Annotated in this window: 43 protein-coding genes and 4 pseudogenes; 16 read left to right on the forward strand and 31 right to left on the reverse strand. The window is 72.3% G+C overall.

Annotated elements, in window-relative coordinates; translation table 11 throughout:
* Positions 1-166: 166 nt before the first annotated feature.
* Positions 167-2,929 (reverse strand): helix-turn-helix transcriptional regulator, encoded by a 2,763-nt coding sequence (locus ACWC9T_RS24820; protein WP_449823238.1) that lies wholly within the window; start codon positions 2,927-2,929, stop codon positions 167-169.
* A 125-nt stretch (positions 2,930-3,054) separates the two neighbouring features.
* Positions 3,055-3,513, reverse strand: a complete 459-nt coding sequence (locus ACWC9T_RS24825; RefSeq protein WP_449823239.1) for an SsgA family sporulation/cell division regulator — start codon at positions 3,511-3,513, stop codon at positions 3,055-3,057.
* A gap of 629 nt (positions 3,514-4,142) precedes the next feature.
* Here ACWC9T_RS24825 and ACWC9T_RS24830 point away from each other — a divergent pair.
* On the forward strand, positions 4,143-5,006 hold the full coding sequence (locus ACWC9T_RS24830; protein ID WP_449823240.1) for a helix-turn-helix domain-containing protein: 864 nt from the start codon (positions 4,143-4,145) through the stop codon (positions 5,004-5,006).
* A 201-nt stretch (positions 5,007-5,207) separates the two neighbouring features.
* Here ACWC9T_RS24830 and ACWC9T_RS24835 read toward each other — a convergent pair whose 3' ends face one another.
* Positions 5,208-6,131, reverse strand: coding sequence for a VOC family protein (locus ACWC9T_RS24835; RefSeq protein ID WP_449823241.1), 924 nt, complete (start codon positions 6,129-6,131; stop codon positions 5,208-5,210).
* A 144-nt stretch (positions 6,132-6,275) separates the two neighbouring features.
* Positions 6,276-7,112: an alpha/beta fold hydrolase gene (locus tag ACWC9T_RS24840; RefSeq protein WP_449823243.1), complete on the reverse strand. Its 837-nt coding sequence runs from the start codon at positions 7,110-7,112 to the stop codon at positions 6,276-6,278.
* A 250-nt stretch (positions 7,113-7,362) separates the two neighbouring features.
* On the opposite strand from ACWC9T_RS24840, the gene ACWC9T_RS24845 reads away from it, so the two are divergent.
* Positions 7,363-7,917, forward strand: coding sequence for a Dps family protein (locus ACWC9T_RS24845; RefSeq protein WP_449823244.1), 555 nt, complete (start codon positions 7,363-7,365; stop codon positions 7,915-7,917).
* Positions 7,918-8,101: 184 nt separating this feature from the next.
* Here the strand turns inward: ACWC9T_RS24845 and ACWC9T_RS24850 are convergent, their stop codons facing one another.
* From ACWC9T_RS24850 to ACWC9T_RS24865, 4 genes are all read right to left on the reverse strand, one after another.
* Positions 8,102-8,866: a GPR1/FUN34/YaaH family transporter gene (locus tag ACWC9T_RS24850; RefSeq protein WP_449823245.1), complete on the reverse strand. Its 765-nt coding sequence runs from the start codon at positions 8,864-8,866 to the stop codon at positions 8,102-8,104.
* A gap of 95 nt (positions 8,867-8,961) precedes the next feature.
* Positions 8,962-10,386 (reverse strand): dihydrolipoyl dehydrogenase family protein, encoded by a 1,425-nt coding sequence (locus ACWC9T_RS24855; RefSeq protein WP_449823246.1) that lies wholly within the window; start codon positions 10,384-10,386, stop codon positions 8,962-8,964.
* Between the two features lie 146 nt (positions 10,387-10,532).
* Positions 10,533-11,015, reverse strand: a complete 483-nt coding sequence (locus tag ACWC9T_RS24860) for a DoxX family protein (protein WP_449823247.1) — start codon at positions 11,013-11,015, stop codon at positions 10,533-10,535.
* 29 nt (positions 11,016-11,044) lie between these two features.
* Positions 11,045-11,707: a hydrolase gene (locus ACWC9T_RS24865; RefSeq protein ID WP_380416956.1), complete on the reverse strand. Its 663-nt coding sequence runs from the start codon at positions 11,705-11,707 to the stop codon at positions 11,045-11,047.
* 296 nt (positions 11,708-12,003) lie between these two features.
* Between ACWC9T_RS24865 and ACWC9T_RS24870 the strand changes: the two genes are divergently transcribed.
* From ACWC9T_RS24870 to ACWC9T_RS24895, 6 genes and pseudogenes are all read left to right on the forward strand, one after another.
* Entirely contained in the window at positions 12,004-13,086 is a 1,083-nt protein-coding gene (locus ACWC9T_RS24870) for an LLM class flavin-dependent oxidoreductase (RefSeq protein ID WP_449823248.1), read from the forward strand.
* Between the two features lie 17 nt (positions 13,087-13,103).
* Positions 13,104-13,727, forward strand: a complete 624-nt coding sequence (locus ACWC9T_RS24875; RefSeq protein WP_449823249.1) for a CE1759 family FMN reductase — start codon at positions 13,104-13,106, stop codon at positions 13,725-13,727.
* A gap of 65 nt (positions 13,728-13,792) precedes the next feature.
* Positions 13,793-15,673: an amidohydrolase gene (locus ACWC9T_RS24880; RefSeq protein ID WP_449823276.1), complete on the forward strand. Its 1,881-nt coding sequence runs from the start codon at positions 13,793-13,795 to the stop codon at positions 15,671-15,673.
* A gap of 130 nt (positions 15,674-15,803) precedes the next feature.
* A complete protein-coding gene (locus ACWC9T_RS24885; RefSeq protein WP_449823250.1) occupies positions 15,804-16,505 on the forward strand; it encodes a YoaK family protein in 702 nt (233 codons plus the stop codon).
* Between the two features lie 213 nt (positions 16,506-16,718).
* Positions 16,719-16,862 (forward strand): annotated as a pseudogene (locus tag ACWC9T_RS24890) (IS110 family transposase); the annotation flags it as partial.
* A gap of 87 nt (positions 16,863-16,949) precedes the next feature.
* Positions 16,950-17,264, forward strand: coding sequence for a DUF6223 family protein (locus ACWC9T_RS24895; RefSeq protein WP_449823277.1), 315 nt, complete (start codon positions 16,950-16,952; stop codon positions 17,262-17,264).
* Positions 17,265-17,456: 192 nt separating this feature from the next.
* On the opposite strand, the gene ACWC9T_RS24900 is transcribed toward ACWC9T_RS24895, so the two are convergent.
* The 6 genes and pseudogenes from ACWC9T_RS24900 to ACWC9T_RS24925 all read right to left on the reverse strand — a co-directional run bounded on the left by ACWC9T_RS24900 (position 17,457) and on the right by ACWC9T_RS24925 (position 22,933).
* Complete coding sequence (locus ACWC9T_RS24900; protein ID WP_449823251.1) at positions 17,457-17,954, reverse strand: DinB family protein; 498 nt, start codon at positions 17,952-17,954, stop codon at positions 17,457-17,459.
* 90 nt (positions 17,955-18,044) lie between these two features.
* A complete protein-coding gene (locus ACWC9T_RS24905; protein ID WP_449823252.1) occupies positions 18,045-20,495 on the reverse strand; it encodes an FtsX-like permease family protein in 2,451 nt (816 codons plus the stop codon).
* A complete protein-coding gene (locus ACWC9T_RS24910; RefSeq protein ID WP_449823253.1) occupies positions 20,489-21,349 on the reverse strand; it encodes an ABC transporter ATP-binding protein in 861 nt (286 codons plus the stop codon). The genes ACWC9T_RS24905 and ACWC9T_RS24910 overlap by 7 nt, the downstream gene beginning before the upstream one ends.
* Before the next feature lie 80 nt (positions 21,350-21,429).
* Positions 21,430-21,924 carry a GNAT family N-acetyltransferase gene (locus ACWC9T_RS24915; RefSeq protein WP_449823254.1) on the reverse strand — a complete coding sequence of 165 codons (495 nt, stop codon included), beginning with the start codon at positions 21,922-21,924 and terminating at the stop codon, positions 21,430-21,432.
* 167 nt (positions 21,925-22,091) lie between these two features.
* Positions 22,092-22,244: pseudogene (locus ACWC9T_RS24920) on the reverse strand (IS982 family transposase); the annotation flags it as partial.
* A gap of 152 nt (positions 22,245-22,396) precedes the next feature.
* The gene (locus ACWC9T_RS24925) at positions 22,397-22,933 is read right to left on the reverse strand and encodes a ferritin-like domain-containing protein (protein ID WP_449823255.1); all 537 of its coding nucleotides are present in this window, start codon (positions 22,931-22,933) and stop codon (positions 22,397-22,399) included.
* Between the two features lie 186 nt (positions 22,934-23,119).
* Between ACWC9T_RS24925 and ACWC9T_RS24930 the strand changes: the two genes are divergently transcribed.
* Positions 23,120-23,380, forward strand: a complete 261-nt coding sequence (locus ACWC9T_RS24930) for a hypothetical protein (protein WP_449823256.1) — start codon at positions 23,120-23,122, stop codon at positions 23,378-23,380.
* Positions 23,381-23,585: 205 nt separating this feature from the next.
* Here ACWC9T_RS24930 and ACWC9T_RS24935 read toward each other — a convergent pair whose 3' ends face one another.
* Both ACWC9T_RS24935 and ACWC9T_RS24940 read right to left on the reverse strand, forming a co-directional pair.
* Positions 23,586-23,993, reverse strand: a complete 408-nt coding sequence (locus ACWC9T_RS24935; protein ID WP_449823257.1) for a hypothetical protein — start codon at positions 23,991-23,993, stop codon at positions 23,586-23,588.
* A 128-nt stretch (positions 23,994-24,121) separates the two neighbouring features.
* Complete coding sequence (locus ACWC9T_RS24940; RefSeq protein ID WP_449823258.1) at positions 24,122-24,970, reverse strand: hypothetical protein; 849 nt, start codon at positions 24,968-24,970, stop codon at positions 24,122-24,124.
* Between the two features lie 282 nt (positions 24,971-25,252).
* On the opposite strand from ACWC9T_RS24940, the gene ACWC9T_RS24945 reads away from it, so the two are divergent.
* Positions 25,253-27,931 carry a glycosyl hydrolase gene (locus ACWC9T_RS24945; RefSeq protein WP_449823278.1) on the forward strand — a complete coding sequence of 893 codons (2,679 nt, stop codon included), beginning with the start codon at positions 25,253-25,255 and terminating at the stop codon, positions 27,929-27,931.
* Positions 27,932-28,109: 178 nt separating this feature from the next.
* Here the strand turns inward: ACWC9T_RS24945 and ACWC9T_RS24950 are convergent, their stop codons facing one another.
* From ACWC9T_RS24950 to ACWC9T_RS24960, 3 genes are all read right to left on the reverse strand, one after another.
* Entirely contained in the window at positions 28,110-29,162 is a 1,053-nt protein-coding gene (locus tag ACWC9T_RS24950; protein WP_449823259.1) for an ArsO family NAD(P)H-dependent flavin-containing monooxygenase, read from the reverse strand.
* A complete protein-coding gene (locus ACWC9T_RS24955) occupies positions 29,159-29,908 on the reverse strand; it encodes an aquaporin (protein WP_449823279.1) in 750 nt (249 codons plus the stop codon). Before ACWC9T_RS24955 ends, ACWC9T_RS24950 begins: the two co-directional genes overlap by 4 nt.
* A 63-nt stretch (positions 29,909-29,971) precedes the next feature.
* Positions 29,972-30,283, reverse strand: coding sequence for an ArsR/SmtB family transcription factor (locus ACWC9T_RS24960; protein ID WP_449823260.1), 312 nt, complete (start codon positions 30,281-30,283; stop codon positions 29,972-29,974).
* Between the two features lie 214 nt (positions 30,284-30,497).
* Here ACWC9T_RS24960 and ACWC9T_RS24965 point away from each other — a divergent pair.
* The 3 genes and pseudogenes from ACWC9T_RS24965 to ACWC9T_RS24975 form a co-directional block, all read left to right on the forward strand.
* Positions 30,498-30,704: pseudogene (locus tag ACWC9T_RS24965) on the forward strand (arsenate reductase/protein-tyrosine-phosphatase family protein); the annotation flags it as partial.
* 213 nt (positions 30,705-30,917) lie between these two features.
* Positions 30,918-31,349, forward strand: a complete 432-nt coding sequence (locus tag ACWC9T_RS24970; RefSeq protein WP_449823280.1) for an arsenate reductase ArsC — start codon at positions 30,918-30,920, stop codon at positions 31,347-31,349.
* Positions 31,350-31,404: 55 nt separating this feature from the next.
* Positions 31,405-31,476 (forward strand): annotated as a pseudogene (locus tag ACWC9T_RS24975) (thioredoxin reductase); the annotation flags it as partial.
* A 223-nt stretch (positions 31,477-31,699) separates the two neighbouring features.
* Here ACWC9T_RS24975 and ACWC9T_RS24980 read toward each other — a convergent pair.
* The 5 genes from ACWC9T_RS24980 to ACWC9T_RS25000 all read right to left on the reverse strand — a co-directional run bounded on the left by ACWC9T_RS24980 (position 31,700) and on the right by ACWC9T_RS25000 (position 38,895).
* On the reverse strand, positions 31,700-32,533 hold the full coding sequence (locus ACWC9T_RS24980; protein ID WP_449823261.1) for an endonuclease domain-containing protein: 834 nt from the start codon (positions 32,531-32,533) through the stop codon (positions 31,700-31,702).
* Between the two features lie 905 nt (positions 32,534-33,438).
* Entirely contained in the window at positions 33,439-34,620 is a 1,182-nt protein-coding gene (gene tuf / locus ACWC9T_RS24985; protein ID WP_449823262.1) for an elongation factor Tu, read from the reverse strand.
* A gap of 858 nt (positions 34,621-35,478) precedes the next feature.
* On the reverse strand, positions 35,479-36,894 hold the full coding sequence (locus ACWC9T_RS24990) for a ferredoxin reductase family protein (protein ID WP_449823263.1): 1,416 nt from the start codon (positions 36,892-36,894) through the stop codon (positions 35,479-35,481).
* Between the two features lie 243 nt (positions 36,895-37,137).
* Complete coding sequence (locus ACWC9T_RS24995) at positions 37,138-38,043, reverse strand: hypothetical protein (protein ID WP_449823264.1); 906 nt, start codon at positions 38,041-38,043, stop codon at positions 37,138-37,140.
* A 291-nt stretch (positions 38,044-38,334) separates the two neighbouring features.
* The gene (locus ACWC9T_RS25000) at positions 38,335-38,895 is read right to left on the reverse strand and encodes a hypothetical protein (RefSeq protein ID WP_449823265.1); all 561 of its coding nucleotides are present in this window, start codon (positions 38,893-38,895) and stop codon (positions 38,335-38,337) included.
* 79 nt (positions 38,896-38,974) lie between these two features.
* Between ACWC9T_RS25000 and ACWC9T_RS25005 the strand changes: the two genes are divergently transcribed.
* Both ACWC9T_RS25005 and ACWC9T_RS25010 read left to right on the forward strand, forming a co-directional pair.
* Positions 38,975-39,676 carry a response regulator transcription factor gene (locus tag ACWC9T_RS25005; RefSeq protein ID WP_449823266.1) on the forward strand — a complete coding sequence of 234 codons (702 nt, stop codon included), beginning with the start codon at positions 38,975-38,977 and terminating at the stop codon, positions 39,674-39,676.
* Positions 39,673-41,076, forward strand: a complete 1,404-nt coding sequence (locus ACWC9T_RS25010) for a sensor histidine kinase (RefSeq protein ID WP_449823267.1) — start codon at positions 39,673-39,675, stop codon at positions 41,074-41,076. Before ACWC9T_RS25005 ends, ACWC9T_RS25010 begins: the two co-directional genes overlap by 4 nt.
* A 114-nt stretch (positions 41,077-41,190) precedes the next feature.
* Here the strand turns inward: ACWC9T_RS25010 and ACWC9T_RS25015 are convergent, their stop codons facing one another.
* From ACWC9T_RS25015 to ACWC9T_RS25035, 5 genes are all read right to left on the reverse strand, one after another.
* Positions 41,191-42,174, reverse strand: coding sequence for a lytic polysaccharide monooxygenase (locus ACWC9T_RS25015; protein ID WP_449823268.1), 984 nt, complete (start codon positions 42,172-42,174; stop codon positions 41,191-41,193).
* Positions 42,175-42,851: 677 nt separating this feature from the next.
* Complete coding sequence (locus ACWC9T_RS25020; protein ID WP_449823269.1) at positions 42,852-44,114, reverse strand: TIGR02679 family protein; 1,263 nt, start codon at positions 44,112-44,114, stop codon at positions 42,852-42,854.
* Positions 44,111-48,226: a TIGR02680 family protein gene (locus ACWC9T_RS25025; RefSeq protein ID WP_449823270.1), complete on the reverse strand. Its 4,116-nt coding sequence runs from the start codon at positions 48,224-48,226 to the stop codon at positions 44,111-44,113. The genes ACWC9T_RS25020 and ACWC9T_RS25025 overlap by 4 nt, the downstream gene beginning before the upstream one ends.
* On the reverse strand, positions 48,223-49,398 hold the full coding sequence (locus ACWC9T_RS25030) for a TIGR02678 family protein (RefSeq protein ID WP_449823271.1): 1,176 nt from the start codon (positions 49,396-49,398) through the stop codon (positions 48,223-48,225). The genes ACWC9T_RS25025 and ACWC9T_RS25030 overlap by 4 nt, the downstream gene beginning before the upstream one ends.
* A complete protein-coding gene (locus tag ACWC9T_RS25035) occupies positions 49,395-50,993 on the reverse strand; it encodes a TIGR02677 family protein (RefSeq protein WP_449823272.1) in 1,599 nt (532 codons plus the stop codon). The genes ACWC9T_RS25030 and ACWC9T_RS25035 overlap by 4 nt, the downstream gene beginning before the upstream one ends.
* A gap of 288 nt (positions 50,994-51,281) precedes the next feature.
* Here ACWC9T_RS25035 and ACWC9T_RS25040 point away from each other — a divergent pair, with 288 nt between their 5' ends.
* Entirely contained in the window at positions 51,282-53,453 is a 2,172-nt protein-coding gene (locus ACWC9T_RS25040; protein ID WP_449823273.1) for a tetratricopeptide repeat protein, read from the forward strand.
* On the opposite strand, the gene ACWC9T_RS25045 is transcribed toward ACWC9T_RS25040, so the two are convergent.
* Positions 53,437-54,714 (reverse strand): hypothetical protein, encoded by a 1,278-nt coding sequence (locus ACWC9T_RS25045; protein ID WP_449823274.1) that lies wholly within the window; start codon positions 54,712-54,714, stop codon positions 53,437-53,439. The genes ACWC9T_RS25040 and ACWC9T_RS25045 overlap by 17 nt on opposite strands.
* A gap of 1,276 nt (positions 54,715-55,990) precedes the next feature.
* Positions 55,991-56,218, reverse strand: a complete 228-nt coding sequence (locus ACWC9T_RS25050) for a hypothetical protein (protein ID WP_449823275.1) — start codon at positions 56,216-56,218, stop codon at positions 55,991-55,993.
* Positions 56,219-56,658: the final 440 nt, after the last annotated feature.

Here is a 56,658-nt window from a genome sequence, read left to right on the forward strand (position 1 = left end):
TGGACCTCCTTGATCTTCTCGGTCAGGACCGCGTCCTCCCTCTCGTGACGGGTGGCTTGCTGTCCGCAGCTCCAGCTTGCGTGAACAGGCACACGCGGCGGTGGTCTTCGCGGACGTCCCGACCGTGAAGACCATCACCCCGGACTCATGCTCCGGAGTCAATCGATCACCCAACGCCTTCTCGGGCGTCGGGGAGGGATGCGACCAGGTTGGCGAGCTGGACCCTGGAGCCTATCGACAGCTTGCGGAACACGGACGTCAGATGGGTGTTGACGGTGTGCGGGGACACCACCAGCACGTCGGCGGCCGACCGGTTGGTGTGGCCCTGGGCGATGAGGCGCGCGACCTTCTCCTCCGAGGCCGTGAGGGCACCCCAGCCCTGGACGGGGCGCTGCACGGTCGCTGTCCGGCGGGTGTCGGCCCCGGCGCCCTCCAGGACGCGTCGGACCTGTGCCGCCGCGGCGTGGGCGCCCGACTCGGCGAACGTGTCCCGCGCGTGCGCCAGCGCGGCCACCGCCTGGCTTCGCCGCCCCGCGGCCAGGAGGGCTCGGCCGAGATCAGCGTGGGCGGCGGCCCGGGTCAGCGGGCGGGGGCTCGCCCCGAGCATTTCCACGGCGTGTTCGAGCACGGCGGGGTCGTTCCGTACGAGCCCGCGGGCCTGCGCCGCGACGCCGGTGGCGGTCGGCACGGACGGGTTGCGTTCGGCGTGGGCCTCGGCCTGCGCGGCCAGGTCCTCCGCGAGCTGCTGCTCCCCGCCGCGCAGGGACATCCGGACCCCGGCGTCGACCCAGTCGCGTAGCAGCCGCCATCGCATGAAGGGTCCTTGCTGCTGAACTCGGCGGATCCGGTCGACAGCGAGTGCGACGTTCCCGTCGGCCTCGGCGTGGACGGCCTCCAGGAAGCGCACCGCGGCCGTGTTGCCCGGGTTCGGTTTCACGGCCAGTCCCTCCCGGGCAGCGAGCAGGTGCTCCCGGGCCGCCTCGCGGTCGCCGCGCAGCAGGGCGATCCGGGAGCGGATCACCCGCCCGTTCACCTGCTGGACGGGCACCCGCACCTCGTCCTCCAGGCTTTCCATGGTCACGAAGTCGGCCTCGGCGTCGTCGAGTCGGCCGAGCCCCAGGTCGTGCTGGCCCTGGGCCCACAGCAGCATGGCCTGACGCACCGCACCGCCCCGGTCCGCCGCCCGGAGGAGCAGGCGCTCACCGGAGGCGAAGTCGTCCACGTGCACGTGCGCGACGACCTCCTCGGGGAGAAAGGCGGAGTCGATGGCGCTCAGCGCGGCGAAGCGCTCCAGCGCGACCGCGTTCTCCCCCGCGTTCAGCGCGGTCTCGCCCAGCCCGGACAGGGCCAGCACGTGGGCCTCCCGGTCGCCGATCGCGGTGGCGGTCCGCAGCGCGGTCTCGCCGGCCTCCCGCGCCGCGGCCAGGTCACGGCTCCGGGACAGGGCCAGGGCGCGCAGGGCGGCCAGCCGGGCGCAGATCTCCGGGGCGGAGCCGCCGGCGGCGAGCGCGGCCTCGGCCCGGCGGCGCAGTTCGTCGGCGAGGTCCATGGTCCACAGCGCCCCGCCCAGAGCGGACTGCAGCCGGCCGAAGGTCTCCAGCGGCGGCCGGGCGGCCAACAGCCGGTCGCCGGTCTCCAGCGCCTCGCGGTTGCGGCCAGCCCGGGTCAGGCAGAGGATCGTCTGCTCGCCCACATCGAACTTCAACTGTCCCGCCGACGGAGCCAGTTCGAGGGCTCGTAGCATCAGGTCGGCCGCCGGGCCCGGGGTGACCGCCAGCACGTCGTCGGCCGCTCGCCGCAGCAGCGCCACGGCCTCCTCGTCCCCGGGCACGGCGCCCCGGAGGATGTGCGGCACCGCGTCGGTCGGCTGCCGGCCCGCGGCGACCAGGCGGCGGGCGGCCTCGCGGTGCAGGGCCTTCCGGGCCGACGGCGGGATGTCGGCGTAGACCGCTTGGCGCAGCAGATCGTGCCGGAAGACCAGGTGGTCGCCGTCATCGTCCAGGAGCCCGGCGCACACCGCTTCCTCAAGCGCCGGGAGCAGCGCGGCGGCCGGGCGGTCGCAGAGCGCGGCTGCGTCCTCGAAGCCGAACCGGCGGCCCAGCACCGCGCCCATCTGGAGGAAGCGCAGCGTGCCGGGCCGCAGGGACCGGAGCCTGCCGCGCACGCCGACCACGAGCCGGGAGGGCACGACGTCCTGCGAGGCGTCGGCAGTCCGCAGTCCGGCCAGCATCTCGACCGCCAGGAACGGGTTCCCGCCGGCGCCGTCGAGCAGCTCCCGCACCCACGTGTCGACCGCCGGTCCGAGCGTGTCGTCGGCCAGTTGACCGATGGCCGCGTCGGAAAGGGGGCCCAGGGACACCGCGACCGTCGGAAGGTTGCCGGCGGCGGCCGCCACGATCTCCTCGGCCGGGCCGGCGGGCTCCCGGCGCCCGGTCAGCACCCACAGGACGGGCGAGGTCCGCAGGCGGGTCGGCAGCTGCTGCAGGGCGAACCGGCTCAGCGCGTCGGCCCACTGCACGTCGTCCAGGCCGATCAGCACCGGCGCGTCGGTGGCTCGGGACTCGATCGCCTCCGCCAGGCGTTCCACCAGCCAGATCCGCTGGTCGTGGTTGCGGGCGAGATCGGCGAGGTCGTCGCCGGACAGCAGCGGCCGGTCGCCCTGCAGGATGCTGGCCGCCAACGACGAGAGCGGCACGATGTGGTGGAGCTCATCGGCCTTGCCGAGGCCCACGGAAAACCCCGCCGCGGCGGCCCGGGCGGCGGCCTCGGCGAGCAGGGTGGTCTTGCCGATGCCCGGTTCCCCCTGGATCAGGGCCAGTCCGCCACTCCCGGTGCCGGCCACCGAGGTGATCAGCGCCTGGAGCTGTGCGAGTTCGGCCTCCCGGCCGCGCAGACCGCGATGGGACAGCGGACCGCCTGACCCTGCCATTCGAGCTTCTTCCCGTCCGCCCACGCCGACCGGAGCCGGGTTCCGGCCGTGCCACTGTTCCCGGCTTCCAGAGGGTACGCGGTGGGTGGTCGGCCGCTGCACCGCAGGTGGCGGCAGCGGGACCCTCAGCCGGTGCGGCCGGGCAGTTCGGCGTCCCAGTCGATCGAGTCGGCTTCGGTGCCCGGAGAGACGAGGGTGAAGGTCTCCCGGCGGAGCCAGCGGCGCACCTGACGGGACGGGAGGTCGATCAGGACGACCTCGTCGCGGTTGCGGAGCATGACGCGCAGGGCCGCCCGGCCGTGGCAGGTGCAGGGGGGCCAGATCCGGACGTCGCCATGGCCGGCCGGCCGCTGCAGTCCCTCCCAGAGGAGGTCGCGGGAGAAGTGCCAGACGCCTGCCGCGGCGGCCGGCCCGAGGAACTCGAGCGCGACGGCGAGCGGGTCGTCGCTGCGGTAGCCCAGACGCACGGGGACGTCGAGGGACTCGTGCTCGCCCAGGACGAGTCGGGCGTCGAGGAGGATCTCGGTGCTGGCGGCCTCCGGGCGGCGCTGGGAGGGGCTGGGCAGCGGCTGGTGGGCGGGCATGGGTACTCCTGGGTCGGTATCGGTGTCGGGGTGGGTGCCGGTGCCGGTGCGCGCGGGGTGGGGTGGGGCCGTGCGGGGCGGCGCGGTGGTCCCGCCCTCGGGCCCCGGTAGCTGCCGTGGACCGGGGGCGGCGGATCCGCCGCCCAGGCTGGGGAGGGGGTCGGCGGGGATGTTCCGGTGGTGCACGGCGACGTGACGGTCCGTGCACCTTCCCGGCCGCCGGGCTGGCCGGGAAGCGCGCTCGCCCCGGCCGTGCCCGTTGTCGGGGAGCGGTGCGGTCAGGCGGCTTCCGATCGCCGTTGCTCCGGTGTCGGTGGACCGAACTTCATTGCCCTGCAAGCTCTTTGGTCTTCCGGAAAGGTGTCAATGGGGCCTTCTCCGAGGAGTGGATTCCACCCGGGGTGAGCGCCGTCCGGGTCGGGCGGAGCCGTCGGAACCTCGGTTTGTTGAATGTTTGTCCAGCGGTTCCACTCCTTGTATGAATGGCGCCGGAAGGACTTCCCCTCCTGAACGCCCCGTTGCCGGTGGCGCCGCCGCCCAGCCGTGCGGCGAGCCACCCTCGCCAGCATCCGCACAGCACCACTTCCAACCGGTCGGAGTCTCCCGTGAACCAGTCGGGTCCCTCGCCCATGCCCGAAACCCCCGCGCCCGAAGCCGAAGTCCACCTGCTCGACCAGGCCGCCCGCGTCGGCGGCAACGGCTGCATCGACATCCTCTCCCCGCCGCCCGGAACCGATCCCGAGGACTGCCTCTACGTCGCCCTGCACATCCACGGTGCGGCCTCCGTCCGTCGCGGCGGTGCCACCACCGTGCTGGCCCCGGGGGACCTGCTGATCAGCACCACCCCGCACCCGGCGGCCCTGTTGCAGGACTCCGAGTGCCGGATGGTCCGCTTCCGCGTCCCCTGCTTCTACCTGGGCGTCCGGCAGAGCGATGTCCGGCGCGCGGGCGGGCTGATGGCGCGGGGGAACGAGGGGATCGGCTCGCTCGCCTCCCAGTTCCTCCGTACTCTGGCCACCCAGGCGCGGGCCCACCGGGCCCGGCCGGGCCATCACCTCGCGCGCACTGCCTCCGACATCGTCGCCATCCTGGTGACCGAGCTGCTCGACCGGGAGGACCCGGAACACCCCACCGGCGCGGCCGAGTTGCTGTCTCGGATCCGCGCCCACATCGAGCAGAACCTCGCTGACCCGGACCTCTCGCCCAGATCGATCGCCCGCTCGCAGCACATCTCGGTGCGCTACCTTCACAAGCTCTTCCAGCAGGACGGGATGACCGTGGGCCAGTGGGTGCGGCGGCGTCGGCTGGACGCCTGCCGTCGGGAGCTGGGGCGCCCGTCCCGTCGGCAGGCCAGTGTGTCCGCAGTCGCGCACCGCTGGGGCTTCGTCAGCCACTCCCATTTCAGCCGGGCGTTCCGCGACGCCTTCGGCGTCTCGCCCCGCGAGTGGCAGGCCTACGCCACCCGGACCGAGGGCCGCAATCCTGCTTCCTGATCCCTCCACCCGGTGTCATCCGAAGAAGCCGCCATAGCCCCCACCAGGCCCACCGTCCGGCTCGTCCACGACGGCTCCGCAGCCTGACCCGTCCTGGCCGCGCTGTTGCAGGCCGTCGACACCGTGCCGGCGGCGCTGCACCGCCGGTCCTGGTGAGGACGGGCGGTGCAGCGCCGGGGGTACGGGGGGCCTGCGGGCCGGTCATCGGCCGGCGTGGATCTCCGCGACGTAGCCGCCCGGGAACCGGACCATCGCGCTCTCCCGTCCGCCCGCGCGGACCGGCCCCGACAGCACGGTGGCGCCGGCCGCCCTGGCCCGGTCCAGGGTTGCGCCGAGGTCCGGCACGCCGTAGCCGGTGGTCTCCAGGCCGAACGGGTGCGGCAGGTGGCCGTCCGTCACCGCGACGGTGGTGGTGCCGAAGCCGGAGGTGAGCCGGACCAGCCGGTACGTCGTCCCGGGCAGGCCGATGGCGGCGCCGTCGGCCCGCTGGTCGTCGGAGACGACGCGGCCCTGGGTGAAGGCGAGGTAGCTGTCCAGGAAGGCGCCGACGGAGTCCGGCGACAGGTAGAGCCGGTTCTCCTGCACGCTGACCGGGGCGGGGTAGGACGGCGCGGTGGTGTGGACGTACAGCTGGGCGTTGACCCCGCCGGGGAACTGGACGACGGCGTCCCGGCCGATCGGGTCGGCGAACGGCGCCACGGTCACGGCCGTCCCGTCGGCGCGGGCAGCCCGGACCGCCTGGTCGAGGTCGGTCACCAGCCAGCCGGTGCGCTCGGTGCCGAACGGGTACGGCACGGGCGTGGTGTAGTCGAACACCGACAGCGTGCCGACCGGCGACACGATCAGTTCGGACAGCGTCCGGCTGGGTGTCGGGGTCACCTGGGTGGAGACCGGGCCGAGCGTGGTGCCGCCGAAGGTGGCCGTCCAACTGGTCACGAAGGCCTGCTCGGTGCCAGGCGACACGTACACGTGGGTTGTGTCGTACTGCGGGCCGACGGCGAAGTGCCGGTGCGCGCCCGGCGGCTTCGCCGGGCTGCTCTGGGTGGCCGAGGCAGTGGGGACCGCCGCCAGTGCGGCGACCGCCGCCACCAACGGGACCACGCGTCGGGCGAATCGAGGTTTCACGGGGACCTCCTGGTCGTGGTGCGCGCCCGGCACCCGCGGGGGACGGCGCCGGGCGCGGGTCAGTGGTCGGTACCGCGGTCGCCGGCGACGGCGGTACCGACGACGGGGCGGACGGCCGCGGTCGGGGGAGGGCGGCCGCCCGGGTCACTTCGCGAGGAAGGCGAGCAGCGCGGTGTTGACCTCCTCGGCGTGGGTCCAGAGCAGGCCGTGCGGCGCGCCCTCGATCTCCACGTACTCGGCGGAGGGCAGCGCCCGGTGGAACGGCCGGGCGGTGTTCTCCACCGGCAGGATGCGGTCGCCGGTGCCGTGCAGGATCAGGGCGGGGACGTCGATGCGCGGGATGTCGGCGCGGAAGTCCGTGTACCAGGTGGTCGGGGCGGCCGAGGCGGCGAAGGAGCCGCCGCTCGCCGCGACGTCCCAGCTGTTGCGGACGGCCTCCTCGCTGATCCGGCTGCCGAGGTTCTCGTCCAGGTTGTAGAAGTCCTGGTAGAAGGCGGTGTAGTAGGCGTACCGGTCGGCCTTCACGGCGGCGACGATGCCGTCGAAGAAGTCCTTCGGGGCGACGCCGTCCGGGTTGTCGTCGGTCTTGAGCAGGAACGGCTCCAGGGAGGCCAGGAAGGCGACCTTGGCGACGCGGGCCGAACCGTAGGTGGACACGTACCGGGCGACCTCGCCGGTGCCCATCGAGAAGCCGACCAGCACGGCGTCCCGCAGGTCGAGGGTCTCCAGCACGGTGTTGAGGTCAGCGGCGAAGGTGTCGTAGTCGTAGCCGGTGGTCGGCTGCGAGGACTGACCGAAGCCGCGCCGGTCGTACGTGATGACCCGGTAGCCGGCGTCCAGCAGCTCGGCGCTCTGCCGCTCCCAGGAGTGTCCACTCAGCGGGAATCCGTGGATCAGGACGACCGGCTGCCCGGTGCCGTGGTCCTCGTAGTAGAGGTCGATGGAGGTGGAGTTCTCCTGGCCAACGGTGATGAACGGCATGGTTTTTCCTATCTCTCGGACAGCGAGTGGCTGCGATGCGGCTCACGCTAGGGGCGACCCTCGCCGGCTTGTTGCCTCGGAGAGCACCCGGTGTCGCCCGAGAGTGCTCCAGGTGCGCCCGACGATTCACACGGGCTGACTCCCGTGCTGGTGCGCGGAAGGACCGCAGGCGGTGCGCCGTCGGAACAGGCCGTGGGCTCGCGCGTTCCTAGCCTGATTCCCGAACAGCCCAGCTATTCCCAGGAGCACCATGACCAGCCAGCCGCACCTCCACCAACACACCTCGGAAATCCAGGAGTTCGGCACCGTCACCCAGTTGCCGATCGCGCTCTCCCACGACGTCCGGCAGTACTCGTGCCAGCGGCTCAACCGCGTCCTCGCGGACACCCAGTTCCTGTACTCGCTGTACAAGAAGTGCCACTGGGGCATGCGCGGGCCGACCGCCTACCAGCTGCACCTGCTCTTCGACAAGCACGCCCAGGAGCAGTTGGAGTTGGTCGACGCGCTTGCCGAGCGGGTGCAGACGCTCGGTGGCGTCGCCGTGGGCGACCCCCGGCACGCCGCGCTGATCACCGGGGTGCCGCGCCCGCCGGACGGCGTGGAGGACGTGCACTCGATGCTCTCGCGCCTGCTCGACGCCCACGAGACCATCCTCGCCGACGTCCGCGACGCCGCCACCCGCACGGCGGGGCTCGGCGACGACGGTACCCAGGACCTCCTGGTGTCCCAGATCATCCGCACCGGCGAGACCCAGGTCTGGTTCCTCGCCGAGCACCTGGTCGTCACCCCCGAGACCGGGGCGTGACCGCGGGCCGGGTCCGTTCGTCGGCGGGCCCGGCACTTTCTCGCGCAGTCCACCGGTTCCGGGGCGCAGACCCCGCAGGCCGTGGACGAAACGCGATTCGGCTGTGTTCGTACCCGGTCCTCGGGTACGAACACAGCCGAATCGCGTCCCGCCGTCGGATCCGAGTGGTCGGACGGGCCACCGACTACAGGGTCCGGCGCACACCCGCCTGCTGTTCCAGCCGGTTCAGCTGGTCGGCCAGTCCCGCGTGCATGGCCTCCCGCACGGGACCGCTGCGTCCGATCCACAGGGCCTCCCTGCCTCGGAGCTCCTCCAGCATCAGGGCGTAGGCGGCGTACATCGCGACCGCCGCGAGGAGCATGCCGAGTGCCCCGGCGGCGTGGCCCAGCCAGGCCGCGCCCGAGAGGCCGTAGACGCCGGCGACGAAGTAGCGCGGCACGGCGATCAGCAGGAGCAGCCACAGCACCTTCTTCGGCTTGGCCACCGATGCCATCAGCGCGGCGAAGACCGTGAACACCAGGTTCATCACGCCGAGCACCTGCGCCCCGCCGTGGGCGTCCGCCGCCGTGACCAGGCCGTTGGCCAGCCAGGCGCCGGCGAATCCGCCCATCAGCGTCGCCGCGATGACGTCACGGGCGCCGAACGCGAGGACGCTGACCAGTAGTTGGAGCACGAAAGCGGAGAAGACCGTGAGCGCCACGGCCTGCCGGTTCGCACTGTCGATCAGGCCGAGCTGCAGGCTGCTGGTCACGACGGAGGAGATGGCCACCGTGAAGAAGCCCAGGGGCATCGGCGAGGCGATGGGCCGCAGGGTGATCCGTGTCATCGCGTGCAGGTCCGGCTCGGCTCCGCTACCGGCCACCGGATCCGTGCCCGTGGGCGTCTCGATCCCGGTCACCGTCGGGTCCGGCTCGCGCACCCGCTCGTCTTCTCTCGTTGCCGCCACCATCATTTCGCTCCTTGCTCCCGGTGCTTCGTGTCCTCGGGCGACCACCGACAGGGCGGCTGCCCGCTTGCTCTGCGACTTCAGCTGCGACTTCTTCCTCAGCCGCGCCAGGCCTCCAGCAGGCGCAGCCAGACCTCGCTGATGGTCGGGTAGACGGGTACCGCGTGCCAGAGCCGGCTGAGCGGCACCTCGGCGGTGACGGCGACGGTCGCCGAGTGCAGCAGCTCCGTGACCCCGGAACCGACGAAGGTGGCCCCCACCACGGTTTCCCGGTCCAGATCGATGACGGCTCGTGCCCGGCCGCGGTATCCGTCGGTGTGCAGCGAGGCACCTGCCACGTCGGCCATGTCGTAGTCGACGGCCCGCACCCGCAGCCCCCGTGCGGACGCGTCGGCGAGGGTGAGGCCGACCGAGGCCGCCTCCGGGTCGGTGAAGACCACCTGGGGCGCGCCGGCCCGGTCGGCGGTCGCGACGCTGCGCCCCCAAGGGACGACGTCCAGTTCCCGGCCGGCCGCCCGGTCGGCGATCGCCGTGCCGAACACCCGTGCCTGGTACTTGCCCTGGTGGGTCAGCAGCGCGCGGCCGGTCACGTCGCCGGCGGCGTAGAGCCAGCCGCCGTCCACGTCGACGGCCAGCCCGGTGTCGTCCACCGCGATCCACCCGCCGGGCTCCAGACCGACCGTCTCCAGCCCCAGGTCTTCCGTGGCGGCCCTTCGCCCGGTGGCGAACAGCACTTCGTCGGTACGCAGTTCACCGTTTTCCCCGAGGTCCAGGACCACCTCGCGGTCGCGGGTCAGGCCGCTCACCGACACCCCGGTCCGTACGTCGACACCGGACTCCCGAAGGGCGGCGGTGACGAGGTCGCCCGCGAAGGGTTCCATCCGTGGCAGCAGCCCGGACCCGCGGACGAGAAGGGTCACCCGGCTGCCCAGTGCGCTCCAGGCCGTGGCCATCTCCGCGGCGACGGCGCCGCCGCCGACGACGGCCAGTCGGGCGGGAACTTCGGCGGAACTGGTCGCCTCCCGGCTCGTCCAGGCACCCCTGCGCTCGATGCCCGGAAGGTCGGGCAGGGCGGCGCGGGTGCCGGTGCAGACCGCCACGGCTTGGCGCGCGGTCAGGACGCGGCGGGCTCCGTCGGCGCCGTCCACCAGCACGCGCCGCGGGCCGTCCAGTCGGCCGTTCCCGCGGACCAGCGTGATCCCGGCGGAGTCCAGCCAGGTCACCTGGCCGTGGTCCTGCCAGTGCGAGGCGAAGCCGTCGCGCCGACGCAGCACCGCGGTGGCGTCCGGAGCGCCCGCGACCGCCTCCCGGGCGCCGCGCAGCCGCCGGGCGTCCCGCAGGGCGGCCGACGGGCGGAGCATCGCCTTGCTCGGCATGCAGGCCCAGTACGAGCACTCGCCTCCGACGAGCTCCCCTTCCACGATCGCCACACTCAGCCCGCCCGCTCGCGCGCGATCGGCGAGGTTCTCCCCGGTCGGACCGGCGCCGAGCACCACGACGTCGAACTCTTCGGATCCACTCATCTGTCAGCCGTCTCCTCGTCACCCCTGCGGATGACGATCGTTCACAAATCGAATGAGTTGGCCGTCGGCGTTCCCGCGTTCCGGCGGTCTCGGGCCCCTGGGCAGTTCTGCTGCCAGGGGCCCGAGACCGTTCGGTCGCAGCCGCCTCAGGCGCGGTGCAGTGCGACCCGGGTGGCCAGGCCGCCGCCCACCCCGGCGACCACGGCCGCGGGCAGCCACCACAGCGGCCAGTGCGCCAGGCCGAGGGCGCCGTCGACCGACCACTGGCCGGGGCCGGTGGCGGTCAGCGCCGCGCCGATGACGATCAGGACGAACGGGAACTCGTACCCGTCGTGCTGCACCCACAGCCCGTGGGGCCACTTGACCGTCAGGGCGACCGTCATCACGCCCATGAGGCCCGCGCCGGCCAGCGGGGTGAGCAGGCCGGCGGCCAGCATCAGTCCGGCGCCGATCTGGGTGCCGCCAGCGGCCAGCGCGGTGAGCTTGCCGCCACGGAAGCCGTCGCCCCGGAACTCGGCGCTGCCGCCCTCCAGGCCACTGCCACCGAGGTGGAAGCTGATCTTCTGGACGCCGTGGCCCGCGATCAGCAGACCGGCGACCAGGCGCAGCAGGAGAAGGCCGGTGTTCATGTCGGACTCCGTTGGTTCGGTGCGGTCCGTCAGCCGGCGGCGTGCGGGTCGATCATGGAGTGGGCGTAGACCAGGCCCAGGCCGTAGGCGCCGCCGTGCTCCTTGACCAGCTCGGTCACCGGGACGTAGGTCTCGGCGCGGGCCCAGTCCCGCTGGAGCTCCAGCAGGACCTGGATCCAGGTGACGGGCACGGCGCCGGCGGCGGTCATCCGCTGCAGGGCGTGCTCGTGGGCCAGCGGGCTGACGCCGCCGGAGGCATCGGCGACGACGTAGACCTCGTAGCCCTGGTCCAGCGCGGAGAGGGCCGGCAGGACGAGGCAGACCTCGGTCCACAGACCGGAGAGGATGATCTTCTTGCGGCCGGTCGCCTTGACCGCCTCGACCAGGGCCTCGTCCTCCCAGGCGTTCATGCTGGTGCGGTCGATGACCTCCTGACCGGGGAAGACGGCCTTCAGCTGCGGGAGGAGCGGGCCGGAGAAGGACTCGGCGGCGACGGTGGACAGTACCGTCGGCACGCCGAAGATCTTCGCGGCCTTCGCCAGGCCGACGGTGGCGTTGATGATCGCGGTGCGGTCGCCGCTGCCGGTGCCGAAGAACATCTGCGGCTGGTGGTCGACGAACAGCATCATCGCGTTGTCGGGGGTGAGCAGGTCGGGACTCGGGGCGGCGTGGACGTTGGCGAAGTCGACCATGGGTCTCCTCTTTCCTTGTGAACGAAGGGAATTGATTTCACATCAGACATTTCCCCGGGCTGCCGGGGTGCCTCGTTCGACGACGCTAGTGCGGGCCGGCCCGGGTGTTCTGCTCGCTGTGCGCCCGGGATTGTCCTGACAACGCACGACAGGCCGGGGCGAGCCGGTCGAGCGTTTCAGTGCGCTGCGGGGCAATCCGTCATGCGCTGCGGAAGTCCTTCGCGCGTGTCGGCTGTCTAGGTTTCGCCGGGTGGCCCCGTCGGGCCGCGATCAGCCAGCGGAAGGGCGGCAACCCAATGCAGTTCGGGATATTCAGCGTCGGCGACGTGACGGTCGATCCGACCACGGGGCGGGCGCCGAGCGAGCGCGAGCGCATCAAGGCGATGCTGGCCATCGCGCTCAAGGCGGAAGAAGTCGGCTTGGACGTCTTCGCCATGGGCGAGCACCACAACCCGCCGTTCGTCCCGTCCTCGCCGACGACCATGCTCGGCTGGATCGCCGCGAAGACCGAGCGGATCACCCTCTCCACCGCGACCACGCTGATCACCACCAACGACCCGGTGAAGATCGCCGAGGACTACGCGATGCTGCAACACGTCGCCGACGGCCGCGTCGACCTGATGCTCGGGCGCGGGAACACCGGCCCGGTCTACCCGTGGTTCGGGCAGGACATCCGCCAGGGCATCCCGCTCGCGGTGGAGAACTACGCGCTGCTGCACCGGCTCTGGCGCGAGGACGTGGTCGACTGGGAAGGCCGCTTCCGCACCCCGCTGCAGTCCTTCACCGCCACGCCCAGGCCGCTGGACGGCGTGCCGCCGTTCGTCTGGCACGGCTCGATCCGCAGCCCCGAGATCGCCGAACAGGCCGCGTACTACGGCGACGGCTTCTTCCACAACAACATCTTCTGGCCCCAGGAGCACACCCGGCGGATGGTCGGGCTCTACCGCGAGCGCTTCGCCCACCATGGCCACGGCACGCCCGAGCAGGCGATCGTCGGCCTCGGCGGGCAGGTGTTCATGCGGAAGAACTCCCAGGACGCGGTGCGTGAGTTCCGTCCGTACTTCGACAACGCGCCGGTGTACGGGCACGGGCCCTCGCTGGAGGAGTTCACCGAGCAGACCCCGCTGACCGTCGGCAGCCCGCAGGAGGTCATCGAGCGCACTCTCGGCTTCCGCGAGGCCGTCGGTGACTACCAGCGCCAGCTGTTCCTGATGGACCACGCCGGCCTGCCGCTCAAGACGGTGCTGGAGCAGCTCGACATCCTCGGCGAGGAGGTCGTGCCCGTCCTCCGCCAGGAGTTCGCCAAGGGCCGGCCCGCGACAGTTCCCGACGCCCCCACCCACACCACGCTCAGGGACAACGTGCCCGCGGCCTTCTGACCAGGACGGAGTCCCCCATGGAACCGACTTCGCCGATCACGCTCGCCGTGATCTCGGGCGGGCTCAGCCAGCCCTCGTCCACCCGCCTGCTCGCGGACCGCCTCACCGAGGCCACCACTGGCCACCTGGCCAGTGCTGGCCGTGAAGCCCGGGTGCGCCTGCACGAGTTGCGCCCACTGGCCACCCCCGTCTCGCACCACCTGCTCTCCGGCTTTCCCACACAGGCACTGGGCTGCGCGCTGGAGGAGGTGAGCACGGCGGACGCGCTGATCGCCGTGTCCCCGATCTTCTCGGCCTCCTACAGCGGCCTGTTCAAGTCGTTCTTCGACCTGCTCGACCCCGGCGCCCTGGCGGGCAAGCCGGTGCTGATCGGCGCGACGGGCGGCACCGCGCGCCACTCCCTGGCCCTGGAACACGCGATGCGCCCGCTCTTCGCCTACCAGCGCGCGCTCGTCGCACCGACCGCGGTCTTCGCGGCCTCCGAGGACTGGGGCGGGACGGGCGACACGCACACCGACAGGCTGCCGGCGCGGATCGAACGGGCCGGGGGAGAGCTAGCGGCGTTGATCCTCGCGGCCCTGGCGAATTCGCGGCCGGCCGGCGCCCCGGCGGTGACTCCCTCCGCGCTCGGCTTCCACTGACCTCGCGCACACCCTCAACCCCCACCGCCGAACACCACCGAACGAAGGGACCTCCGTTGTCCACCATGCCCGTCGCCGGCATCCGTCCCGGCACCCCCGACCAGCCCGCCGACCTCGTCGTGCGCAACGCCAAGGTGTACACCAACGACCCGCGCCGCCCCCAGGCCACCGCTGTGGCCATCCGGGACGGACTGATCCAGGCGGTCGGCGACGACGCGGACGCCGCTCCGCTGGTCGGCCCCGGCACCCGGGTGGTCGACGCGCTCGGCCGTCGAGCCGTTCCCGGACTCAACGACGCGCACCTGCACGTCATCCGCGGCGGTCTCAACTACGTGCTGGAGCTTCGCTGGGACGGCGTCCCGACGCTGCGCGAGGCCCTGGCGATGCTCCGGCTCCAGGCCGAGCGCACCCCGCCCGGCCAGTGGGTGCGGGTGGTCGGAGGCTGGTCCGCCGACCAGTTCGCCGAGCGGCGCCTGCCCACCCTGGAGGAGCTCAACGCCGCGGCGCCCGACACCCCCGTCTTCGTACTGCACCTCTACCAGTCGGCGCTGCTCAACCGGGCCGCGCTGCGCGCCGCCGGCTTCACCCGGGACACCTCCGACCCGGCGGGCGGCCAGATCGTCCGCGGACACGACGGCGAGCCCACCGGCCTGCTGATCGCCGCCCCCGGCGCGCTGCTGCTCTACTCGACCCTGGCCAAGGCGCCGACTCTGGACGAGGCCGACCGCATCGGCTCCACCCGGCACTTCCTGCGCGAACTGAACCGCTTCGGCCTGACCTCCGCGATCGACGCCGCCGGCGGCTTCCAGAGCTTCCCCGAGAATTACGGCACCGTCATGGAACTCGCCCGCCAAGGCGAGCTGACCCTGCGCATCGCCTACCACCTCTTCCCGCAGACCGCGGGGCAGGAGCTGGACGACCTCACCCGCTGGGTCAACACCGTGCGCCCAGGGCAGGGCGACGAGTGGCTGCGCCTCAACGGTGCGGGGGAGAACCTCACCTGGGCCGCCGCCGACTTCGAGAACTTCACCGAACCCCGGCCACAACTGGGCTCCTACGAGGTCGATTTCGAGAAGGCCGTCCGCCTGTTGACGGAGAACGGCTGGGGCTTCCGGCTGCACGCCACCTACGACGAGACCATCCGCCGCGACCTCGCCGTCTTCGAGAAGCTCGCCGCCGAGGGCCTCTTCCCCCAGGGCAACCGCTGGCTCTTCGACCACGCCGAGACCGTCAGCCCGGACAGCCTCGACCGCATCGCCGCCCTGGGCGGCGCCGTCTCCGTGCAGAACCGCCTCTCCTTCCAGGGTGAGGCCTTCGTCGCGCGCTACGGCGCTCCGGCCGCCGCCGAGGCGCCGCCGCTGCGCGCGATGCTGAACCGCGGCCTGACCGTCGCGGCGGGCACCGACGCCACCCGGGTCTCCTCCTACAACCCCTGGGTCGCCCTGCACTGGCTGGTCTCCGGCCGGGCCGTCTCGGGGCGGCGCCTCACGGCCGAGCACAACCGGCTCAGCCGCGCCCAGGCGCTGGAGCTCTACACCCTGGGCGGTGCCCGCCTCACCGGCGAGGAGGAGGTCAAGGGCCGTCTGACGGTCGGCAGTTACGCGGACATCGCGCTGCTCAGCGCCGACTACTTCACCGTGCCCGAGGCTGACATCCCGCACATCGAGTCCGTCCTCACCGTCGTTGGCGGGCGGATCGTCCACGCCACCGCGGAACACCAGGGCCTGGCCCCCGACCTGCCCGAGGTGTCGCCCTCCTGGAGCCCGGTCACCCGCTTCGGCGGCTACCACGCCACCCCCGCCCCCAGCCTGGCCGCAGGGGTCCGCCAGGCCGAAGGCGTGCTGGAGGCCGTGGCCGCCTCCGGCGAGCAGCACGCCTGGCGCACGGCGCGTGGTCTCGCGCTGCCCGGACAGGCGCAGGTGCCGCTGGACCCCTGCTTCTTCTGAGCGGGAGCCGACTCGGCCCGGGGGCACCGCCGGAGCGCGGCGGTGCCCCCGGGCCGCATCACCCCCACCCGCATCACCCCCGCCGCATTTCCCCGCCCGTAATCCCCCCCCGCCGGACCGAGGAGCCGTCGTGACCACGCCCGCAGCCGATTCCCACACCACCTCCCCACCACTCGGACCACAGATCCACGACCGCCACCCGCTCGCCTTGGCCCTGTTCGGCCTCACCCTGGTCAGCGGCCTTATCGACGCCGTCAGCTACCTCGGCCTCGGTCACGTCTTCACGGCGAACATGACCGGCAACGTCGTCGTCATCGCCTTCGCCCTCGCCGGAGCACCCGGCTTCTCCGTGACCGGTTCACTGACCTCCCTCGCCGCCTTCCTCCTCGGCGCGCTCCTGGCCGGTCGGCTCGCCACCTGGGACCCCGGACCCCGGCGCCCTGCCCGGCTGGGCACGGTCTTCGTCCTGGAAGCCGCGCTGTACGGCGTCGCTGCCGCCGTCGTCTTCGTCCGGAGCGCGGACGGGCCTGCGCAGTACGTCGTGATCGCCCTGCTCGCCCTGGCGATGGGCATCCGCAACGGCACCGTTCGCAGCCTCGGAGTACCGGACCTCACCACCACCGTGCTCACCCTCACCCTGACCGGTCTCGCCGCCGACTCCCGCCTCGCCGGGGGCGCCGCCGCCCGCCAGCGCAGGAAGGTCCTCTCCGTCGTCACCATGCTCGCCGGCGCCGCCCCCGGAGCCGTCCTCGTCCTGCACGGACAGACCGCCTGGGCGCTGGTCGCCAGCGCCGTCCTGGCCGGTGGCACCCTGCTGGTCCACCGCGACTGACGTCATGCACGCACAAGTCAGAGGGTTGCGGCGAAAGGCAAACACCCTTCCGGGGCTCTTTCATGATGGCGGGTCGGCTCTGGTCGGCCGGGGCCTCGGCGGTCCGTGGCTGGTGCAGGAGGCGTGGGCTCGCTGGCAGCGGGAGTGCGCTGCCGGCTGGGACGGGCTGGAGGCGGGCAGGAGCGCGGCGGTGGCGGTGGTGCATGGGGGGCCGGCTACCAGACACCTGCCGCGCTGCGGCGCACCGGCCGCACCCGGCTGACGACCTGGCTTCGCAATGGCAAGGTTCGCGGCGCCGAGGCCCTGGCCCAGGCCGCCACGGAAGCGGTCGAGCGCCAGCGCACCACCGTCCCCGGGGCCGTCGGCTCCGCAACCCTTCCCGCAGGTGTCCTGCTTGCCGAACCGGCGGCCGCTCACGCTCCGGTCCAGCCGGTCGCCGCCAGCGTGTACACCCTGAGCGCTGGGCGAGTCGGCGCCATCGTGGCCGCGCTGCTGGCGCTGACCGCCGCAGTCACCGGCGGGCTGGCGCTGGCCCGCTCCACCAGGCGTATCGTCACCGGACCTGGGCGACGTGCAGTGGTCGCGGCCCTGGTGGCGGCACTGATCGCCATGGCCCTCGGCGCGCTGGTGACCGCTACCGACTCAGGTGGGATCGGTACCGGCAACGGTCTGGGCGGTGCCGTCGTCGCCCTGATCGTGCGGCTGATCAGTACGGCTCTCCACGTTCTGGCTCTGACCCGGTCCCACCGCAGCGGCTGACCGGCCACGGGACACCGAGCGGATCACCCGGTTGGACCGGCCCGCAGAGCCTTCCAGACCGCCGCCGAGATACGCAGGTTCTTCCACGATCTTGATCGTCCGCAGGGAGGGCCGATTATGTGAACCCGCTCCCCGGGTCGTTACTTTTAGTCGACGAACTGCACTGTATCCTTACGACGCGTAACGGCCCTTTTACCGTTCGACGGTTCCGTCGAGGTGCTCGCGGAGGAGGTCGGCGTGGCCGTTGTGTCGCGCGTATTCCTCGATCATGTGGATGAGGATGAAGCGGAGCGAGAAGATGTCGTCTCGGCGCCGCCCGACGACGTCAAGGGACTCGGCGGCATTCACGATGTCGCGGGATCGGGCGCATTCCTCGTTCCAGATCTTGAACGCCTCGGCCGGATCTGCGGTGTCGACGTCGAAAGCGCCGCCGCCGCTTCGGGGCCAGTGAGCAGCGCTGTCCTCGTCGTTCAACACGTTCCGGAACCAGGTCCGCTCGACGTCAGCCATGTGCCGGACAAGCCCGAGCAGCGACAAGCCCGAGGGTCGCACGGCCCTCTCCCTGAGCTGCTCGGCGGTGAGCCCCGCACATGCCATGGCCAGGGTGTCTCGCTGGCGTTGCAGGAAGCCGGTCAGCGTGGCGCGCTCATCGGCCACCCGCAGAGGTTCGGTCCTCTTCTGGTTGCCCACGGGTCCATCATGGCAGCGAGGGGCGCCTGGCAGGGTTTCGACAGCGTCAGGGCGCTCGGCGGGGATGCCGAGCGCCCTGGTGACAGTGTTCTATTCGCGGATGCCTGCGGCTTCGATTGCTCGTTGGCGGGTTGCTCGTGCGGTTGCTTGTGCTGCGGTGGCCAGGGTGACGAGGGCGCAGAGTGCGATGGTCTCGCTGATCTGGGTCCAGGGGATCACCGTTGGTGCGCTGGTGATGAGCTTGTTGAGTGAGATGTGTTGGGTCAGTGCGGCGAGTGCGGTAGCGATGGCGGCGAGGAGGGTGCCGACGATGACGGCGATGGCTGATTCGGCTGCGGCGATCTTGACGATCTGGGTGCGTGCGGTGCCAGCGAGGCCGAGGAGGGCGAATTCGCGGCGTCGTCCGGCCATGGCCATGATCAGGGTGTTGGCGACGGCGATCAGGGAGTAGGCCAGGGCGATGCCGAGGATGATGACGGCGGCGTTGTCGCTCTGTTCGGCGGCGTGGGCGCGTTGGGTTTCGAGGTAGGTGTCGTAGGTGACGAGGTGTGCGCCGGTGTCGGCGAGGGCCTGGTTGACCGCGGCCGTTTGTTGTTGGTTGAGGGGTTGGCCGGTGCCGGTCTGGGAGTCGAGGTAGACGCGGGTGGGTGTCATCGCGTCGGTGAGTGATGCGGACAGGTAGGTGTCGTCGCCGCCCAGGCCGCGGGCGACGATGGCGGCGATGACGCAGGTCACGCGTGTGCCGTTCGGCAGGAGGGTGACCACGTGGTCGCCGGCCGCCAGGTCGTCGGACCGGGCGGCGTGTTCGTCGATGATCAGGAAGTTGTCGGGCAGGTTGGTGAGCGAGCCCGAGATGACGGGTGGGGTGACGGTGGTGCCGAGGGCGGTCGCGGGCAGGGCGTTGGTGCTCAGTGAGTCGATCTGGTCGCCCTTGGTGGTTCCGATACGGATGTTCATCGAGGTGGTGGGGGTGACGCGGATGCCGGGGACGGCGGTGAGTTTGTCCAGGGTCCGGGCGTCGATGCCGGGGCCGGCGGGCACGACGACGTCGGCGGCGTGGATTTCCTGCTGCTGGCGGGCCAGTTGCACGGCGTCGCCGGATTTCTGCATGGTCAGCAGGGTGGCGACCAGGCCGACGGCCACCACGATGGGGGCGACGGTTGCGGCGGTGCGCCGGCGGGAGGTCAGGATGTTCTCGCGTACCAGGAGCGGGCCGGCCTTGGCCGAGCCGCGGAGCGGGGCGATCAGCAGGCGGGTGACGGGGCGCAGCAGGATCGGTGCGAGGAGGGTGACGGCGCCGACGTAGAGGACCGGGACCATCTCGTATTTGCGGACGCTGGCCGCGAGGTAGGGCTCGGTTTGGCCGATGACGGTGCCGGCGACGATGGCGCCGATCAGCATGGCGGTGCCGAGGAGCCAGCGGATGGGGGTCATGACGCGGCGCTCGACCGCGTTTTCGCGCAGGACCTCGATCGGTTTGACGAGGGAGACCCGCACGAGGGTGGCGGCGGAGCCGGCCAGGGCGGCGGCCACGCCGATGAGGAAGGAGATCAGCAGGGGCAGGGGGTTGAGGGGGATGGTGAACCAGGACGGGGCGACGTTGTGGTCGAGCATCCAGGAGCGCAGGGTCACGGTGCACAGCGGGGCGAGGATGCAGCCGGCGATCGCGGCGGCCAGGCCGATCAGCAGGGCTTCGCCGAGGACCATGCGGCGCACCTGTCGGGGGGCTGCGCCGACCAGGCGCATCAGGGCGAGTTCGCGGCGGCGTTGTTCGGTGGCGAAGGCGAAGGTGGCGATGACGACGAACACGGCGACGAACACCGCGAGTCCGGTGGTGCTTCCGGCCATGGCCTGGGCGTTGGCCAGGGCCTGGGCGCCGCCGGTGGTGTCGGTGTCCAGGCGGACCAGGTCGTCGCCGGTCAGGACGGTGGCCTGGCCGGCCACGAGGGCGGACAGCTGTTCGGTTTTCTGGTCGGTGACCAGGGCGTTGACGCCGGGGGAGAGGCGCTGGGCCTCGGTGTCGCTGAAGAAGGCCGGGTTTTCGAACCAGAGCGCGTCGGTGACTCCGACGATCTTGTACTGGCCGGTGGCGTCCGGGGTGGCGGCCTGGGTCTGACCTCCGATCAGGGACTGGTCGCCGGCGAGGACGATCTCGTCCCCGGCCTGGGGGGCGCGTCCGGCCGTCAGGTGGTAGCCCGCGAACGCGGCCGAGGACCAGGGGTGGCCGGTCGCGCCCGGGCCGGGGTTCAGCCGCACGGGGAAGCTGCGGTCGGGTATGGTCTTGCCCGCCGCGCTGACCTTGGCCACGACGTCGGCGGGCAGGACCGCGGGGGCCTTCATCGGGCGTGACTCGAAGCCCTGCGGCGCGACGACCGTGTGGGCTTCCTTGAACCGCTGCGGGCCCGGGTGCGGCGTGCCGAAGGTGGCCGCCAGGGTCAGCGTCATCATGCCGATCATCGTCGTGCCGAGCGCGAGGGCGAGGAAGGCGCCCACGAAGCCCATCAGACGGTGACGCAGGGTGGCTGCGGCGATCTTCAGCACGGGTTCGTCCCGTTCTCGCCGGGCTCCAGCGCGGCCATCCGCAGCGCGACGGTCTCGGCCGTCGGCTCGAACAGCTCGCCGGTCACCTTGCCGTCGGCGAGGAAGACCACCCGCTGCGAGTACGAGGCGGCGACCGGGTCGTGGGTGACCATGACCACCGTCTGCCCGTGCTCCTCGACGACCCCGCGCAGCAGCGCCAGGACCTCCCGGGCGGTCTTCGAGTCCAGCGCGCCGGTCGGCTCGTCCGCGAAGATCACCTTCGGCCTGGTCACCAGCGCACGCGCGATCGCGACCCGCTGCTGCTGACCACCCGACAGCTCGCCTGGACGGTGCCCGCCGCGCTCGGCCAGCCCCACCTGCGCCAGGCCCCGCTCGATCGCCACGGCATCGATCTCCCACCCCGCCAACCGCAAGGGCAGCTCGACGTTCTGTCGTGCCGTCAGTGCGGGAATCAGGTTGAAGGACTGGAAGATGAAACCCATGTGCTCACGACGCAACTCCGTCAGCGCACGCTCCGAGAGCTCGTGCAACGGCGCCCCGTCCAGCAGGACCTGACCCGCGTCGACCCGGTCCAGACCCGCCGCACACTGCAGCAGCGTCGACTTGCCCGAACCCGAAGGCCCCATGATCGCGGTGAACGTCCCCGCCTCGAACCCGACATCCACCCCGTCAAGCGCCCGCACCCGATTGTCACCACGACCATAGAGCTTGCGCACACCGGCCAGACGGACAAGGTCGCCCGTCCTCTCCGCACCGGCGAAGGCCGGGCTCGAAGCCCGTGCCGGTAGCACCTTGTTCCGGAACACTCGCGCGCCTTTCCATCGGGACATCGGTCGAGGGCGTCGGTCGCCCACCGCACCGACGTTAGGGCCGCGTGTGGTGTCCGCACCTCAGGACTGTCCCTGAGTTCAACCCTGAGGAACCCCTGGCAAGATCAGGGGCGGCCGGGCGGCGCAGACACCCGCAGCTCGCCACAGGCGGCCCGGCTGGCAGGGCTGGTGACGGTGTGTCCGCTCGAGCGGCATGCCTCGGCGCTGGGGACGCCGCCGACGGGGCCGTGATGAAGACGGTCCTGGTCGGCTGAGACCGGCGGGTCGGCGTGCGTGAACAGCTGGAACTGGTCGTAGCCATAGTCGCGGCCATTGGCGAGTAGCGCCTGGATGAGCCGCTTGCCCAACCCCTTGCCCCAGTGCTCGGGGTGAACGGCAACCATGCTGATGTGACACAGCCCGGGAAGGGCCGGGCCAGTACCACCGTTTTCGCGGCCGCTCATACCGGCTGCAAGGCCGATCAGGCGGCCGACCGCGCTCTCGGCGACGAAGAAGAACGTGTCGGGATTGGTGAGCCTCTGGCGAGTCCGAGCATCGCCCTCCGCGGCGTGGAGCAGGCGCCCGCCCCGCTGGGCGTGAGCGGCATCCAGGATCGTCAACGCCTCCTCGACGTCCGTCGGGGACCCGGGACGGACGGTAGCGGCGTGATCGGCTGGCATGCCACGACAACTATCCACTGGCGGCTATGGTCAACCCCTGGAACGCCAACAAGGCTGTGCCCGGTGATCAGTGGTCATAAGCGATCAGTGATCGGGCGACCGAAGCACCGATCTCGTTGTTGTGTCAGATGCCGGCGGCCTTTGAGGGTGTCGTTGACCGACTCGATCAGCTGGCAGACCTCCTTGAGCATTGGATTGCCGGACCGCTTCTTCTCGCGCTTGAGTGAGGGCCGCAGTAGCTCGATACCCAGCTCCGCGAGCCGATCCGACGTGCTCGCGGCCCAGCGCTTCGGCATCACCGGCGTCCTCGTGAAGACCGGAAAGCAGCAGGGCCGACCACGGCCGCCGGCTGGACTGCCATCCGACCCCTCGAACTCGCCACCGGGCGTCGGCGGCGCCGATCTGGCCGCTGTCATCGTGCCAGCAGGTCGACGAGATCGTCGGCGTGCTCTTCCTCCTCCTCCAGGATCGACTCGATCAGGCGGCGCGTGGTCGGGTCGTGGTCGCCCAGCCACCGCGCGATCTCCTGATAGGTCGAGATCACGATGCGCTCGGCGACGAGATTGTGCTCGAGCATGCTCTTGAGGTCGCGGGCGGCCGGTGTGGTGTAGTCGGTATGGGCGCGCTGAGCGAGACTGGCGGGGTCGAAGTCGGGCTGACCCCCGAGCTGGGAGATGCGCTCGGCGGCACGAAGACAGTGTTGCATCTCCTGGGCGGCGTGCTCCGTGAACTGGGCGGCGACCTGTGCCCGGTCGATGCCCGTCGCGGAGATGGCATGCCTGGTGTAGCGCAACCAGCAGACCACCTCGGTCGCGACCACGTCATTGAGGATGGAGATCACCTTCTGCCGGTCGAGGCCGTAGCTGCCGGTGACCGGTCCCGCCTCGATCTTCTGGCGGGCCTCGTCACGGATTCTGCTCACATCGAGAACGAAGTCGTCGGTTGTCATCTGCGCTCCCTGTGGTCCGGGCTGTGCTCGGCCAGGCGTTCCACGAGCGGACGTGCCACACACGTGCCGGGCGTTCGCTGTCACTGGTTCGCAGTACTTGATCCCCCGCCGTGGTCCTCACGATCAACGGTGCGAAGCAGCGTGCAACGGGCGTGGCGGAGCGCCCCGCAGACGGTTGCCGGGTCGATGTCGCTCTCCCATACCGCCTCGACCACGCAGGGCAGCATGGTCGGCGACTACCTCTCCACCTCGGTGGTGAACGGCAAGACGGTCGCGATCTTCGCCGTCGGCAAGGCGCCCGCGGGCGGCCAGGCCTTCGACGAGGCGATGTACGCCGTCCAGGGCGGGCTCGCGGTGACCGGCGGCACCGCGCGGGCGGTGACCGGCCCGGTGCTGTCCGCCGCCGGTGACCACCCGCTGGCCGTCCGGCCGCCGGTGCGGAACTGACCGACGGCGGCCGGCTCACCCCCATTCGCGCGCTCGCCTCCGGGGCGCTCTGATCCGGCGCCGACGGTCGTCGCTCCGGCGCTCGTCCCTCGCTTGTCGCTCCTCACTTTCGGCACCGGCGCTCGTCCCTCGCTTGTCGCTCCTCACTTTCGGCACCGGCGCGCCCCTTCGGCTCGGCGCGGTCGGGGGCGGGCCGGCCGCCGCGTCAGTGCGCGGGGCGGGTGGGTGCGCCGGGGGAGCCGTGGGCCAGGTCGATCGGGTTCTCGACGTCGACAGACTGCGTCGGTGCGGGCGGCGGTGTGGCTGCCGCAGGCGGGGGCGTGGCCGCGTGGGTCGCGGGCGGGGGTGTGTTGACCGGGGCCGTTCGGGGCGGTGCGGGGGTGGCTGCGCCAGGGGTCGCCGGGACAGTCGGCGAGGCGGCCGTTGTGCTGGTCCCCGGGGCCGCCGGAGCGGCCGTCGGGGCCGCCGTCGAAGGCGGTGCCGTGACGGCGGTGGTGGCCGGGGGCGGGCTGGAGGGCTGGTTGGTGCCGCCCTTGTCCGCATCGCAGGCCGAGGCGGTTCCGAGCGCGGTGAGGATGAGGACGGCGATCCCCACGGCTCTGTGTCGGTGCATGAGGTGAGGTCTCCCGGTTCTGGCGGACGATGCGGCCATGAGACGACAGCGGCGCCCGTCCGGTTCCGCAGGTGTGCGCGCGGCCCACCAGCCGAGGGTGGTTGGTGGGCCGCACGTGGGAAGTACCGTCAGCTGGTGATCTTCCACAGGCCGCGGCCGTGGGTGGCGGCCACCAGGTAGCTGCCGTCGGGGGAGACGGTGAGGTCGGAGACGGAGGCGTTCGGCAGGCCGGAGCCGAGGCGGCTCCAGCTGGCGGACCCGGTGGCGGCGAACACGCCGACGTCGCCGTCGACGACCACCTGGCCTTCCAGAGCTTCACCACGCTGAACGGGGCGTCGGGCAGGTTGCCGCTGATGGCCGTCCAGTGCGCGCCGCCGTTGCGGGACTCGAAGACGTGGCCCACTCCGGCGCCGTCGATCCAGTGGCGGCTGTAGGAGCCGTAGACCGCGTAGACGTGGCCGGCTGTCGGCCGGGTCGACGGTCAGGTCGGTGACGAAGCGGTTCGGCAGCTCGGGGGCGCTGATCCGGTGCCAGGTGCCGCCGTAGTTGGTGCCGATGCCGGAGGTGAACGGCGTGGCCGCGCCGGGGTTGCAGCCGTTGCCGGTGCTGCACCAGCCGGCGTAGGTGGTCGAACCAGAGACGGCGACGGCGGTGGAGGCGTTGCCCGTGCCGAGGTCGCGGACGGGCTTCCAGTCGCAGACCTGCTGCCAGCAGGTGGTGTCCCAGCCCTTGCCCAGGTCGTCCCAGACGTACCGACCACCGGCGACCCAGTGGTCGGCGTTGCCGGGGTCGGCGGAGAACGGGGCGTCGAAGCGGCCGTCGGTCTCGCACGGGCTGGTCTCGCGTGGAACGGCAGCAGAGCGGGCAGGGCCGCGCTCAGGGCTACGCGGGTTGCGCGGCGCCTGGCTGAACTCATCGGGGCTCCTCGCGGATGACGCGGACGTGCGGCCCCAACCTGCCGTCTTTGAGCATTCCAAGGAAGAGCGGTGCAGGAGTATTTGCAGATGCGTTAGTTGTCGGATGCGAACGATGCGCGAGATCGAACCCCCGCCGGTTGAGGACCAGTTGCGACCTCGGGGTATTCCGTTGCTTTAACGGATTTCACAGAATTGAGTTTTAATCATTCGTTACGCGAACCCCCTTCACGCGGTGCCATTGCACCGGCCAGGCTTCGGTCTGATCCACCGGGAGTGCGACCGCGCGCCCCGGCCGCCCAGGGAGGACGCACCGTGCCGAACAGGCAACGACGACGGCTGCTCATGAGCGCCGTCACGCTCACCGCGCTCGGCCTGACCACCACTCAGGCCGTCGCCGCACCCGCCGCGCAGCCCGGAACCCAGCCGAACCCGGTGCAGCGCCTGACCGAGGGCGGCCAGAAGCACGCTCAGAAGGTCAAGGGCCAGACTTCGGTCGGCCGGACCTTCTCCGCCAAGGCCGAGACCGGTGGCGACGGCGGCAGCGACGAGGCGGAGAACTCAGCCGAGGGCACCGCGCAGTACACCGAGGCCCGCACCGCCCCCGGCGTGGTGGCCCCCGGCGCGTACGGCGCGGCCTGGGCGCAACTGCAGTCGCTGCCGCACACCGGCGGTTCCTGGGACCACGTGACGAACAAGCCGTACAACGGCGACGACCCGCGCTACCGCGACGTCAACTCCAACTCCAGCGGCGGCGCCGGCTACGTCACCGGCCGCATCACCGGCATCGCGGCCGACTCCGACGGCTACGTCTACGCGGGCGGCGCCAACGGCGGCGTGTTCCGCTCCCGCACCGGCGGCGGGCACTGGGAGCCGATCGCCGACAAGCTGCCCACGCTGTCCACCGGCACCCTGAACCTGGACGGCGGCGGGCGGCTCTGGTACGCCACCGGCGAGTCCAACACGGGCGCGACCTCGTACGTCGGCACCGGCGTGTACGTGCTGGCCGACCCGAAGCACGGGAAGTTCCAGCCCGGAAACCGGGTCGGCGGCGCCGAGCTGGAGTCCACCACGATCCACCAGCTGCGCTTCGCCGGTGACAGGGTGTGGGCGGCCACCAACCGGGGCGTGTGGACCCACTCCACGACGGACCTGTCCGGGCCGTGGACACTGGAGTTCGCGCCCAACCCCGACTACCTGCCCGGCGGTTCGAAGGCGAGCGACCCGAGCGCGCCGTACAAGAACATCGCCAACGACGTCGCCATCGACCCCAAGGACCCGTCCAAGGTGATCCTGGCGGTCGGCTGGCGCGGCGGTGACACCTACAACGGCTTCTACAGCAAGGCGGCCGACGGCAGTTGGCAGCGGGTGGCCTCGCTGGGTGACCTGCCGACGGACGCGGCGAACGTCGGCAACGTGACCTTCGCGCGCTCGGCGGACGGCTCGCGCTACTACGCGATCGACCAGTCGCCGGACGTGATGGCGCACAACCCGGACACCGGCCTCAAGGGCATCTACGTCTCCAAGTCCGGCTCGCCGTCGGGGCCGTGGACGCTGGTGGCGGACAAGGACAAGCTCAAGGGCTCCGGCTCGGCGCTCCAGGACGCGGGCTACCAGCCGGGCATCCAGTCCTGGTACAACCAGTTCCTCCAGGTCGACCCGGCCAACCCGGACCACGTCTGGGCAGGCCTGGAGGAGGTCTTCGAGACCACCGACGGCGGCGCCAAGTGGGCCACCATCGCCCCGTACTGGAACAACCCGTTCCCGTGCTGGAGCATCGACCCCACCAAGCAGACCGGTGACTGCTCGCCGACGACGCACTCCGACCAGCACGCCGTCGCCATCGGCAGCTACCAGGGCAAGACCAGCGTCTACGTCGGCAACGACGGCGGTATCTACACCCGTCCGGTCAACGGGCAGCTGGACGCGGGCGGTCACGCGAAGGACTGGAAGTCCCTCAACGACGGGACGATCGACACCCTGCAGTACTACTCGGTGGGCGTCGGCAAGGACCCGGCGGACCGCTCCGGCCGGGGAGTGATCGTCAGCGGCGGCCTCCAGGACAACGGCGAGTCCATCCTGCGCGCCCACGACAAGGTGATGGGCTCCAACTTCGGTGGCGACGGTGCCGACACCATCGTCGACCCGGCCAACGGCTGCAACATCGCCGAGGAGTACGTCTACCTGGACGTCTGGGTCACCCAGAACTGTGCCGTCAACGACGGAAGTTGGACGAAGGACCCGAGCAAGGCCACCTCCTTCGAGGTCGCCCCGCCGGACAAGGACCTCGGTGGGGCGGGCGCCCGCTTCATCGCGCCGATCACCACCGACCCGAAGAACACCAACACCTGGATCGCCGGTGGTCGGCACGTCTGGGTGCAGAACAAGGGCTTCGCGATCCGCAGCGGCAGCGAGTGGACGTCGGCCTACGACCTCGGCGAGGGCCACGTCGCCACGGCGGTGGCCACCGTCAACGGCACCGTCTACGCGGGCTGGTGCGGCCCGTGCAACAACCAGGGCTTCAGCCGCGGCATCGCCGTCGGCAAGACCGACGGCACCGGCTGGCACCAGCTCAACCTGCCGGTCGACGGCACCCTGCCCAACCGGTACATCTCCTCCTTCGCGGTCGACGAGAACGACGCCCAGCACGTGTTCGTCTCGTTCAGCGGCTTCTCCCGCAGCTGGACCGAGGGCCCGGGCGCCGGAATCGGCCACCTCTTCGAGACCCACGACGGCGGCACCACCTGGACCGACGTCTCGGCCAACCTGCCCGACGTGCCGGCCACCTCGATCAAGCTGCTGCCCAACGGCGGCCTGGCCCTCGGCACCGACCTCGCCGCGTTCTACCGTGCGCCCGGCGCCACTGATTTCAGGGTGCTCGGCCGCAACCTGCCCACCACCTCGGTGCAGCAGCTCAAGATCGGCCCCGACGGCAAGCTCTACGCAGCCACCTTCGGGCGCGGCATCTGGTCCTTCGACCTGCGTCGCCTCGGCCACGGCCGGTACGACGAGACGGACGACTGATCCTTTTCGCTGAACGACACCGCTGGTGTGCGGACTGGTCGGATGACCGGTCCGCACACCAGCGTTCCTTTTCGGCTCTTCCTCTTCGTCTCTCCTGGTGTGCGCGGTGGGGACGTTTCGGCCGTAAGCCCGTACCTGGTACTGGTTGCAACCTTCTGCCCCCAGCGCCGGGGACCGGTCAGTGCAGGAGACCGGTGATTTCGGCGACGGTCTGCCGCGCGGTCCGGCCCACCCCGATGAGGGTCGCGGAGGCGGGGCCGGTCCAGTCGCCGTAGCCGAGGAGGTGGACGCGCGGGTCGGCGGCGACGCGGGTGCCGACCGTGTCGATGCGGCCGCGTTCGCCGCCACGGAGTCCGAGCGGGGCGAGGTGAGCCAGGGCCGGGCGGAAGCCGGTGCACCAGATGACGGTGTCCGCTGGCCACACCTCGCCGTCCGGCCAGCGCGGGCCGATGGGGGTGAGGGCGTCGAACATGCGGTGGTCGTCGAGGAGTCCGGCTGCACGGGCCTGGCGGACGGGCGGGACGGCGACGATGTCGCCGAGGTCGCTGATGCGCGGGCCGCCGTCCTGGACGCGGCGGGTGGCGATCTCGAACAGGGCCCGGCCGTCGACCTCGTCGGGCAGGAGCCGGGCAGGGCGGCGGGTGGCCCAGCGGACGGCGGCGGCGTGGCCGAGGAGGTCGGCGGCGATCTGCGCGCCGGAGTTGCCGCCGCCCACCACGACGACGCGCTGGCCGGTGAAGTCCTCGGCCCGGTGGTGGTCGCGGGTGTGAAGCTGCCGTCCGGCGAACAGTTCGCGGCCCGGGACGGCGGGAACGAAGGGACGCGACCAGGAGCCGGTGGCGCTTATCAGTGCCCTCGTGTGCCAGTCACCGTCGTCGGTGCGGGCCAGCAGACCGGCGGCGCCGGCGTCCTCCACCGCGCGGACCTGGACGGGGCGGTGGACGGGAAGCTCGTACCGCCTCTCGTACTCGACGAGATATTCGACGACGTGCTCCGCGTCCGGATAGGTCTGCCCAGCCTGACCCGGCATGGGACGTCCAGGCAGCGACGAGTACGCGGCAGGGGAGAACAGCCGCAGGCTCTCCCAGCAGTGCTGCCACGCGCCGCCCGGCGCGTTCGAGGCGTCGAGGACGGCGAAGTCGAGTCCGGCGCGCCGCAGGTAGTACGCGGCGGCCAGGCCCGCCTGGCCGGCCCCGACGACGAGGACCTGGACGTGCCGGACCGCGCTCACTTCGCCGTGGCCCTGGCGCGGTGGGTGAAGATCAGCGCGACGAGGGCCAGGCCGACGACCCCGCCGATCAGCTGCATCCCGATGAACCCGGGCAGCGAACTCGGGGCGATGCCGGCGAAGGTGCCGGTGAACGCCCGACCGATGGAGACCGCGGGGTTCGCGAACGAGGTGGAGGAGGTGAACCAGTAGGCGGCGCCGATGTAGGACGCGACCGCGACCGGGGCGAAGCGCAGGTGGTCGGTCTTGGCCAGTCCGAAGATCAGCAGGATCAGGCCGGCGGTGGCGACGACCTCGCCGAGTAGCAGGTGCCCGGCCGAGCGGTCATGCGTCGACCACGTCACCAGCGCCTCACCGAACATCGCGTCCGCCAGCACCGCGCCGCCGATCGCACCCGCAATCTGCGCGGGGATGTACGCGGCGACCTCCCGGCCCCCGAGACCCTGGGGATCCTTGCGGCCACTCCACCACTCGGCGAGGGTGACGACCGGGTTGAAGTGTGCTCCGGAGACGGGTCCGAGCAGCAGGATGAGGATGCCGAGACCGAAGACGGTGGCGAGCGAGTTGGCGAGCAGCTGCAGGCCGACATCCTTGGTGAGCTCGGTGGCCTGGATGCCGGATCCGACCACCACCGCCACCAGGGCGGCGGTGCCGACCAGCTCGGCCGCCACCCGGTTCAGCAGCGGAACGGCCGACGGCTCGGCAGCGAGAGGCTCGGCCGCGGTGACCTCAGGTCTCGCCTCGTCCATGGCGCTCAACAGGTACTCCTCGTGCAGGGCGGAGTGGGGCCGCCGGGATGGGGCTGGGGTGGTTCAGCAGGACCGCTTGCGGGTGTTCGCGGCGGCTTCGCGGGCGGTGGCGGCCAACCCGGCGAACTCCCCGGCGACGGCCTCCAGGGCGTCGGCGCGGAGCTTGTAGTACGTGAAGCGCCCGCAGGGCTCGGTGTCGACCAGCCCGGCCTCGCGCAGGATCTTCAGGTGGTTCGACAGGTTGGTCTGCTTCGCACCGGTCTCCTCGACCAGATGCGTCGTGCACAGCGCCTCCTCGGCGAGGAGCGCGATGATCTGCATCCGGAGCGGGTCGGCCAGAGCCTTCAAAATATCACCGTCGACTGATGTCACCATGGGCTGATACGTTACCCGTGTCGGGGCCCCGAAGCGAGCCCCATCCTCCCGGCCGTCACCGGGGATGCCTGCGCGTCTTCTTCTCGCGACCCGCTGCCCCTGAAGGGCTGGAACACCTGATGAACGACTCCCCGCCGCCAGCGCCGGACCCGAGACTCTCGGCGGGCGCCGCCCGCCTGGCCCTGCGCTACCACGGCACGGCTGCTCTGGCAGCGCCGGTCGCTCCCAGCTCGCCGCCGCCATCCTCACCCACCTCGCCGAGGGCCGGGTCCGCGTCTCCTCGGCCGGCACCAAACCAGCCGATGACCTGGACCTGCACATCGCCGAGGTCCTGGAAGTGGCCGGTGTTGCTCTGCCGCGCGATGCTTTCCCGAAGCCGCTGACCGAGGAAGTCGTGGCCACCGCCGGCGTGGTGGTCACCATGGGCTGTGGCGACGCCTGCCCCCTGCCCGCGAACCGCCGTTATCCGGACTGGCCCGTCCCCGGCCTGGACGGTGCCCCGATCGAGCGCGTGCGCGCCACCCGCGACCAGATCGGCTCCCGCGTCGAGACCCTCCTCGCCGAAATCACCGACCAGTTGAATAACCCCCACCCGGCCCTCAGCGGGCACCGCACAACAGAAGGGCACCTCACCATGACCACCGCGCCGATCGCCTCCGTGCTGTTCGTCTGCATCCACAACGCCGGCCGCTCCCAGATGGCCGCCGGCTTCCTGCGCCACCTCGCCGGCGGCCGCGTCGAGGTCCGTTCCGCCGGTTCCATCCCGGGCGACCAGATCAACCCCTCGGCCGTGGCCGCGATGGCCGAGCTGGGCATCGACATCTCGGACCAGACGCCGAAGGTGCTGACCACCGAGGCCGTCCAGGCGTCCGACTACGTGATCACCATGGGCTGCGGCGACGCCTGCCCGTACTTCCCCGGCAAGAAGTACCTCGACTGGAAGCTGGAGGACCCGGCCGGCCAGGGTGTCGAGGCCGTGCGCCCGATCCGTGACGAGATCAAGGGCCTCATCGAGGGCCTCATCGCCGAGATCGACGCCAAGGCCGCCGCGGGGCAGGAGAGCTGAGCATCTTCATGACCACGAACCAGGACACGTCGACGCCGACGCGCGCGAGGTCGTCATCATCGGCTCCGGCCCCGCCGGCTGCACCGCTGCCCTCCACACCGCCCGTGCCCGGCTCAAGCCGCTGTTGGGTCTTTACGGTCAGTGGCGCTCCACTGGTCTTCCACGGCAGCCGCTTCCGCCGCCTGCAGTCGAACGACCGGCTGGCCTTGACCAACATCGCCTGACACGGCGCGCTGCGGGGCGGCACCGGCCGTCTGCCCGCCGCCCGCAGCCGCCGGCCCACTCGTCCCGACGGACCTTCCCGCTCCCGCGGGCCACCTGACCGGGGAGGAACACGCCCCCGACTACGCTCAGAACAGCGCCAGGCCCTCGCTGCTGGTGTCCGGAACGACGGGCCGGAACTGCGCGGGGACGGTGTCATGGCGGCCGGGTCCCGCGGCAGCGGCCACCGCCGGGGCTGTCCCGGCCAGCCAGGTGCGGAATCGGTCGACGGCTTCGCGGTAGGGGACTTGCGCCAGGATGCGGTGCTCCCCGCTGGGACAGTGGTCCACACTCAGGGTGATCACGCAGGAGCCGGGCGCGTTGTGACTGCCCTTCCAGGAGGCGCGCAGTTCACCGCAAGGCTTGCGCCCGCGGGAGCTGTGGGGGGCGCGGTGGGTCGGGCGCAGCGGTTCGCCGACCAGGAGTGCGGTCAGTGCCGCCAGGTGTGGCAATGGCAGCGTGGTGCGGGCGCGGCAGCCGGGGCAGCGATGCCAGTGCCGCAGCCAGTCCTCGGCGTGGGTATGGAAGAGGGACGTGTAGCGGCTGGTGACGTACACGTCGTTGCTGTAGAGGTAGTTCGGCCGTTCCCGCGTGTTGCAGGACTGGCAGACGGGCGCGCGGACGTAGCCGTGCTCGTGGCAGTGGTCGACCGCGAAGGCAGGTGCTTCCTGGCAGACGGCGCACCTCCACCCGGACACCTCCAGCTTGGCGCGCTTCTTGCTGAGCACCGAGTAGACGTGGCCCTCCAGCTCCCCGTTGTACGGGCGCAGCGTGGTTGTGCGGCAGTCGGGGCAGAGCGTCCGACAGCTGCTGCCGGCCGGGACCCGCCACTGCTCGGGCTGATCCGCCACAGAGCCGCACCTCTGGCAGGTCCGCGCGGCCAGCAACCACCGCTGCTCGGCGTGCTCGGCCGTGTCCAGCACCTTCACCAGCGTGCGAGGTAGCCACCACGTGTCCCCTGCCCCGGCTCCGGTCCGCTCCACCAGAGACCGGCGCCAGTCGATTCCCGCCAGATGCGGCAGATGGTCGCTGTCGCGCAGCAACCGCCGAGGGGCAGCATCGACGCAGGCTCGGGCCCATTCCTGGCCCAGGCGCTGACGCCACCGCAGTGCCGGCCCGTCCCTCTGCCCTGCTTTCAGTGACCCGCGGAAAGGAGCGACACGGACCAGGCCGGCCCCGCTCACCTTGACCGCACGCAGCTCCTCGGCCGCCCGGCGTACATCGGCCTCTTGAACATGCCACCGGCCGCCGACTCCCTTCACCGTCGGCACCGCACGTGCGCCAAGCAGCACATACCCCACCCGCGGATCGGCAGGGAAGCCGGTGAACGCCTGCCCAGCGGCCGGGAACACACTGGTGGCCATCAGCTCGGCCCACAAGGCATCGGCGACGGCCAAGGGCAAAAGGTGGCCCGTGTGGCGCGGAGTGGCGCGGTGCGGCATGCCCGGCACGCTATCAGGCACCACGGACACGAAGGTCCGACACTGGTAGTGCTCGCGGCCCTGCGGGCTCGTGAGGAGGACGATCTACGCACCCAACTGGGCCGCTACGCGGACCGGCCACTACGCACCGGCAGCTTCTCGGCTCCAATGTGACTGGCATCCTCACTGACACCGACCGCATCGCCTCCCTGTTGCACGCTCACGGAGCCCTGTCCTTCTGGGACTTCGCCACGGCGCGGCCATCCGTGCCGATCCGTGTCACCGAGTCGGCACCGGGCCGCATCGATCACAAGGACGCCGTCTTCCTGTCACCCCACAGTCGACCGGTGCAGCCTACGGCTCCTGGGCGGGCGGCCGGCCCGAGGGCCCGCCGCCCGCCCAGGAGCTCAGTCGAGCACGGTCTGCACCGTGCCCGCCGCCACCGTCCGCCCGCCCTCGCGGACGGCGAAGCCGAGACCGGGCTCCAGCGGCACGGGCTGACCGAGCGTCACCGTCACCTCCGTCGTCTCGCCCGGCAGCGCGACGGCGACGCCCTCGGGCAGCCGGACCTCGCCGACCACGTCGCCCGTCCGCAGGTAGAACTGCGGGCGGTAGCCGCCGGCGACCGGCGTCCGGCGGCCGCCCTCGGCCGTCGACAGCAGGTGCAGCCGGGCGGTGAAGCCCGTGTGCACGGAGGCGCTGTCGACCGCCGCGACCACCTGGCCGCGCCGGACCTGCCCGCGCTGCACCCCGCGCAGCAGCAGCGCGACGTTGTCGCCCGCCTCCGCGCACTCCATGGTCCGGCCGAAGGTCTCCACACCCGTCACCACGGACTGCACGTCCGCGTCGTAGCCGAGCACCTCCACCCGGTCGCCCATCCGCACCCGTCCGCGCTCGACCGCGCCGGTCACCACCGTGCCGCGGCCGGTGATGGTGAGCACGTTCTCGATCGGCAGCAGGAACGGCGCGTCGGTGTACCGCACCGGCGTCGGCACGTACGCGTCCACCGCGTCCAGCAGTTGCAGCAGCGCGGCCGACCAGTACGGGTCGCCCTCCAGCGCGCGCAGCCCGGAGACCGGCACCACCGGCAGGCCCGCGCCGTCGTACCCGTGCGCGCCGAGCAGCTCGCGCACCTCCAGCTCGACCAGCTCCAGGAGCTCCGGGTCGCCCGCGTCGGCCTTGTTCAACGCCACCACGACGTGTTCGACGCCGACCTGACGGGCCAGCAGTACGTGCTCGGCGGTCTGCGGCATGATGCCGTCCTGGGCGGAGACGACCAGGATCGCGCCGTCCAGCTGCGCCGCACCAGTGATCATGTTCTTCACGAAGTCGGCGTGGCCGGGCATGTCGACGTGCGCGTAGTGCCGGGTGGCCGTCTCGTACTCGACGTGCGCGATGTTGATGGTGATGCCGCGGGCGGCCTCCTCCGGGGCCCGGTCGATCCGGTCGAACGGGACGAACGAGCTGCCGCCGCGCTCGGCGAGGACCTTGGTGATGGCCGCGGTGAGGGTGGTCTTGCCGTGGTCGACGTGACCCATGGTGCCGATGTTCAGGTGCGGCTTGCTGCGCACGAAGGCCTGCTTGGCCATGGTTTCTCTCCGGGAGTCGTCAGCGCGATGACGGGACCTCAGCGACGAGCCGACCTTCCCCGTCTGAGGTCCCGGGGACGACCCAGGGAAGGTCAGCTTCGTGCGCCGTCGAATGCGGCTGCGACTGCCTGGGCAGCAGCCATCGCGCCCGCGGCTGCGGGGAGTTCGGCGATGGCGTACTGGAACATGCGGTTCATCCTGCCGGTGCGCGCGGACGTCCGCCAGCGAATTTCCCGGCGACGCGGGCGGCGGTGGCCCCCGCCCGCCCGGGGTCACCGCCGGTCCGACGAGATGGCAGCGGGGCCGAAGACCGTACAGACCGGTAGTCGACGTGAACGCGGGCCGGATCCTGGGGCGGGTCGGCGATGGGCCGCTTCGCGACGGCGGAAGAAGTCAGGCCTCCCCTTGTCGCCATGTCGAGGGCGGCTGTGTCCTGGGACGGTGACCGCCGACGTCCTCCCGGGAGCGGATCTCCCCGACAGGCCCGGTCCGGGAGGATCAGTTCCGTCGCAGGACGTCGGGAGCCGGCACTTCGCGAGCGGTGCGGCCGGCGTCTGGCGGCGGGGAACAGGGCTGGCTCAGGAGTGAGCGGTCGGGCAGAGCTGGTGCGAATGCCCTACGGCCCGGTCCGGCGGTGGTGGAGCCGCCGGCCGCACCGTTGCGGACAGCAGCGAACCCGCCAGCAGCCCTGCGCAGGCCAGGCCGATCGCGGCGACCAGGCGGTGCCACCGGGTCGCAGGGAGCGGAGAAGGACGGAGTGGGATCACGGTCATAGTGGGGTGCCGTTTCCTTCGGAGGTCGCCGGGCGCGGGCCGCGTTGGTCCAGGAAGCCGGGCTGTTCGTTGCGGTGGGACGGGGTCAGAAGGCGAACGTCTCGCAGTGGATCCGTCTGCGTGGGACGCCGGCTTCTTCCAGCGCCTTGACGGCGGCGGTGGTCATTCCCGGCGGGCCGCACAGGAACACGTCCCGTTCGGCCAGGTCCGGTAGCAGTCTGAGCAGCAGCATGGGAGCCAGGGGATTGCGCTCTCCCCGCGACGATCCCAGCAGGTAGTGCAGTCCGGCCTGCCGTACGCTCGCGATCGACTCCAGCTCGTGACGGAGCACCAGGTGCTCCGGACTGTTGGCGCGGTAGAAGAGCACGATGTCACCCGGTCCTCCTGGCAGTGTCTCGAAGAGCGCCCGCATGGGGGTGATGCCGACACCTCCGGCCAGGAGCAGGACCTTCCGACGGGTGCGCCGGTGTGCGGTCATCGATCCGAACGGCCCGGTGGCCACGACCCTGACGCCGGGACGCAGGCGCCGTACTCGACGGGTGTGGTCGCCCAGCGTCTTGACGGTGATGCGCATGGTGCCGCCTCGCGGCGCGGCGGAGAGCGAGAACGGCAGGGCGGTGGACCACAGCCTGCGGGTGAGGAAGCGCCACCGGAAGAACTGGCCGGCCTGTGCCTGGAGTTCCTCCAGCCGTTCGCCGGCGATCACCACCGAAACCACGCCCGGGCCTTCGGTCCGTACGTCCACCACGCGCAGGCGGTGGCGCAGCACCTGCCGGATCGGGACCACGCATCGGTACCAGACCACGAGCACGGCGACCTGGGCGTACAGGAGCGACCACAGCCAGGCGAGCACCGGCATGCCGGCTAGGTCGGGACCGGCCACCTCGTGGGCGAAGGCGAGGCCGGCCACCAGGTAGGTCAGCAGGTGGACGGTCCGCCAGGTCTCGTGGCGGACGCGGTGCCGTACGGCCCTGGCGGAGACCGCGCCGACGAGGCCCAGGAGTAGCGTGCCCGCGGTGGCCTCGGCGAGCGCGGGGTAGCCGAGCAACGCCCCGCCGGCACTCATGAGGTCGCGACCGGAGTAGGCCGCGAACCCCATCAGTGCGAGCACGGCGTGTGCCCCGACGAGGGTGAGGACGTAGCGCCCTCCACGCGCGTGCCAGCGGGCCAGAACGTCGGCACCGACGCCGTGCTCGATCGCGGGTACCCGTGCCATCAGCAGCAGCATCACCAGCATGCCGTAACCGGCGAGGAGCCCGGTGAGGTGGGCGGCGGTGGCCAGTAGCGCGTCGAGCCGGGACGACGGCACGACCTGGATCAGCCACAGCAGTGTGGTGGCGCACCCGCCGGCGAGGACGCCGTGGAGCAGTGTCCTGGGGTGCAGGCGGGGCCGGCTGTCTGCGGCTGCGGTCGGAGCCCGGTGCCGGGCCGCGCGTTCGGGCGCGGCTCGGCGGGATCGCCGGGTCGACACGGGTGACGTGACGTCACCGATAACGCTCATGTGTGGTGCACCTGTGCTGGAGGGACGGATGGTCATTGGGGTGGAGGAGTCGTCGTTCCGGCAGTGGGTCCGGCGTTGCGCGAGGCAGACCTGCGACCGGGCGCGCACACGTGAAGCTCGGCTGTCTGCCGCGGAATTGACGTCCCGGCGACAGGGCAGGTGCGCGGCCCCGCCCGTTTGGTGCACCTGCCGCGCGTGGGGGTGCAACGGGGGCGCCCGGTGGAATCGACCGGAGGGTCCCGGCTACCTGCCGACCTGGCGGGTCGCCCGTTCCGCCTCCGCGCGAGCCGCGTCGCGTTCCGCGACCAGCGCGTTCAGGACGTGGGCGGTCCACTCGTCGATCTGGCGTCGCGCACGTTCGGCCTCCGCGCGGGCGGCATCGCGTTCCGCCGTGACGCGTGCCGCGAAGCCGCGGAGTTCGTCGACGGTGCGCCCCATTCCGAGCGCCTCCTGCTGGCATCTGGCGGCGTCGGCCCGGGCCGCGTCCCGAGCGATCTCCGTCTGCTGCGCCTGCGCGAGCGCTTCCTCGACCCGCTGCTCGGCCTGGCCCATGTGCGCGGACACCAGCGTTGCCCGGGTCTCGGCCTCGGCCCGCGCGCGTTCCGCCACGGCCTGCATCGTCTCCGCCTGTTCGGCGGCGTCCAGGGCCTGCCGTCGCTCGGCATCCGCCGCCCGGAGCCGGTTGCGCAGCTCGTCGTTCTGTCGGGAGGTGTCCGTAGCCTCCCGGCGTGCCGCGGCGAGGTTCGTTTCGGCCGTCGCGAGCAGTCCCTGGAGCCGGGCGGCGTCCGCCCGGGCGTTGTCGAGAGCCCGGCAGAGTTCGCCGATGGCGCCTCCGATCCACCGGGTCTGGTACGGGGCGGCCTGGGGGCCTGCCGACGGCTCCGGCACGAGGGGGTGCGCGGACGCGGACTGCCCTGCCTGGGCGGCACGTTCGGGTAGGGCCGTGCGCGTCCGCAGGCGGTCAAGACCGTGCTGTGCCCGCCCCTCCGCCACCGGCTCGGCGTACCCGCCGGTCATCGCCTCTCCCGGCGGGGACGGGCGGTGGCGCAGCCGGGCCTCACGCGCGGAGGAGATGACGACTTGTGGGATCACCCGTTCCAGCAGGTGTCTGGACTGGGCGGTGGTCTCGGTGCTGTTTTCGATGTGCAAGGCTTCTCCTGTCCTGGTTCCGTTCGGCACACGGGAATCGGCCGGCGTGATTCCGGCCCGTCGAAGAAGGAACTCGTACGCATCGCCCCGCACAGGAAAACCACGGCCGTCGGCCTGCGGCACCAGAGGCGGCGTTCGGGGAGAGCCGGTCGATTCCCCGACCGGCTGCCGTCGACCCTAGCCAGCTTCCGATCCGGAGGAAAACGCGGAGGATTAAGAAAGGTGTAAGGAAGGGTTATTGTTCCCGCCGCGAGCGGAGCCGGACCCGTCTGCTGGGTATGTGGTGCGCGGTCAGGACTCGTAGGTCTGCACCATCGGCGGGTGCCCGTTCCACGTGGCGAAGACTGAAGATGTGCCGGCGCTTCCGGTGAAGTCCACCCGCAGCCAGCCCTGTGCCCGCCACACTTTCACCGCGTATCCGGAGGCGGGTGTTGCCGAGACGAGGGAGGCCGAGTCGGAGCCGAGGGCCAGCGCGACCTGGCCGCCGTGGACCGTGTAGCCGTGGACGCTCGACCCGTCGCCCGTCGGGGTCGTGGTCGGGGTCGTGGTCGGGGTCGTCGTGGCCGTGGTGCTGGGGGACGCCGCAGGGGCCGGTGCCCTGGTGGCCGGCGCGGCCGGTGGCGCCGCGGCGGAAGCCGTTCCGGACGGACCGCTCTGTGCCTGCGGTGACCGGGTCGGCGAGGCCGCCGGTGGGGGAGAGGCCTTGGAGATGTCGGACTGATCCGGAATCAGCACGACCTGCGGGGCGCCGAAGAGGGCGACCTGCAGCGCCGTGCTGACACCGAACCAGGAAACTGCTGCTGCTGCGACGGTGGCGGTAAGCCATGCCGCCGCCAGGGTCCAAAAGCGCACGGCCCAATATTGCCCGAAAGCCCGGCAACAGCCCAACAGTGGCGAATCATGGAACCTGTGGCGTACGGTGAGGGGCACTATGGCAAGTGTGCTCCTGGTCGAGGACGATCCCTTCGTCAAATGGGCCGTTATTCGCGACCTGACGAATGCCTCACACACCGTTCGCAGCGTCGGAACGGCTTTGGAGGCCCTTCGGGAAGTCTCCCGTCATCCTCCGGATGTCGTCATACTCGACCTCGGCCTGCCCGACCTTGACGGTGCCGAGGCCCTGAAGATGATGCGGGGCGTGTCCGACGTCCCGGTCATGGTCGCCACCGCTCGTGACGAGGAGGCGGAGATCGTCCGCCTCCTCCACGAGGGCGCCGACGACTACGTGACCAAGCCCTTCTCAGGGGAGTACCTCAACGCCCGGCTCGCCGCCCTGCTGCGCCGGTCGGGTTCCGGCAGCCGTTCCGAGGTGCTGGTCGTGGGTGGACTGCGGGTCGACCTGCGCCGGCGGGAGGCGACCCTCGACGGGGTGCCGCTGGACCTCGCCCGCCGTGAGTTCGACCTGCTCGCCTGTCTTGCCGGGCGGCCCGGCGAGGTGGTGACCCGCCGTGAACTGCTCGCCCAGGTGTGGCAGCAGCCCTACGGAGAGGACCAGACCATCGACGTGCACCTGTCGTGGCTGCGCCGGAAACTCGGCGAACGCGCCGCCGCCCCGCGCTATCTCCACACCGTGCGCGGCGTCGGTGTGAGGCTCGAGGCCCCCGCGGGCGGGCCGTCCGGTTCCCGGCCGTGAGAGGGGCGCTGGCCCGGTTCGCGATCGCCGTCGCCACCATGGTCGCGCTCGCGTTCCTGATCCCGTTGGCCCTGACAGTCCGCGAGTACGCCCGGGACCGGGCGTTCACCGAGGCCGAACGCCAGGCCGCCGCGATCGAACCCGTCCTCGTGGTCACCACGGACCGCACACTGCTGGAACGGGCGTTGGCGAGCACGCCGGTGGGTGCCGCCGGGCGGATGGCGGTGCACCTGCCGTCCGGTGCCGTGATCGGTCCGGCACACGCGAGTGACGAGCAGCTCGGCGCGGCGGCACGGCAGGGGCGTGCCTACACCGCCCCGGTCACAGGTGGATACTCCGTGCTCCAGCCCGTCGTGCTCGACAACGGAGGCATCGCCGTGGTCGAGGTCTACCTGCTCGACGGCGACCTCAGGCGCGGGCTGCGTACGGTCTGGCTCGTACTGGGCGGTGTCGCCGTCGCACTGGTCGCCATCTCGTCCCTGGTGGCCGACCGGCTCGCGGCCCGACTGGTGGGAGCGACACGCCACTTGGCCGGTGCGGCCCGTACCCTGGGCGGCGGGGATCTCGACGTTCGGGTCGACGCCCAGGGGCCCTACGAACTCCGCGAGGTGGGACTCGCGTTCAACACGATGGCCGATCGGATGGGCCAGATGCTCACCGCTGAGCGGGAGTTCGCCGCGGATCTCTCGCACCGGCTGCGCACCCCGCTCACGGCGCTGCGGCTCAACGCGGCCGCGCTCGCCGCCGATCCGGTCGCGGACCAGACCCGTGGCGCCGTGGCGTGGCTCGAGCAGGAGGTGGACCTGGTCATCAGGACCGCCCGGGCGGGCGGCCGGGGCGAGGATACGGCCGAGTGCGACGCGGCCGAGGTGCTCTCGGAGCGCATGGCCTTCTGGTCGGCGCTGGCCGAGGACCAGGGGCGCCGCTGGGAGTTCTCCGGCGCCGACGAACCCGTACCGGTTCCGGTGGCACGAGCGGAACTGGCCGCCGCCGTCGACGCCGCGCTCGGAAACATCTTCCGGCACACCGAGGAGGGAACCGCGTTCTCGGTGACGCTGCACGCGGTCGACGGCCGCGCGACCATCCTGGTCGACGACGCCGGGCCGGGCGTGGCAGCCCCCCAGGCCGCGCTGCGGCGCGGCCAGGGCAGCGGGAAGCCGGGTTCCACCGGGCTGGGGCTCGACATCGTGCGCCGGATGGCTGAGGGGGCCGGCGGCGGCGTGCGGATCGAGCGATCGGTGCTCGGCGGGGCCGCGGTGCGCATCTGGCTCCCGTCCGGGCCGGGCCGTGCGCCGGAGCCGGGGACCCGGCCCGACGGCGGCCGTGCCATGCGCCGCCGTGCCGCGCACCACCCTGCACGGGCGGTGGCGCGGTGGCGGCGCCAGGTGGCGCGGGACTGAGCCGTGGGACCGGCCGGTCGCGCCGGCTCGCGGTGCCCGGCCGCCGGGGGAGCAACGGACGGGCACCGCGAAGACGCGGCGGTGGGGCACCCGCGTGGCGCAACCGGCCGGGGTTCAGGTCCGGCGGTGGCCGCGGTGACGCCGGGCCAGGACCATGGCGGCCCCTCCCACGCCGAGTATCACGAGCGCGCCGCCGGCCAGCGGCAGGGCATCCGATGCGCCGGTGGAGGCCAGGTGCTGGTCCGGCGAGGAGTCGGCTGTACCGCTCCCGCTACCACCGCCGGCCGGTCCGGAGCCGCCTTGCGAGGCGGAGGCCGTCGCCGACATCGACGTACCGACCATGTCCATGCCGTCATGGCTCATCCCGGAACCGGTTCCCGCGTGCGTCGCGGCACCGCCCGGCGTGGCGCTCGACTTGCCCGGGCCTCCCGAGCCGGTGGAACTGCCCGAGTGGCCCGAGCCGGTGGATCCGCCGGATGCGCCAGAACCGCTCGGGGCGCTGCCGGATCCCGTGGCCGAACCGCTCGGGCCGCTGCCGGACCCCGTGGTCGAACCGGCCCCGCCGAAGACGACGTCAGAACAGGAATAGAAGGCCTCCGGGCTGTCCGAGCGCTGCCAGATCGCGTAGATCAGGTGACGGCCGGTCTTCTTCGGCAACTGGGCGGTCATCTCGTACGACCCGTTCACCAGGGCCGGATCGGTCGCGGTGTAGAAGGGCGACGACTCCAGATCTGACCACTTCAGCGGCTTGGTCGGGTCGTAGCCGTCCTTGGTGACGAAGAGTTGGAAGGAGCCGCGGTGCGGCGCCGTCCCCCGGTACTTGAACGTGTAGCTGCCCCCGCCGGCCGGGAGCGAGGTCGCGGGCCAGTCCGAGCGGGCCAGATCGAGGCCCTTGTACTCGTCGCTGCCCGCACTGCAGAGCTTGCCGTCCGGGATGAGCTCGTGGTGACGTCCGGCGGCGTCTCCGATCCTGACGCCCATCCAGTCGTAGAACCCCTGGGTACCGGATGCCGCGACGGCCGCCTGGCACGCAGCGGTGCTGGGATGCTCCGGACCCTCCTGGTAGCAGGCGGAGACCCGGCTGACGGGATTCTGCATGGACCCGTGGGCGTAGGCCGGGCCAGAGGCCGCGCCTACGAACAGCAGGGACAGCGTGCCACAGACGGTGATCACGGCCTTGTTGCGTCGTGATTTGATGACAGTTCTCCTTTGTGACCCGAACTCACGAACCCGGAACCAGTCGTCGCACGGATGCGGCGCCGACGCTGGAACGGATGGCCGACGGTGGTGTCCAGCGCGCGTGTCGAACGCAGCCCGGACAACGGGGCTCGATGCCTCCGAAGGGTTCCTCCGCGGTGCGCGACGGGATCCCCTCACTCCGACGATCCTCATGCTAGCCATCGGCGATGGTCGAAAATGCGCGCTGAGCTGGAAAGTTGGGCTCTTTCGCAGTTCTTAAAAGTGGCTTCATCCGTGGTTACGGAGCGCCGCTGCGCGCGCCCGTGTGCCGAACACCGGCTGCACCTGGCTTCTCCACGGACGGCGGCGCCGGGGTACTGCCGCTGCCGACTGTCGGGAAGAGACTGGCCGCCGGCTGGCGGTGTGGCCTAGGGCATGCAGGCCGATCCGGGGAAGCCCGACCCGGAGTCGAGCAGGGGACCTACAGGTGCGGATCGGGATGATCTCGAACTGAGGAGGTCCGGGCGTCTGGCTTCGACAGGTGCCCGGTCGGGGGGCGTCGGTGCGCGGAGTCCCGCCGGACGGAATGAAACGGCTCAGCGCGTGGGCCGGTGCCGACGGAGGTCGGCGAGCAGTCGGTCGAGCAGGTGTTCCTCCTCGACACGGATGCCGTGGTGGGTGATGGCCGGGGCGAGGGCCGGGTCCCAGGGCGTAGGAGCCGGGGCACCAGTGGTGAGCGGGGTACCGAGGCCGCGGTCGACGGCGGCGAGGTAGGAGGGGGTGTCGTAGTGCCAGGGGGCGGCACCGGGAAGGCGCAGGACGGTGGTGGCGATGCGGATGCCGCCCCAGTCGAAATCGCCGTGGTAGGCGATCGGGGAGCCGTGCCCGGCGGCGTAGGTGAGCAGGGTGCGGGCGGCGACGGAGAGATTGCCCTCGACGCAGACCACGGGCGGGCAGTCGGGGCCGAGTTCGTCGGCGGCCGCGGCGAGGACGGCGGGGTTCTCGCACACGTGTACGGTGCGTCCGTTGAGCCCGAGTTCGGGTGGCCCGCCGGTCAGCTGGCGGAGGGTCAACACGCAGGGCTCGCCGCCTTGCCGGGAGGCGGCGAGGATGCGTCCGGTCGTACTCGTCGTGGAGCCGGGCAGGTTCAGGACCAGGACGCGGGAGGAGAGTTCGTCCAGCGCCACACCGACAGCGGCCCAGGCGGCCCGGCGGCCCTCGGAGCCGCCGGGCAGCTCGGTGGCGGAGATGGCGCGGACGGCGGAGAGGACCAGGGAGGCGAGCGAGCGGCCCTCGTCCAGCGCGTGGGCGTCGCCGAGCGTGCGGGCGGCGAAGACGGGCAGGGTGAGGCCGTCGGCGGGGAGGAAGGAGAGCACCCGCGCGGCCGCGGCGGCCAGCTGCCGGGCCGACGCAGGGTCGCCTCCGGAGAGCCGTTTGAGCAGCCCGGTTGCCTCCACCTTGGCGCGCCAGGAGGCGAGTTCGGGCCGGTCGGTGACGGCGGGGTGATCGAGCTCGGCGAGCACCCGCTGCCAGGCCGCCGCCGACGCGGCTTCCTGGGCACGGAGATCGGCCACCGGACCGGTCAGGGCCACCACTGCGGCCGTGAGGCCGTCCGGGCAGGCCAGCGACTCGCGCAGCACCCGGTCGACCTCGGCCAGTGGCACGGTCAGGGAGTCGCCGGAGCGCAGGCGTCGGCCGAGCAGCAGCTCGACCGCGCGGCGCTGCTCGGCGGTGGCCTTCCTGAGGGTGGCGGGGGTGTCCAGGGCCCGCCCGGCGGCGATCCGGCCGCGGGCGCGCTCCAGCAGCCAGGCGGTGTCGGGGCCGCCGAGCAGGCGGCGCAGCCTGGGCAGATCGGTCATCGGTCACCTGGCCCGGCGCCGTCCAGTAGGGACGGCTGTGCCTGGTCGTTCGTTCCTGTCTGGGCCGGGACGTGCGGGACGGGGCGCTGCTCGCGGGTGCGTGCGGTGCCGTCCCAGCGCCAGGGGGTCACCAGGACGGCGTCGATGCCCTCACGCCGGCTCAGCTGGGCGATGCCGATGCCCGGCACGGTCGGATAACAGGCCCACTCGCGTTCGCTGGTCATCACCACGTCGAGGTCGAACGAGGCCAGCAGGCCGAGGCACTTGGCCCGGGAGTCGTCGTCGACGCCGGCGAACGCCTCGTCGAGGGCGATCAGGCGCGGGGCGTGCGGACTGCCGGAGGAGTAGTGGGAGGAGGCTGCCGCGAACAGCGGGACGGAGGCGGCGAGGACGCGCTCGCCGCCGGACGCGGGACCGGTGGCCGGCTTCCAGACGCCGTCCTGGCGGCGCTGGATGGTGAAGGCGTGCCAGGCTCGGTAGTCCAGGGCGCGGGTGAGCTGGTCGGCCCAGGAGTCGCCGGGGTGGTCCTCGCGGTCCTGGGCGATCCTGGCCTGGAGGAACTCGCCGACCTGGGCCCGGTCCGCCGGGGTCCAGGCGTCCGAGGACTGGCGCAGCAGCCTGGTCCGGACGGCTTCCAGCCCGGCGGGTGCGTCCTTGGCGGGCTGCCACTGCAGGCGCAGGGTCATGCCGGTTGAGGTCGGCCGGGCTTCCAGGTCGAGGTTCATCGCCGCGACCTGTTCCTCGGCCCCGGCGATCAGCTCCTGGAGCGCCCCGGCGACCTCGCCGACCAGGTGGTTCTCCAGCAGCTCGCGCTCCTTGGCGGAGAGCAGCCGGCCGCGCTGCTCGACCTCCTCGCGCAGCGAGCCGGCGAGGGCGGGCACGTCGTGGGTGCGGCCCTGGAAGAGCACGTCGACGAGCATGATGCCGTCGTGCAGGGTCATCCCGACCGAGTGGCCGTGGCGGCCGAGGGCATCGGTGAGCACCTTGTGCTCGGTGGAGATCCGTTGCTGGATCAGCTCCCAACGGCGGTCGGAGTCGTCGGTGTCGTGGAGTTCCTGGTTGACGGTACGGGCCAGAGCCACGGCAGGCGTCGGTGCCCAGGGCTCGTCGAGCGGCGGGACGGCGATGCCGGGCAGCGCGGCGGCGAGCAGACCGGTGGCGGCGAAGGAACGCAGGGCGGTCACCGCGCGGTCGCGTTCGGCGGCGGCTTCGTCGATGCGGGTGCGGATCTCACTGCGGCGGCCCTCGGCCCGGGCACGGGCGGTCATGGCGGTGTCGCGGGCCCGGCGGGTGTCCTTCTCCTCGGTGTCCCGCTCGGTGATCGCCGTGTCGGTTTCGGCCAGCCGGCGGAAGAGTTCCTCGACGCTCGCACCGACGGTCTCGGAGAGCACCCGGTGCCGCTCGGCCGCCGCGTCGGCGGTCCGGCGGGCCACGGTCGCGGCCTCCTCGGCCTCGGCGAGCGCCTCGGCGGCGGCCTCGGCCTCGGCGGCGGTGTCGGTGGCGAGAGCCGTGGAGCGGGACCGAGCGGCGGCGGCCGGCAGCAGGGCGGCCAGGGCCGCGGCGTATCCGGAGACGGCGTCGCGGATCCGGTCGAGCGCCTCGCGGGTGGTGGGCAGGTCGGTGTCGGAGGCGTAGTCGCGGACCTCCTGGTCGGTGCGTTCGGCCTCCTCCTGCCGGGCCGAGGCGTCCCGTTCGGCCTCGGCCAGGCTCTCGGTCAGGCGGACCACGGCCGCCGCCTCGTGGCTCTGGCGGCTGTGGGCCTCGCGCAGCGTGTGGTCGGAGGGCTCGGCCTGCTGCTCGGCGGTCAGCGCGGCGACTCGCGAACGGACTGCGCCGCGCTGCCGGTCCATCTGCTGGAGCGCGAGGGTGAGTTCCGTCCGCCGGCCGGCCAGCTCGGTGAGCCGGGCCCGGCGGGCCGCTTCCCGGGCGCCCTCGCCGAGGTAGTGGGCGGCGGGCTTGGTCCAGCGTCCGGCCAGCGCACCGAGGCGGTAGCGTCCGTCGACGGCCACCCAGGTGTGGTGGTCGGGCCGCTCGCCGAGGCCGATCGCGGTCAGGGCGGCGTGTACGGCGTCGTCGTCGAGGGCTGCGGCAAGCGGGTCGGCCCGGTCGACGGCCGGGCGCAGGACGGCGGCCAGGGTGCTGCCGGGGGCGGCCGGGCCGGGCAGCAGGACGGCGTCGTCGGCGTCCAGCAGCGTGCCGTCCGGGGTCAGCCAGGCGTCGAGCAGCCCGGCGGCTTCCAGCGCCGCCTCGATCCCGGCGCGGTGCTCGGCGGGGACGGTGTCCCCGAAGTCGACGGCTCGCCACAGGGGAGCGCCCGGGCGGCCGCTACGGGCGTGCGGATCACGGGTGTGGACCGGGGGCGGGGTGTCCTGGCCGCCGGCCTCCAGACGGGCGATCTCCTCGGCCAGCGCGGTGAGTTGCCGCCGGGCGGCGGTGGCCTCGGTGTCGAGTCCGGCCTCCAGGCGGGTCAGTGCCGCGACGGCCGCGCGGTAGGCGGCGGCTGCGGCCTCGGCCGCCGGGTTGGGCCCGGCGAGGGTGTCCGTCCAGGCTTCGAGTGCCGCGAGGGCCTGGTCGGTGTCGGGCAGGCGGAGTTCGACCGTGCTGCCGGCCCAGCCGCGCCAGGCCTCGACGAGGGCGGTTCCCTGGTCGCTGACGGCCTGCCCGGCGTCGGCGGAGCGCTCCCGCGCGGCCTCCAGATCGGCGGCGCGGCGGGCGGCCTCCGTCTTCGCGGCCCGGGCCCGCCCGTGTGCCCGCTCCGCGTCGGTGAGCAGGGTGGTGAGGCCGGTGATGGCCTGGCGACGGCGTTCGACCGTACGCTCACCGCTGCGACGGGTCTCCTGGAAGGGCGCGCGGTCGCGCTCCAGCGCCTCGGCGGTCGGGGCGTGGTCGATCCCAGCCGACTCGGCGCTCTGCGCGGCGGCGGTGGCGGCCCGGTCGAAGGCGGCCCGGTCGGCATCGTGCTGGGCGTGCGCGGCGGCGGCCCGGCGCTGCCAGTCCGCTGCCTGGCGCCGGGCGGTCCCGGCGGCCGAGGCCCGGTCGTCCGCGACGGCCCGCAGTGCCTCCGCAGTCTTGCCTGCCTGTTCCAGCTCGCGTGCCGCGTCCATCTCGGGGCTGCGGGTGAGTGCGTCCCGGGTGGCGGTCAGCGCGGCCCGGGCGTCCTCCAGTTCCTCCAGGCGGGCCTCCGCCCGGGTCAACTGCTCCTCGGCGGCCGCGTGTTCGGACTCGGCCTCGCCGAGGTCGCGGCCCAGGTGCTCGTACCGGCTGTGCGCCGCGCGCAGGACACCGGCCTGCCGCTTGGTCGCGATCCCGGCGTAACGGCGGTAGTGGGTCAGGAAACTGGTCGCGGCGCCCGAGGCCTCGGCGAGCGCTTCCAGGGCGTGGCGCTCCTCGTCCAGACCGCGGAAGGCCTCGGCGACCTCGCCGACCAGCGCCGGGTCGAGCGGCGGCAGCGCCTCGGTGAGCGCCTTCGACAGCAGCTTCTCGTCCGGCTTCTTGGACAACTGCGGCTGGCGCAGCTGGATCAGCAGGTTGACCAGCGCCTCGTAGCGGCCCTGGCCGAGGCCGAACAACTGCTCGTCCACGGCCCGGCGGTACTCGGCGGCGGTGTCGTGGACCAGGCCGTGGCCCTGGAGCGCGTCGCGCAGCCGTTCCCGGGTGAACGGGACGCGGGTGGCGGAGAGCAGCGGCAGGTCCGGGCCGACGCGCAGGGCGGTGGTGAAGAACCAGTGCTTGGCGATGCCCCGCCCCTTGACCGCCTTCAGGCCGCAGCCGACGGTCCGGTACTGCGGCCGGCCGTCCTCGTCGATCCGGCCGAACTCCAGCCAGGTGTAGCCGGTGCGCTCGTCGTGCGGGTGCTTGCCGCCGAGTAGCAGGTTCCACTCCATCCGCTTGGCGCGGTCACCGTCCGGCTCGACGCGATGGGCGGCCAGCTCGCCGTCGAGCAGGAAGGGGAGGGTGAGTGCGAGCACCTTGGACTTGCCGGTGCCGTTGTTGCCACGCAGCAGCAGCCGCCCGTCGTGGAAGCGGAACTCCTCGGCGTCGTAGTGGAAGATGTCGACGAGCCCCGCGCGCAGCGGCTGCCAGCGGTTCTTGGTGGGCTGCGGCAGGGTCATGAGCGGGAGCGGGCCTTTCGGATGGTCGGGGCGGCCAGTGCGTAGCGGACCAGGGCGGGTCTGGCGGTGACGGTCCCGCCGCTGCGGGCGACGAGGTCGAGAGCGGCCAGCCGGTCGAGGGCCTGGGTGAGCAGGTCGGCCGCGGCGGCCGGCTCGGCGGCGGACTTGCGCCAGTACGCGCGGTGCTGAACGGCCAACTGCCGTACCAGCTCGACCAGCTGGGGCTCGGTGCGGGGGCCGTCGGCGGTGGCGAGGTGGGCGGCGACCAGCAGGGTGACGTGGCCCTCGGTGCCCTGCTCGGGCATCCGGACGTCGGTCAGCTCGTCGTCCGGATCCACCATGGCGATCCCCTCGGACCGCAACTCCGGTACCAGTCCGGTGAGTTCGGAGATCCGGCGGGTGATCACCCAACGCTGGGAGACCAGATAGGTGTGCTCGTCCTCCGGTAGCTCGGCGTAGTACACCACCGGATCGTCCAGCAGCCGGCGGGTGAGCCGGTGGCGCAGCGCGCGCAGCCGCAACTCCTCGGTGTCCGGAGCGACTTCGCGAGTGAGCTCGACCAGGCGCCGGTCCGGATCGGTGGTCTCCACGGTGGACGGGCCGCGGGTGGCGGCCGGCAGCGCGGCCAGGACGCGGCGGCGCACGTCGTACAGCACGTCGTTGGACGCCTCCGACAGGTACGCCTCCTCGTCGCCCGCCACCCGGTGCAGCACACCCCACTCCAGCAGCAGCCGTACGGCGGCCACCAGGTCCGAACGCTCCTCCCGGCGGTCCATCCGGAACTCGATGCCGGAGGCGGACAGCACCGGATCCCCGGCCGCCGTCAGCACGCCCTCGGCCAGCCGCCCGAGGGTGATCTGGGCGTCCGCCCGCTCCAGGACCGCCAGGGCCAGGCAGAGCAGCACATAGCGGCGGCGGGTGAAGGCCACCTTGGTGCGCGGCGCGCGGGCGGGCCTGGTCGCGTCGTCCAGCCCGGCGGGTGTCTTGTACAGCCGGGCCGTCTCGGTGTCGACCACCAGCCGCCAACCGGTCTCCTGGGTGAACCAGGCGGCCAGCTCGCCCGCGTGCTTACGCACCAGCCGGAACTCCTCGCTGCCGCTGGTCATCAGCGGCTGCGCCAGCAGCGCGCGGGCGGCCCGTCGCCGCTCGGCCCGGACCTCGGTGTCCGTCATGCCGCACTTCCGGAAGGCGCGAGGTCGATGATCTCGATGACGTGCTCGGGGCCGGACAGCACGCCGTCCGCGGTCGGTATCCGCACCACCGTGTCCGGGTCCACCAGCTTCAACCGGATCTCCATCGTGCCGTCCCCGGTGATCGCCGAGGACTCGCTGTCGCCGGGCGCCCGTGCCGAGAGTGCGTCGCCGAGCACAGCGAGGAACAGCCGGAAGGCCTGCGGGTCGAGCCCGTCCGGCCCTGCCAGTTCGGAGAGCAGCACCGGGCCGTCGGTGGCCAGCCGGGCTCGTGCGGCGTCGGTCTGGGCGGCCTCCAGCTCGACCTGCTCAGCCAGCACCCGCCGCGCCGCCGCCCGGTCCGCGATCCGGTTGGGTGCGCCCCGCCGCTCGTACGAGCCGGTCTCGCGCAGCCGAGGACTGATCTCCAGGGGCGGGGCCTGTGCCCAGGGCGTGGTGGCCGACAGGTCCGCTTCCCGCCAGGCCTCCTCCGTCGCGGCGTCCACCGTCAGATGCCGGGCCGGGGTGAGGGCGAAAGCCGCCCGCCACAACCGGTGCGCCGCGGCGTCGTCCGGGGCCTGCGCGAAGAACCGGGCCAGCGCCCGGAAGTCGGCGGTGCGGTCCGAGCGCCCGCTGCGCCGCTCGTTCAGCGCGGCGACCGTGTTGACCAGGGCGGTGATCGCGCTGACCGCCGCGCCGCGCAGCAGCTTGGCCTGGGACGGCTGCCGGCTGGAGCGGCTGAGGAACCAGTCGGTCAGGCCGCGCCAGCGGTTCTCCCACCCGGTCAGCGCGGCCCGCTCCGCCTCCGCGCGGGCCTGCTCGGCCGGCTGCCCGTCCAGCTCGGCCTCCGGCACGGCGTCACCGGCCTCGCGCTGCGCTGCGGCCAGCAGCAGCCGCTCCACTCCGGCCGCGTTGAGCTTGGCGAGTACGTCCGCGATCTGCGCACCCCGGTTCGCCAGATCGGCGATGAAGCGCTCGATGTACTCGACGAGGCGGTCCTTGTACGCGATGAACGCCTCCTCGTCGCCGTCCTGGAAGTCGATCGTGCGACGCAGCGAGGCCATGAACGCCTGGGCGTTGTCCGCCAGACTGCCGAACCGCTCGGCGAGGGCCAGCAGGGCCAGGTGCGCCTTGGCCGGGTCGGGATCCTCCTCCTGGGCGAGGACCAGCAGCGAACCCAGGTGCTGGGCGATGTCCGCCAGCGCCACCGACTGCAGCTGCCCGCGCCGGCCCAGCGACTCCTCGTACACCGCGACCGCCCGCAGCGCCGCCTGGCCATGGCGGGTCAACTGGTAGAGGTAGCGCGCCCGGTGGAAGTCCTCGACCGACGTCACCCGGCCGGTGTCGGCGTCCGCACGGAGGTTCTCCCATTCGACCAGCTTCTCCAGCGCGCCACCGACCGCCTCGATCGACACTGGCACCGCGCTCCGGTCCTCCGCCGCGTCCCGGCGGCGGAGCTCCGCCGCGACGTCCTCGGGCCGCAGATGGACGATGAACCGCTCCCGCGCCTGCGCGAAGACGCCCAGGATCCGGCCGTACAGGACCGCGTTCGGAGCTTGGAGGTAGGCGAAGGGCTGGGGCTGCGGAGCAGTGGACACGCGCTCCAGTGTGGCAGACCGCCCCGCTGTCCAAGAGTTGAACCGGGCGGCTCGGACCGGTCGCCGTGCGGCGAACACGAGCGGTGGGGCGTCCTGCGTACCCGTCGCTGCGGGATGACTGGTTCGGCACAGCGGGAGCTGCAGCGGGGAGGGGAACGGAATCGAACCCGCCCACTCGCAAGCAGGCGGCTGCGCACCCATGGCGAGGTTCAGCAGGCTACCGTGGGGCCGGACGCGAGGGTACGGCGGTACTGGTCGGGTGTGCCGCGATGGACCAGGGGGTGTGGGGTGATCGAGCCGGTGTCGCTGTCGGCGGTGGCCGCTGTTTTCGGTGCCGTGAGCGCGAGCGTGGCGAACGAGGCCGGCAAGTGGGCCTGGGAGTCGGCGGGCGCCTTCGTCCGCCGGGTGACGGGCCGGGAGGTGCCGGCGCCGACCGATGCCGCCGGACGGGCCGTCGTGGCGCAGCTGCTGCTGGACGGGGCCGAGTCGGATCCCGTACGGGCCAGGGCGCTTCGCGCCTGGCTGAGCGGCCACGGCGGGGTCTGGTCCGGGCCGTTGGCGACGCCGTTCCTGCTGCCGCCCTCCGACCGCTTCTTCACCGACCGGCGCAAGGTGCTGGCGCTGTTGGACAAGGAGGCCGGACGGAAGGCGGACGGCACGCCCCGCGTCAGCGTCCTGTACGGACCTCAGGGAATGGGCGTGAGCACCGCGGCCGTCCACTGGGGTGCGCTGCAGCGGAAGCGGTTCCCGCACGGACAGCTCTACGCCGACCTCTCCGGCGGCTCGCTGGCCACCGCGCCCGACGCCGCCGCCGTGCTCCGGCAGTTCCTGATCCACCTCGGCATGCCGGCGGACCGGGTTCCCCCGGCGGCGCAGGACCGGGTCGAGCAGTTCCGATCGCTGGTCGCCGAGCGACAGCTGCTCGTCGTGCTGGACCACGCCCAGTCGGCGGCCCAGGTCCGACCGCTGGTCACCGCGGCCCCGGGCGTCGTCACGGTCGTCGTGGCCCGGCGTCCGCTCACCGGCCTCGACGCCGTCCCGATCCCGGTGGGGCCACTGCCCGACAAGGACGCCAGGCGGCTCCTCACGGACCTCGCGGGAAAGGAGGCCGTCTCCGCGGCCGGCCCCGCCCTGCCGAGTGTCCTCGAACGCTGCGGAGGATCGCCCTTCGCCCTGCGTGCCGCGGCTCCCCGCCTGGCGTTCGTCCCACAGCAGCGCCGGAGCCGGGGCGGCGACGACGGCCATCGTCAGGCGGGTGATCCGGTGCGCGTTGTCGTGCGGGAGCTGTACGAGGCGCTGGAGCCGGACCAGGCCCGGCTGTTCCGGCTCTGCGCCTTGCGGCCGTGGCCAGCCCTCAGTCCCGAGCTGGCCGCGGCGGTCTTCGGGCCGACCGGGCTCGCCGGACCCGCCGGGCTCACTGTCGAGCGCGCCGCCGTCCTGCTGACGGGGCTTGCCGAGGCCGGCCTGTTGGAGGCCATGCCCGAGGGCCGCTACCGCTACCGGCCTGCCGTGCGCCGGTTCGCCGAGGAGCAGGCGGCGCGGGTGGACGGTCTGGCCGCGAGCGCGGGAGCGGTGACGCGTGCCGTCGAGGGGCTGCTGCGCTTCGCCGTCCGGGCCGACTACGCGGCGCTGAGGCAGCGGTGGCACGTCGGGCCGCTCTACCGCGAGCTCGGACCAGGCGACTACCCGGACGCCGGTGCGGCGTTGGCCGCTCTGGCCGCGGAGGTGGGCAACCTGGTCGAGGCGGTGCTCGCCGCGGAGGAGTTGGCCGCGCCGGCCACGGCGTGCCAGCTGGCGGAGGCGTCGTGGGCGGTGCAGCTCAAGGCAGGCCGGCACGAGACCTTGTTGCCGGCGCTGCGAACCGCCGTGCGGGCGGCGGTCGCGCACGACCCGGACTCGGCGATGGCCGGCCGGATGCATACCCAGTTGGCGTTCGCCCTGATGGAGCTGGACCTGTTGACCGAGGCCGAGAGCTGCCTCATGGACGCCGCCTCGGCGTTCGAACGGGCCGGTCACCCGCTGGGCCAGGCCACGGCTGTGGAGTCGCTCGGGCTGCTGCGGCTTCGGCAGTGGCGGTGGCAGTCCGCGTACGACTGCTTCGAGCAGGCCGACGGCCTGCTCGGGCGGATCGGCCCGGAGGACGAGCGGGCGGGGGACGTCCCGCGGGCTCGGGCGCTGCTGAAGCGGCACCGGGGGCGGGCGCTGCGCGGCCTGGCCGAGTACGAACGGGCCCGGACCTGGCTGGTGCAGGCGCTGTCCGAATTCCGGCGTCTGCGCGACAACTACAACGCGGCCCGTACCCTCACCAATCTCGCGGAGACCTGGGCGGACACCCTGGCGACGGAACAGGCACTGGCCGCGATCGACGAGGCCGTCGCGATCCTGGACCGCGAGCAGGCGGAGCCGCATCTGCGCTACCTGGCGGGTCTGCGGCAGCAGTGCCTCACGGAACGGGAGTGACCAGGACCGTGTGGGACGTGCCGCCGGTACGCACCGTCAGCTCCGTCCGCCGCAGCGGACGGGGGAAGGCAGCGTCGTTCATCCGGGCGAACAGCGCCGACGCGGTGGCCGCCGGGTCGAGCGAAGGACTGGTGAGGCGGACGAATCCCAGGTCGCGCAGCAGCACTTCACAGGTGTCCGGGCCGGAGACGAAGGCCGCGAGCGAGCAGTCCGGGTAGCGGGCGAGCGTCGTGGCCGCCCACTCCCGGGGCGGACCGATCCGGGGATCGTCGGCCGCCCCGTACCGAAGGATCGCGTCGGCCAGGCCGAGGAGGCCCTGGTCGAGGGTGTCTTCGTGCACCGCGAGGTGATCGGAGCCGGGCCCAGCAGGTTCGTACCGGCCGTCGGCGACCCGTTCGACGGTGACCTCGTTCGGACGGGCACCCGGGCGGGTACGGACCCGCAGCGGCACGGTTCGGATCGGTGGCCGGTAGTCGGGAAGGGGGAGCAAGTCCAGGAGAGCCGGCTCTGCCGGCTCGGGTAGCTCCATGACCTCGTAGAAGAGCGAACGCAGCAGACCGGCCGCCCTGCCGGGCGCCGATGTCGTCAACTCGCTGGGACCATCGAGCGGTTGATGACTATCCAGGAGGAGGTCCAGCTGCGGTCGCAGGGGAGAGTCCAGGGCGAGGCGGGGAGCCTCGCGGACGAAGGCCGCCACCGGCGAGGTGGCGCCCAGAACCTCGTCGGAGGCCGTGCCTAGCAGGACCGGGGTTCCCAGCGCCGCGGCGTAGTAGCTGACCGAGCCGAAGTCCCCGATCACCGCGTCGGCAGCGATCAGCGCCTGCCGCCAGCCGTCCAAGGGGTCGATCAGGGTGAGACCGGCCCGCTCGGCGCGGTCCAGCCAGAGGCGGACCTGGCCGGGGCCGTGGCCGTGCCAGATGTTCGGGTGGAGGACGGCCACCACCCGGTAGTCGTCGACCGGGAGTTCGGTGGTGAGGCGGTCGAGCAGCCATGGCAGCGGGTCATCCGTGCCGGCGTCACCGAAGAGCGACTGCGGATTCCACGTGGAGTTGAGCACGACGAGCCGCTGCCCGGGCCGGACGCCGAACGCTCTGCGGTAGCGATCTCGGTGGGGAAGGGCGGCCAGGATGCGGTCGAAACAGGGATCGCCGCCGAGCACCGCCGTCGGAGCGGCCTCAGGGCAGGCTTCGCGCAGCCGACCGAGCTGCTCGGGGTGGGAGAGCACCATCGCCCGGGCGAGCGGAGCCCCGTCGGACAGCAACCACTCGGGCGCCAGGCCGAAGACCGGGGCGTGCCCGGTGCCCGGTGCCCGGTGCCCGGTGCCCGGTGCCCGGTGCCCGGTGCCCGGTGCCCGGTGCCCGGTGCCCGGTGCCCGGTGCCCGGTGCCGCGAGCCTTTTATTGTACCCAACCCCGTGTGAGAGAACGACCAACTTTCCCTGAAAGCACAGAAGTTCACCGCCGAAGCTGGCCGACAGGGCGAGGTCCACGGGCGTCTGTTTCGCCTGCTCCCACGGAAGTACCGGAACCCCGAGGGAACTCAGCAGCTCGGCGACCCCTGCATTGAAGGGGGACGATCCCGTACAGGCGGCCAGCAGCTGGATCCTGAGGTCGTCGCGGAACAGTGGAACAACGTCCAGGAGCCGGGTCGCGGACGTCACGTTGTGGACAACGAGGAGAACACGGCGGCAGCCGCCGCGAGTGGTCCACCTCGGAGCGTCCTCCCCCACCGGAACCCGGACCCAGTCGGTCACCAGCCCTGTCAACCCGCCGCCCCTTCGATGCTCGCTGCCTCCCCCTCGCGAGGCCCGTCCATTGTCCCACGGCGTGGATGTCGAGGGTCGGCCCTGATCGGGGGCTGGTCGGTCCGGCCGGACCCGACACGCGGTCAGGGGCGCCGGACTATGCCCGTCAGTCGAGCGGAGCCGGCCTCAGAGCCGGATGACGACGAGTGCGGGGTCCGTCGCGGGTCAGCTACCCAGGAGGCGCAGCGCGTGGGCGGAGTCGGCAGGGCCGGAAGCGGTACGAAGGTGTCTCGCCCGCCGCGGTAGGCAGCGTCCAGACCGCGGACCGCGGACCGCGGACCGCGGACCGCGAACGCGGCAGTGGCGGTTGCGGGGAGGCCTGCGAGTTGCAGAGGTGGCACAGGGCTGTCGGGGTGACGTATTCGGGTTGAGGTGAGCGGACAGGTGGACCCGATCGTGGCGGAAGCCGGCCCTGGAACGCTCCAGCACACTTGAACCCCCTTCGAGTCGTCGTCGGTGCCACTCGGCGGTCCGGAGTGGCGGCTGGCCGTGAACGCCCTCCGCTCCGACGCGCCGGCCGCAGCCCGTGCGCAGCTGTGGTCGGCGTCCTCGGGGTGCGGCGATCGGCGGCTGTTGCGCCTGGACCGGCGCGTGGGGGCCTCTGGCCGTGGGGTTCTCGGCCGGAGGCGCACCTCCCTTGAAGCCGCACCGGCACGATGTCCCACCGTTCCGCTCGGCGTGCACCGCCCGCGAGCTGCGCGGCGCAATCGGCCGAGCGCCGGGGGCGTCCGGGGTCAGAGTTTGAACATCGCGGTGTACGGGTGGGTGATGCGTTCCTGCCGTGATCCGAAGTCGACGAGTACCGCGATGTCGCCGTCACCTTCGACGCCGATGACCCGACCGAGGCCGTAACCGTCATGGGTGACCCGGTCGCCGACGGTGAAGTGCTTGGGCGGCGCCTCCGCCCGGGGCTTGAAGGGACTGGTGGGCAGGGGGCGGCGACCTGCTGCAAATTTCGTCATTCCGGCCAGTATGCGCCTGGAAGCGCGGGCGCGGGACTTTCCGGCGCAAACGAGTTCGAGCCTGACCAGGTTGCCGCACATATCGTCGGAGCGCGCCCTCGCGAATGGCGACGGTGGGCGGCGTGCACCGTCTTCGCGGGGCTGCCACCGCGAGCGCGGGCGCTCCGCAGCGCGGGAATCCCTGGGAGCTGTCGGCCCGGACGGGGTGCGGTCGCACGCTCAAAAGGACTGCTCTCCAGGCGTGTTCACGGTCCTCTCGGCTCGGAACGGCCGCTCGGCGCGAGGCTCCCGCAGAACCGGGGGTGAAACATCCCGCCGCGGAGGGTCATGGCCTGCTACAGTCGTCTTAGTTGCAGTAGTGGTTCCCATGAACTTTGTGTGCGCCTGCTGATGTATTGCAGGCGCATTTTCTGTTCCCCGGCTCTTCCCCGGCGGGCGCT

This window comes from Kitasatospora sp. NPDC001159, from assembly GCF_053598235.1.

Excerpts from the sequence above, each read along its gene's own strand:
- ACWC9T_RS24990 (WP_449823263.1), bottom strand. The coding sequence starts at position 36,894 with ATGAGCGTTATCGGTGACGTCACGTCACCCGTGTCGACCCGGCGATCC.
- ACWC9T_RS24960 (WP_449823260.1), bottom strand. The coding sequence starts at position 30,283 with ATGGTGACATCAGTCGACGGTGATATTTTGAAGGCTCTGGCCGACCCG.
- ACWC9T_RS24970 (WP_449823280.1), top strand. The coding sequence starts at position 30,918 with ATGACCACCGCGCCGATCGCCTCCGTGCTGTTCGTCTGCATCCACAAC.
- ACWC9T_RS24870 (WP_449823248.1), top strand. The coding sequence starts at position 12,004 with ATGCAGTTCGGGATATTCAGCGTCGGCGACGTGACGGTCGATCCGACC.
- ACWC9T_RS24945 (WP_449823278.1), top strand. The coding sequence starts at position 25,253 with ATGAGCGCCGTCACGCTCACCGCGCTCGGCCTGACCACCACTCAGGCC.
- ACWC9T_RS24820 (WP_449823238.1), bottom strand. The coding sequence starts at position 2,929 with ATGGCAGGGTCAGGCGGTCCGCTGTCCCATCGCGGTCTGCGCGGCCGG.
- ACWC9T_RS24880 (WP_449823276.1), top strand. The coding sequence starts at position 13,793 with ATGCCCGTCGCCGGCATCCGTCCCGGCACCCCCGACCAGCCCGCCGAC.
- ACWC9T_RS25030 (WP_449823271.1), bottom strand. The coding sequence starts at position 49,398 with ATGACGGACACCGAGGTCCGGGCCGAGCGGCGACGGGCCGCCCGCGCG.
- ACWC9T_RS25020 (WP_449823269.1), bottom strand. The coding sequence starts at position 44,114 with ATGACCGATCTGCCCAGGCTGCGCCGCCTGCTCGGCGGCCCCGACACC.
- ACWC9T_RS24875 (WP_449823249.1), top strand. The coding sequence starts at position 13,104 with ATGGAACCGACTTCGCCGATCACGCTCGCCGTGATCTCGGGCGGGCTC.
- ACWC9T_RS24845 (WP_449823244.1), top strand. The coding sequence starts at position 7,363 with ATGACCAGCCAGCCGCACCTCCACCAACACACCTCGGAAATCCAGGAG.
- ACWC9T_RS24850 (WP_449823245.1), bottom strand. The coding sequence starts at position 8,866 with ATGGTGGCGGCAACGAGAGAAGACGAGCGGGTGCGCGAGCCGGACCCG.
- ACWC9T_RS25050 (WP_449823275.1), bottom strand. The coding sequence starts at position 56,218 with ATGACGAAATTTGCAGCAGGTCGCCGCCCCCTGCCCACCAGTCCCTTC.
- ACWC9T_RS24840 (WP_449823243.1), bottom strand. The coding sequence starts at position 7,112 with ATGCCGTTCATCACCGTTGGCCAGGAGAACTCCACCTCCATCGACCTC.
- ACWC9T_RS24860 (WP_449823247.1), bottom strand. The coding sequence starts at position 11,015 with ATGAACACCGGCCTTCTCCTGCTGCGCCTGGTCGCCGGTCTGCTGATC.
- ACWC9T_RS24830 (WP_449823240.1), top strand. The coding sequence starts at position 4,143 with ATGCCCGAAACCCCCGCGCCCGAAGCCGAAGTCCACCTGCTCGACCAG.
- ACWC9T_RS25015 (WP_449823268.1), bottom strand. The coding sequence starts at position 42,174 with ATGCAGAATCCCGTCAGCCGGGTCTCCGCCTGCTACCAGGAGGGTCCG.
- ACWC9T_RS24825 (WP_449823239.1), bottom strand. The coding sequence starts at position 3,513 with ATGCCCGCCCACCAGCCGCTGCCCAGCCCCTCCCAGCGCCGCCCGGAG.
- ACWC9T_RS24930 (WP_449823256.1), top strand. The coding sequence starts at position 23,120 with ATGTCGCTCTCCCATACCGCCTCGACCACGCAGGGCAGCATGGTCGGC.
- ACWC9T_RS24855 (WP_449823246.1), bottom strand. The coding sequence starts at position 10,386 with ATGAGTGGATCCGAAGAGTTCGACGTCGTGGTGCTCGGCGCCGGTCCG.
- ACWC9T_RS25025 (WP_449823270.1), bottom strand. The coding sequence starts at position 48,226 with ATGACCCTGCCGCAGCCCACCAAGAACCGCTGGCAGCCGCTGCGCGCG.
- ACWC9T_RS24925 (WP_449823255.1), bottom strand. The coding sequence starts at position 22,933 with ATGACAACCGACGACTTCGTTCTCGATGTGAGCAGAATCCGTGACGAG.
- tuf (WP_449823262.1), bottom strand. The coding sequence starts at position 34,620 with ATGGCCAAGCAGGCCTTCGTGCGCAGCAAGCCGCACCTGAACATCGGC.
- ACWC9T_RS24955 (WP_449823279.1), bottom strand. The coding sequence starts at position 29,908 with ATGGACGAGGCGAGACCTGAGGTCACCGCGGCCGAGCCTCTCGCTGCC.
- ACWC9T_RS24935 (WP_449823257.1), bottom strand. The coding sequence starts at position 23,993 with ATGCACCGACACAGAGCCGTGGGGATCGCCGTCCTCATCCTCACCGCG.
- ACWC9T_RS24865 (WP_380416956.1), bottom strand. The coding sequence starts at position 11,707 with ATGGTCGACTTCGCCAACGTCCACGCCGCCCCGAGTCCCGACCTGCTC.
- ACWC9T_RS25005 (WP_449823266.1), top strand. The coding sequence starts at position 38,975 with ATGGCAAGTGTGCTCCTGGTCGAGGACGATCCCTTCGTCAAATGGGCC.